General features: G+C 40.6%; 55 protein-coding genes and 2 pseudogenes (1 of these 57 cut by a window edge). 12 read left to right on the top strand and 45 right to left on the bottom strand.

Going from position 1 to position 57,671, the window contains the following annotated elements; genetic code table 11:
- Both ACNQO6_RS07270 and cueR read left to right on the top strand, forming a co-directional pair.
- Window positions 1-832, top strand: the final stretch of a protein-coding gene (locus ACNQO6_RS07270) for a heavy metal translocating P-type ATPase (RefSeq protein ID WP_440208507.1). Its footprint begins 1,655 nt before the window's first position; 832 of the gene's 2,487 nt are visible here — the last part of the coding sequence; the start codon falls outside the window, past its left edge; its stop codon occupies window positions 830-832.
- Window positions 833-843: 11 nt separating this feature from the next.
- Window positions 844-1,302, top strand: a complete 459-nt coding sequence (gene cueR, locus ACNQO6_RS07265) for a Cu(I)-responsive transcriptional regulator (protein ID WP_032872627.1) — start codon at window positions 844-846, stop codon at window positions 1,300-1,302.
- A gap of 101 nt (window positions 1,303-1,403) precedes the next feature.
- Here the strand turns inward: cueR and ACNQO6_RS07260 are convergent, their stop codons facing one another.
- The 5 genes from ACNQO6_RS07260 to ACNQO6_RS07240 all read right to left on the bottom strand — a co-directional run bounded on the left by ACNQO6_RS07260 (window position 1,404) and on the right by ACNQO6_RS07240 (window position 6,061).
- Entirely contained in the window at window positions 1,404-1,592 is a 189-nt protein-coding gene (locus ACNQO6_RS07260; protein ID WP_343578394.1) for a heavy-metal-associated domain-containing protein, read from the bottom strand.
- Between the two features lie 105 nt (window positions 1,593-1,697).
- A complete protein-coding gene (gene fdx / locus ACNQO6_RS07255; RefSeq protein WP_440208506.1) occupies window positions 1,698-2,039 on the bottom strand; it encodes an ISC system 2Fe-2S type ferredoxin in 342 nt (113 codons plus the stop codon).
- 107 nt (window positions 2,040-2,146) lie between these two features.
- Window positions 2,147-2,458 (bottom strand): CopM family metallochaperone, encoded by a 312-nt coding sequence (gene copM, locus ACNQO6_RS07250; RefSeq protein WP_440208505.1) that lies wholly within the window; start codon window positions 2,456-2,458, stop codon window positions 2,147-2,149.
- A 279-nt stretch (window positions 2,459-2,737) separates the two neighbouring features.
- The gene (locus ACNQO6_RS07245; RefSeq protein WP_440208504.1) at window positions 2,738-4,942 is read right to left on the bottom strand and encodes an OsmC domain/YcaO domain-containing protein; all 2,205 of its coding nucleotides are present in this window, start codon (window positions 4,940-4,942) and stop codon (window positions 2,738-2,740) included.
- A 246-nt stretch (window positions 4,943-5,188) separates the two neighbouring features.
- Window positions 5,189-6,061, bottom strand: coding sequence for a LysR family transcriptional regulator (locus tag ACNQO6_RS07240; protein WP_440208724.1), 873 nt, complete (start codon window positions 6,059-6,061; stop codon window positions 5,189-5,191).
- Between the two features lie 89 nt (window positions 6,062-6,150).
- On the opposite strand from ACNQO6_RS07240, the gene ACNQO6_RS07235 reads away from it, so the two are divergent.
- From ACNQO6_RS07235 to ACNQO6_RS07225, 3 genes are read left to right on the top strand one after another with little or no spacing between them, the layout of a single operon-like run.
- The gene (locus ACNQO6_RS07235) at window positions 6,151-7,077 is read left to right on the top strand and encodes a DMT family transporter (protein WP_440208723.1); all 927 of its coding nucleotides are present in this window, start codon (window positions 6,151-6,153) and stop codon (window positions 7,075-7,077) included.
- Window positions 7,078-7,133: 56 nt separating this feature from the next.
- On the top strand, window positions 7,134-7,493 hold the full coding sequence (locus tag ACNQO6_RS07230) for an ArsR/SmtB family transcription factor (RefSeq protein ID WP_440208503.1): 360 nt from the start codon (window positions 7,134-7,136) through the stop codon (window positions 7,491-7,493).
- Window positions 7,471-7,941: an SRPBCC family protein gene (locus ACNQO6_RS07225; protein WP_440208502.1), complete on the top strand. Its 471-nt coding sequence runs from the start codon at window positions 7,471-7,473 to the stop codon at window positions 7,939-7,941. The genes ACNQO6_RS07230 and ACNQO6_RS07225 overlap by 23 nt, the downstream gene beginning before the upstream one ends.
- Before the next feature lie 63 nt (window positions 7,942-8,004).
- On the opposite strand, the gene ACNQO6_RS07220 is transcribed toward ACNQO6_RS07225, so the two are convergent.
- The 6 genes from ACNQO6_RS07220 to ACNQO6_RS07195 all read right to left on the bottom strand — a co-directional run bounded on the left by ACNQO6_RS07220 (window position 8,005) and on the right by ACNQO6_RS07195 (window position 15,688).
- Window positions 8,005-9,171, bottom strand: coding sequence for a hypothetical protein (locus ACNQO6_RS07220; RefSeq protein WP_440208501.1), 1,167 nt, complete (start codon window positions 9,169-9,171; stop codon window positions 8,005-8,007).
- Window positions 9,168-10,505: a TolC family protein gene (locus tag ACNQO6_RS07215; RefSeq protein WP_440208500.1), complete on the bottom strand. Its 1,338-nt coding sequence runs from the start codon at window positions 10,503-10,505 to the stop codon at window positions 9,168-9,170. The genes ACNQO6_RS07220 and ACNQO6_RS07215 overlap by 4 nt, the downstream gene beginning before the upstream one ends.
- A complete protein-coding gene (locus ACNQO6_RS07210; RefSeq protein WP_343578317.1) occupies window positions 10,502-12,088 on the bottom strand; it encodes a GH3 family domain-containing protein in 1,587 nt (528 codons plus the stop codon). The genes ACNQO6_RS07215 and ACNQO6_RS07210 overlap by 4 nt, the downstream gene beginning before the upstream one ends.
- Window positions 12,085-12,906, bottom strand: coding sequence for a hypothetical protein (locus ACNQO6_RS07205; protein ID WP_440208499.1), 822 nt, complete (start codon window positions 12,904-12,906; stop codon window positions 12,085-12,087). The genes ACNQO6_RS07210 and ACNQO6_RS07205 overlap by 4 nt, the downstream gene beginning before the upstream one ends.
- Window positions 12,907-13,058: 152 nt before the next feature.
- Window positions 13,059-14,606 (bottom strand): DHA2 family efflux MFS transporter permease subunit, encoded by a 1,548-nt coding sequence (locus ACNQO6_RS07200; RefSeq protein ID WP_440208498.1) that lies wholly within the window; start codon window positions 14,604-14,606, stop codon window positions 13,059-13,061.
- A gap of 20 nt (window positions 14,607-14,626) precedes the next feature.
- On the bottom strand, window positions 14,627-15,688 hold the full coding sequence (locus ACNQO6_RS07195; protein WP_440208497.1) for an HlyD family secretion protein: 1,062 nt from the start codon (window positions 15,686-15,688) through the stop codon (window positions 14,627-14,629).
- A 740-nt stretch (window positions 15,689-16,428) separates the two neighbouring features.
- Between ACNQO6_RS07195 and ACNQO6_RS07190 the strand changes: the two genes are divergently transcribed.
- Window positions 16,429-17,301: a bile acid:sodium symporter family protein gene (locus tag ACNQO6_RS07190; protein ID WP_440208496.1), complete on the top strand. Its 873-nt coding sequence runs from the start codon at window positions 16,429-16,431 to the stop codon at window positions 17,299-17,301.
- A 56-nt stretch (window positions 17,302-17,357) separates the two neighbouring features.
- Here the strand turns inward: ACNQO6_RS07190 and ACNQO6_RS07185 are convergent.
- The 12 genes and pseudogenes from ACNQO6_RS07185 to ACNQO6_RS07130 form a co-directional block, all read right to left on the bottom strand.
- Window positions 17,358-18,359 (bottom strand): annotated as a pseudogene (locus ACNQO6_RS07185) (2-dehydropantoate 2-reductase).
- Between the two features lie 154 nt (window positions 18,360-18,513).
- Window positions 18,514-19,389: a glyoxalase III HchA gene (gene hchA, locus ACNQO6_RS07180; protein ID WP_440208495.1), complete on the bottom strand. Its 876-nt coding sequence runs from the start codon at window positions 19,387-19,389 to the stop codon at window positions 18,514-18,516.
- Window positions 19,390-19,497: 108 nt separating this feature from the next.
- Window positions 19,498-20,502, bottom strand: a complete 1,005-nt coding sequence (locus ACNQO6_RS07175) for an NAD(P)H-quinone oxidoreductase (RefSeq protein WP_440208494.1) — start codon at window positions 20,500-20,502, stop codon at window positions 19,498-19,500.
- A gap of 4 nt (window positions 20,503-20,506) precedes the next feature.
- Window positions 20,507-21,385, bottom strand: a complete 879-nt coding sequence (locus ACNQO6_RS07170; protein WP_343578309.1) for an AraC family transcriptional regulator — start codon at window positions 21,383-21,385, stop codon at window positions 20,507-20,509.
- Window positions 21,386-21,545: 160 nt separating this feature from the next.
- Entirely contained in the window at window positions 21,546-21,857 is a 312-nt protein-coding gene (locus ACNQO6_RS07165) for a hypothetical protein (RefSeq protein ID WP_440208493.1), read from the bottom strand.
- Between the two features lie 77 nt (window positions 21,858-21,934).
- Entirely contained in the window at window positions 21,935-22,204 is a 270-nt protein-coding gene (locus ACNQO6_RS07160) for a hypothetical protein (RefSeq protein WP_440208492.1), read from the bottom strand.
- Window positions 22,205-22,341: 137 nt separating this feature from the next.
- Complete coding sequence (locus ACNQO6_RS07155) at window positions 22,342-23,034, bottom strand: GntR family transcriptional regulator (RefSeq protein WP_343578304.1); 693 nt, start codon at window positions 23,032-23,034, stop codon at window positions 22,342-22,344.
- Window positions 23,035-23,040: 6 nt separating this feature from the next.
- Window positions 23,041-26,646: an urea carboxylase gene (gene uca, locus ACNQO6_RS07150; protein ID WP_440208491.1), complete on the bottom strand. Its 3,606-nt coding sequence runs from the start codon at window positions 26,644-26,646 to the stop codon at window positions 23,041-23,043.
- Between the two features lie 18 nt (window positions 26,647-26,664).
- The gene (atzF, locus tag ACNQO6_RS07145) at window positions 26,665-28,503 is read right to left on the bottom strand and encodes an allophanate hydrolase (RefSeq protein ID WP_440208490.1); all 1,839 of its coding nucleotides are present in this window, start codon (window positions 28,501-28,503) and stop codon (window positions 26,665-26,667) included.
- Window positions 28,504-28,750: 247 nt separating this feature from the next.
- Entirely contained in the window at window positions 28,751-29,107 is a 357-nt protein-coding gene (locus ACNQO6_RS07140) for a winged helix-turn-helix domain-containing protein (protein WP_440208722.1), read from the bottom strand.
- Window positions 29,108-29,165: 58 nt separating this feature from the next.
- A complete protein-coding gene (locus ACNQO6_RS07135) occupies window positions 29,166-30,275 on the bottom strand; it encodes an S-(hydroxymethyl)glutathione dehydrogenase/class III alcohol dehydrogenase (protein ID WP_440208721.1) in 1,110 nt (369 codons plus the stop codon).
- 20 nt (window positions 30,276-30,295) lie between these two features.
- Window positions 30,296-30,571, bottom strand: coding sequence for a metal/formaldehyde-sensitive transcriptional repressor (locus tag ACNQO6_RS07130; protein ID WP_004653592.1), 276 nt, complete (start codon window positions 30,569-30,571; stop codon window positions 30,296-30,298).
- A 286-nt stretch (window positions 30,572-30,857) separates the two neighbouring features.
- Between ACNQO6_RS07130 and ACNQO6_RS07125 the strand changes: the two genes are divergently transcribed.
- Window positions 30,858-32,366 carry a phospholipase D family protein gene (locus ACNQO6_RS07125; protein ID WP_440208720.1) on the top strand — a complete coding sequence of 503 codons (1,509 nt, stop codon included), beginning with the start codon at window positions 30,858-30,860 and terminating at the stop codon, window positions 32,364-32,366.
- Window positions 32,367-32,380: 14 nt separating this feature from the next.
- On the opposite strand, the gene ACNQO6_RS07120 is transcribed toward ACNQO6_RS07125, so the two are convergent.
- From ACNQO6_RS07120 to ACNQO6_RS07110, 3 genes are all read right to left on the bottom strand, one after another.
- Window positions 32,381-33,004 (bottom strand): class I SAM-dependent methyltransferase, encoded by a 624-nt coding sequence (locus ACNQO6_RS07120; protein ID WP_440208489.1) that lies wholly within the window; start codon window positions 33,002-33,004, stop codon window positions 32,381-32,383.
- Between the two features lie 20 nt (window positions 33,005-33,024).
- Window positions 33,025-33,615, bottom strand: a complete 591-nt coding sequence (locus ACNQO6_RS07115; protein WP_440208488.1) for a uracil-DNA glycosylase family protein — start codon at window positions 33,613-33,615, stop codon at window positions 33,025-33,027.
- Between the two features lie 346 nt (window positions 33,616-33,961).
- The gene (locus ACNQO6_RS07110) at window positions 33,962-34,279 is read right to left on the bottom strand and encodes a hypothetical protein (protein WP_440208487.1); all 318 of its coding nucleotides are present in this window, start codon (window positions 34,277-34,279) and stop codon (window positions 33,962-33,964) included.
- Window positions 34,280-34,837: 558 nt separating this feature from the next.
- On the opposite strand from ACNQO6_RS07110, the pseudogene ACNQO6_RS07105 reads away from it, so the two are divergent.
- Together ACNQO6_RS07105 and ACNQO6_RS07100 are read left to right on the top strand one after the other, a co-directional pair.
- A pseudogene (locus ACNQO6_RS07105) lies at window positions 34,838-35,803 on the top strand (alpha/beta hydrolase).
- 215 nt (window positions 35,804-36,018) lie between these two features.
- Entirely contained in the window at window positions 36,019-36,612 is a 594-nt protein-coding gene (locus ACNQO6_RS07100; RefSeq protein ID WP_343578284.1) for a phosphatase PAP2 family protein, read from the top strand.
- A 76-nt stretch (window positions 36,613-36,688) separates the two neighbouring features.
- Here ACNQO6_RS07100 and ACNQO6_RS07095 read toward each other — a convergent pair whose 3' ends face one another.
- The 14 genes from ACNQO6_RS07095 to ACNQO6_RS07030 all read right to left on the bottom strand — a co-directional run bounded on the left by ACNQO6_RS07095 (window position 36,689) and on the right by ACNQO6_RS07030 (window position 49,340).
- Entirely contained in the window at window positions 36,689-37,801 is a 1,113-nt protein-coding gene (locus tag ACNQO6_RS07095; RefSeq protein WP_343578282.1) for an OmpW/AlkL family protein, read from the bottom strand.
- Between the two features lie 673 nt (window positions 37,802-38,474).
- Window positions 38,475-38,924: a hypothetical protein gene (locus ACNQO6_RS07090; RefSeq protein ID WP_343578279.1), complete on the bottom strand. Its 450-nt coding sequence runs from the start codon at window positions 38,922-38,924 to the stop codon at window positions 38,475-38,477.
- A 311-nt stretch (window positions 38,925-39,235) separates the two neighbouring features.
- Window positions 39,236-39,496, bottom strand: coding sequence for a hypothetical protein (locus tag ACNQO6_RS07085; RefSeq protein ID WP_343581480.1), 261 nt, complete (start codon window positions 39,494-39,496; stop codon window positions 39,236-39,238).
- 173 nt (window positions 39,497-39,669) lie between these two features.
- On the bottom strand, window positions 39,670-40,767 hold the full coding sequence (locus tag ACNQO6_RS07080; protein WP_440208486.1) for an LLM class flavin-dependent oxidoreductase: 1,098 nt from the start codon (window positions 40,765-40,767) through the stop codon (window positions 39,670-39,672).
- 179 nt (window positions 40,768-40,946) lie between these two features.
- On the bottom strand, window positions 40,947-41,645 hold the full coding sequence (locus tag ACNQO6_RS07075; RefSeq protein ID WP_440208485.1) for a histidine phosphatase family protein: 699 nt from the start codon (window positions 41,643-41,645) through the stop codon (window positions 40,947-40,949).
- Between the two features lie 188 nt (window positions 41,646-41,833).
- Window positions 41,834-42,706, bottom strand: a complete 873-nt coding sequence (locus tag ACNQO6_RS07070; RefSeq protein WP_440208484.1) for an MBL fold metallo-hydrolase — start codon at window positions 42,704-42,706, stop codon at window positions 41,834-41,836.
- A gap of 2 nt (window positions 42,707-42,708) precedes the next feature.
- On the bottom strand, window positions 42,709-43,128 hold the full coding sequence (locus ACNQO6_RS07065; protein WP_343581475.1) for a DUF6691 family protein: 420 nt from the start codon (window positions 43,126-43,128) through the stop codon (window positions 42,709-42,711).
- The gene (locus ACNQO6_RS07060; RefSeq protein ID WP_343581473.1) at window positions 43,128-43,544 is read right to left on the bottom strand and encodes a YeeE/YedE family protein; all 417 of its coding nucleotides are present in this window, start codon (window positions 43,542-43,544) and stop codon (window positions 43,128-43,130) included. Before ACNQO6_RS07060 ends, ACNQO6_RS07065 begins: the two co-directional genes overlap by 1 nt.
- Window positions 43,545-43,660: 116 nt before the next feature.
- Window positions 43,661-44,137 carry a DUF6438 domain-containing protein gene (locus ACNQO6_RS07055; protein WP_343581471.1) on the bottom strand — a complete coding sequence of 159 codons (477 nt, stop codon included), beginning with the start codon at window positions 44,135-44,137 and terminating at the stop codon, window positions 43,661-43,663.
- A gap of 153 nt (window positions 44,138-44,290) precedes the next feature.
- Window positions 44,291-45,001: a 2-C-methyl-D-erythritol 4-phosphate cytidylyltransferase gene (gene ispD, locus ACNQO6_RS07050; RefSeq protein WP_440208483.1), complete on the bottom strand. Its 711-nt coding sequence runs from the start codon at window positions 44,999-45,001 to the stop codon at window positions 44,291-44,293.
- Window positions 44,985-45,356, bottom strand: coding sequence for a cell division protein FtsB (gene ftsB / locus ACNQO6_RS07045; protein ID WP_005230686.1), 372 nt, complete (start codon window positions 45,354-45,356; stop codon window positions 44,985-44,987). Before ftsB ends, ispD begins: the two co-directional genes overlap by 17 nt.
- 125 nt (window positions 45,357-45,481) lie before the next feature.
- Window positions 45,482-46,771, bottom strand: a complete 1,290-nt coding sequence (gene eno / locus ACNQO6_RS07040; RefSeq protein ID WP_004911285.1) for a phosphopyruvate hydratase — start codon at window positions 46,769-46,771, stop codon at window positions 45,482-45,484.
- Between the two features lie 45 nt (window positions 46,772-46,816).
- Window positions 46,817-47,674 carry a 3-deoxy-8-phosphooctulonate synthase gene (gene kdsA, locus ACNQO6_RS07035; protein ID WP_343581466.1) on the bottom strand — a complete coding sequence of 286 codons (858 nt, stop codon included), beginning with the start codon at window positions 47,672-47,674 and terminating at the stop codon, window positions 46,817-46,819.
- 34 nt (window positions 47,675-47,708) lie between these two features.
- The gene (locus ACNQO6_RS07030) at window positions 47,709-49,340 is read right to left on the bottom strand and encodes a CTP synthase (protein ID WP_005230692.1); all 1,632 of its coding nucleotides are present in this window, start codon (window positions 49,338-49,340) and stop codon (window positions 47,709-47,711) included.
- Between the two features lie 370 nt (window positions 49,341-49,710).
- Between ACNQO6_RS07030 and ACNQO6_RS07025 the strand changes: the two genes are divergently transcribed.
- Entirely contained in the window at window positions 49,711-50,217 is a 507-nt protein-coding gene (locus ACNQO6_RS07025; RefSeq protein WP_440208482.1) for an internalin, read from the top strand.
- Window positions 50,218-50,290: 73 nt separating this feature from the next.
- On the opposite strand, the gene ACNQO6_RS07020 is transcribed toward ACNQO6_RS07025, so the two are convergent.
- The 4 genes from ACNQO6_RS07020 to ACNQO6_RS07005 all read right to left on the bottom strand — a co-directional run bounded on the left by ACNQO6_RS07020 (window position 50,291) and on the right by ACNQO6_RS07005 (window position 54,650).
- The gene (locus tag ACNQO6_RS07020; RefSeq protein ID WP_440208481.1) at window positions 50,291-51,376 is read right to left on the bottom strand and encodes a YheT family hydrolase; all 1,086 of its coding nucleotides are present in this window, start codon (window positions 51,374-51,376) and stop codon (window positions 50,291-50,293) included.
- A 14-nt stretch (window positions 51,377-51,390) separates the two neighbouring features.
- Window positions 51,391-52,110, bottom strand: coding sequence for an SGNH/GDSL hydrolase family protein (locus ACNQO6_RS07015; protein ID WP_440208480.1), 720 nt, complete (start codon window positions 52,108-52,110; stop codon window positions 51,391-51,393).
- Between the two features lie 39 nt (window positions 52,111-52,149).
- Window positions 52,150-52,557: a nuclear transport factor 2 family protein gene (locus tag ACNQO6_RS07010; RefSeq protein WP_343578596.1), complete on the bottom strand. Its 408-nt coding sequence runs from the start codon at window positions 52,555-52,557 to the stop codon at window positions 52,150-52,152.
- Between the two features lie 68 nt (window positions 52,558-52,625).
- The gene (locus ACNQO6_RS07005; protein ID WP_440208479.1) at window positions 52,626-54,650 is read right to left on the bottom strand and encodes an oxidoreductase; all 2,025 of its coding nucleotides are present in this window, start codon (window positions 54,648-54,650) and stop codon (window positions 52,626-52,628) included.
- A 125-nt stretch (window positions 54,651-54,775) separates the two neighbouring features.
- Here ACNQO6_RS07005 and ACNQO6_RS07000 point away from each other — a divergent pair, with 125 nt between their 5' ends.
- On the top strand, window positions 54,776-55,336 hold the full coding sequence (locus tag ACNQO6_RS07000; RefSeq protein WP_199948312.1) for a PadR family transcriptional regulator: 561 nt from the start codon (window positions 54,776-54,778) through the stop codon (window positions 55,334-55,336).
- A complete protein-coding gene (locus tag ACNQO6_RS06995; RefSeq protein WP_440208478.1) occupies window positions 55,336-56,256 on the top strand; it encodes an alpha/beta fold hydrolase in 921 nt (306 codons plus the stop codon). The genes ACNQO6_RS07000 and ACNQO6_RS06995 overlap by 1 nt, the downstream gene beginning before the upstream one ends.
- A gap of 45 nt (window positions 56,257-56,301) precedes the next feature.
- Here ACNQO6_RS06995 and ACNQO6_RS06990 read toward each other — a convergent pair whose 3' ends face one another.
- Complete coding sequence (locus ACNQO6_RS06990) at window positions 56,302-57,345, bottom strand: 3-deoxy-7-phosphoheptulonate synthase (RefSeq protein WP_440208477.1); 1,044 nt, start codon at window positions 57,343-57,345, stop codon at window positions 56,302-56,304.
- Window positions 57,346-57,671 lie beyond the last annotated feature (326 nt).

Raw genomic sequence — 57,671 nt, 5'->3', positions numbered from 1 at the left:
CAAAGCAATTGTCGATGCGGCAAAAAATGAAGGGCTGACCCTGCCTAAAGTTGATCGATTTGATTCAGTTACTGGAATGGGTGTCAATGCCACTGTAAATGAACGCCAAAACATCTATATCGGTGCAGACCGCTACATGATTCAACTTGGTCTGGATATCACCCCATTTTCCCATACGGCACAGCGTTTAGGGGATGAAGGGAAATCTCCACTTTATGTGGCAATTGATGGTGCTTTGGCAGGGATTATTGCAGTTGCCGATCCAATTAAAGACACCACACCTGCCGCCATTCAAGCACTACATCAACTGGGTCTAAAAGTGGCAATGATTACGGGTGATAATGCCCGCACTGCACATGCCATTGCCAAACAACTTGGGATTGATGAAGTGATTGCCGAAGTGCTACCTGAAGGTAAAGTCAATGCCGTGCAGGAACTGAAAGCAAAATATGGCAATATTGCCTTTGTGGGGGATGGAATCAATGATGCACCTGCATTGGCTCAAGCAGATGTCGGCCTTGCAATTGGCACTGGTACAGACGTAGCGATCGAGTCTGCGGATGTGGTATTGATGTCTGGGAACTTGCAAGGCGTGGCCAATGCAATTGCCTTGTCTAAGGCAACCATTGGTAATATTCACCAAAACCTGTTCTGGGCCTTTGCCTACAATACCCTATTGATACCAGTGGCTGCGGGTGTGTTATACCCTGCTTATGGCATCTTGATGTCACCGATTTTTGCTGCAGGTGCGATGGCACTTTCAAGTGTGTTTGTGCTGGGTAATGCGCTACGTTTACGTCGTTTTCAAGCGCCATCCGTGCATAAAGGCTAATGGAGAATCTTATGAATATTGGTAAAGTTTCTCAAGCTTCAGGTGTAACCGCCAAAATGATTCGTTATTACGAGCAAATTGGTTTAATTCCTGCGGCAGGACGCAGTAATGCAGGCTACCGTTCTTATTCAGACAATGACGTGGAACGTTTGAAATTTATCAAACGCAGTCGTGAACTGGGTTTCTCAGTCACGGAAATCACCGATTTACTGGATTTATGGAATAATCGCAATCGGCACTCTGCCGATGTAAAACAATTGGCTCAAGCACATATCCATAAATTGGAAGAGCGTATCCAAGACCTACAGCAAATGGCGCAAACCTTACAGAACTTGGTTGATTGCTGTGCGGGTGATAATCGTCCCGACTGTCCGATTCTGGAAGGATTAAAAGAACCTAGTCATGAAATGAAGGACATCCATCATCATAATGATCTGCTCTCACTTTCCCCACTCACTAGGCGCAAGTAGAACAGTATAAAAGGTGATCTTATGATCGCCTTTTATTTTTTAGAGGAATTTATCTCACAAAAAAAGCGGCTGTTTTAGCCGCTTTTGATTTACCCATAGAATTAACGAGGTGGAAAACCTGCTTCAGATAAAGCCTCGACCACTTGTTGTTGTGAGGCTGTCGTTTCAACCTTAACACTGCGCTTAGGCGGATCTGTAATCACTTTCGCATTTGCATCAACGGCCTGTATTGCACGAGTCACGCCACGTGCACAACCACCACAAGTCATATTTTCAACATGAAATTCCATCATAAAACTCCATTCGATTATTTAAGAACATAAACACACTATAAAGCTTCCCATAATGGTAAGGTCAAGCGTTTTACACATTAAAATAAACAATATTTCATCTAATCATTCCTTCTTTTCGGAAACATAATTGATCGTGTATTTGGGGATTTCTATTTCTAAAGACTGATCCTGAATATTAACCTGACAGGACAGTCTAGACTCTGGACTTAACCCCCAAGCACGATCAAGCAGGTCTGCTTCAACATCATCCATTTCCTGCAAACTTTCAAAGCCGTTTCGAATAATGACATGACAGGTGGTACAGGCTCCTGAAAGGTCACAGGCATGTTCAATTTCAATCCCATGATCGAGTAAAGTTCTACACAGGTTTGCGACCTTTTTAATGTCTAGAATACTGCCTTCTGGGCAGATTTTTTCATGCGGGAGCACGGTTATCTTCGGCATAATCGCTACCTTTCTATCTAATTACGAAAAGCTGTAATCCATAAAGGGCTGTTTAGATTCAGCCTTTTATGGATGGAACTATCAAATCAAGAATAAGATCGAAAGCTTTATAATAGATGCCGTTGTAACCAGGCATTGATCACTTTAATTTCAATATCTTGAGCCAAAATAATATTTTTTGCCAACATACGAACTTCTGAATCATAACAATATGTCAAGGCAACCTTGGCCATATCTATGACCACTTGATGATGTGGAATCATTCCACGCATAAAGTCGATGTCGGCATTGCCTGTGTAATTGATTTGCATATCAACATGCATACGGCTGGTTAGTTCCATATAAGCACGCGTAGAGAGGCTATAAATATCACTTGCATCATTTAGGTTAGGCGTTATTGCCGATTGTTGTTCACTCATTATTGTTTCCTTTCTATTCAGCAGCATCACATTCATTTCAGATGTGATTAACATGCTATATTGATGAAAATAAAGGAATTGACACCATCAATAGATCAGAGTTTCTATCTCCTGTGGCACAGTTACCTTTATGAAAGACACTGTAGTCCTTCCAATAATTGCAAGGTCAAGCCATCAATTGATTAAAATTTTGAGTGATTAAAAAACAAAGTTTTATCGGCCCTAAATAAAAAAGTGCATGATCAACATGCACTTTTTTAAAACGATACTTATGGTGTTTTAGCCATTTAAGCCAACTGCCTTAGCACGTGCTTTATGTAATTTTTTATAGCTGTCGATCAGACGTAAATGACGATCAAGCCCTTCGAGTTTCATACTGGTTGGGGTGAGACCATAGAAACGAACCGTGCCTTCAACAGAACCAATCACAGCATCCATACGCTCATTGCCAAACATACGGCGGAAATTGGTTTCGTAGTCTTCAAGCTCCATTTCATCATCGAGTAAGACTTCTAACACCACATTCATGCATTGATAGAACAAACCGCGTTCTACCGTGTTGGTATTGTATTGCAAGAAAGTCTCAACCAACTCTTTCGCTTCTTCAAACTGCTCTAAAGCAAGATAGATCAACAGTTTCAATTCAAGCAGGGTTAATTGTCCCCAGACCGTATTGTCATCGAACTCAATCCCGATCAAGGCGGTGATTTCGGTGTAATCATCTAGTTCGCATTCTTCTAAACGCTCAACCAAAGCTTCCAGTTGCGCGTTATCTAAACGATGTAGATTAAGAATATCTTCGCGGAATAAAATCGCTCTGTTGGTATTATCCCAAATCAGGTCTTCAACAAGATAAATTTCAGAATAATCAGGCACCAAGATACGGCATGCGGTTGCACCTAAGTGCTCATATACCGCCATGTAGACTTCTTTGCCCATTTCTTCAAGGATGCCAAACAATTCTGCTGCTTCTTCAGCATTTGAATTTTCACCTTCATTGGTGAAGTCCCACTCGACAAAGTCATAATCCGATTTGGCACTAAAGAAACGCCAAGAGACCAAGCCGCTTGAATCAATGAAGTGTTCAACAAAGTTGTTTGGTTCAGTGACTGCATTGCTTTGGAACGTCGGTTGCGGTAAATCGTTTAAACCTTCAAAACTACGGCCTTGCAACAATTCAGTCAAACTACGCTCTAATGCCACTTCAAAGCTTGGATGCGCACCAAATGAGGCAAATACACCGCCTGTACGTGGGTTCATTAAAGTCACACACATCACAGGGAATTGACCGCCTAACGATGCATCTTTCACAAGGACTGGGAAGCCTTGCTCTTCCAAACCTTGGATACCTGCCACAATACTTGGGTATTTCGCCAATACCTCTTGCGGCACATCGGGTAATGCAATTTCACCTTCCAGAATTTCACGTTTAACCGCACGTTCAAAAATTTCAGATAAGCATTGAACCTGAGCTTCTGCCAAGGTATTGCCCGCACTCATACCGTTACTGAGATATAAGTTCTCAATCAGGTTTGATGGGAAATAGACAATTTCATCATCAGATTGGCGTACAAATGGCAATGAACAAATACCTCGTTCCGTATTCCCTGAGTTGGTATCGTATAAATGCGTACCGAGTAACTCATCATCCGGGTTATAAATTTCGAGACAATATTCATCCAAAATTTCTTTTGGTAATTCGCCATTTGGACCCGGTTTAAACCACTTCTCATCTGGATAATGCACAAATTCTGCATTGGCAATGTCCTCACCCCAGAATTGATCGTTATAGAAGAAGTTACAGTTTAAACGTTCAATGAATTCACCTAAAGCCGATGCCAAAGCACTTTCTTTGGTTGAGCCTTTACCATTGGTAAAGCACATTGGCGATTGTGCATCTCGGATATGCAACGACCACACATTCGGTACGATATTGCGCCAAGATGCGATTTCAATCTTCATGCCTAGGCCTGCCAGAATCCCTGACATATTGGCAATCGTCTCTTCTAATGGCAGGTCTTTACCTGCAATATAGGTGCTGCTTTCTGAAGTCAAGCTTGGCATCAATAAGGCTTGTGCATCGGCATCAATGCTTTCAACCTCTTCGATTACAAACTCTGGACCGGTCTGGATCACTTTCTTGACAGTACAGCGATCAATTGAACGCAAGATGCCCTGACGGTCTTTTTCAGAAATGTCAGCTGGTAATTCGACCTGAATCTTAAAAATCTGTTTGTAGCGGTTTTCAGGATCAACAATATTGTTCTGAGATAAACGAATGTTGTCCGTTGGAATATCACGTGCGGCACAATACACTTTGACAAAATAAGCTGCACACAAAGCAGATGAAGCAAGGAAATAATCAAATGGGCCTGGTGCAGAACCATCGCCTTTATAACGAATCGGCTGATCGGCGATTACCGTAAAGTCATCAAACTTCGCCTCTTGTCGAAGATTGTCGAGATAATTAACCTTGATTTCCATGCGAGCACCTAAATATTCTTATGTGTTGCAAGCACATAAGATTGAAAATATTAATCTATAAGCCGGATCGTAACTAAGAAATAGACTTAAAAAGTGTGGCTAAGGTCATCTCGTCTCTTTATCTAAACACTGACCTTAGTAATGATGGGCGCTATTATAGAAGTATTTTGTGTAATTGATAACTTTTGTCTGTTTTTCTAGCCTATTTATGAACAATTAAGCGGGTTTTAGCATATTGATCAAAAGCTAGAGTTGCACGGCAAGCTCAACAAAGGCTTTTGCAGTCGGTGACATCTGCTGTTTATTCTTTACAGCCAAGCCAATAGAACGCTTGATATTGGGAGATAATGGGCGTTTGACCACATTGGGGTAAAGCGAAAGAATATTTGTGTCGAGTGCTAAATCTGCCACGATCGAAACGCCAGCCCCCTGATTGACCATATTTAAAATCGACAGGATTTGCGACAAGTTATATTTAATCTGTGGGGTGAGTTGTGCAGCTTTAAACAGTTCCATGACATGGTTTTGACTACCCGCACTGGTCATAATAAAAGGGTGATCAAGCAGCTCTTGTAATTGTACTGCTGGCTTTTGTGCGATCTCTAAATCGTTGGGCAATAAAGCAACAAAGATATCCTCTAGCAAAGCAAAACTATCAAAGCGGGTTTCAGGCAATACCACAAACCCAAGATCCACTTTGCGTTCATCTATCCACTGCAATATGTCTTTATCAGTTCCTTCCATCACCAGTACTTCAACCTCAGGATAGTGCTGCGCAAACTGTTTTAAAATCAGCGGGATCAGTACATTGGAAGAAGATGCTCCAAAGGACCCGATCCTCAAGGTTCCTGTTTTCAGACCTTTGAGATCCATCACTTCCTGCTGAATCATGTGAGCAACAGTCAGGATTTCATTCGCATAAGGCAGTAAGCGTTGCCCTGCAGCAGTCAGCTCGACTTCATTGTTATTTCGATAAAACAGCTGGGTGTGCCACTTCTTTTCCAACGCTTTAAGTGCATGCGAAATTGCTGACTGTGAAATATTCAGTTGTTGTGCCGTATGCGTAAAATTTTTTAGGTCCGCGAGCTTGGAAAATATTTCGAGTTGGGTCAGGGTCATCACAATGCATTCATGAGTAAAAGCTCATTTTACTATAAAAATAAATTAGTTTTACGATTTGATTCAATTCCATGTTGATTGAAAATTGCATGCGTCACTTCGCCATTGTGCTTTCTCGTTCCACTGTTTATTTGAAGCTGATCTGTGTTGCCTTAATGTGGGGGGGTACCTTCATTGCAGGACGGATTGTTACAGCAGAACTCTCTCCAGCCCTCTCTGCATTATTACGCTTTGGCTTCGCTGCCATCTTACTGGTGTTGATCTTGTTGAAAAGGACGGGAGGATTTCCTCATCTTTCTGCACAACAACATATCTTGGCCATCTTGATGGGATTGACGGGGGTATTTGCTTATAACTTATTTTTCTTTGCTGCCTTATCCAGAATTGAAGCAGGGCGAACTGCACTATTTGTCAGCTTATCCCCTATTTTAACGATTTTAGTCATGCGGATTTTCTTTCAGGAAAAGCTGGGTCGAATCAATTATTTAGGTGTCTGTCTCGCTTTACTCGGCACACTCATCGTGGTGAGCAAAGGTGAATTTTTTACTGCATTCACTCAATCTTTTGGCGCGGGTGAAATGATGATGTGCGGTGCGGTCTTGAGCTGGGTCATTTATACGATTTGTTTTAAACAGACCTCAGCCCCTGCTTTAACCATGACGACCTATTCGGTACTGTGGGGTACGTTTTTTCTCTTTATCATTCTTGTGCCTGAATTCATGCAACTTTCGATTGTACATATTTCTCTGCACAGTTGGTTGTCCATTATCTTCCTCGGCGTCTTTGGTACAGTTTTGGCTTTTATCTGGTATGCCGAAGCAATTCATCAAATTGGAGCATCTCGAACCATTATATTTAATAATCTGGTGCCTGTATTTGCAGTCTTACTGGCATTTCTGATTTTGAATGAACCGGTCACCTGGTCTATGCTGATGGGTGGCAGTCTAAGTTTTATTGGGGTTATTTTAACCAATAAACAAAAAAAGAGAGCGATAAAAGTTGCAATAAAAACTTAGCCTCTTAGCTAAGTTTTTATTGACAATTGTCTATTTTGTGCGCAATACTTAGCTCTATGGCTAAGTATGATTCTAAACTCGATATGTTATTCAGTGCTCTCAGTGATCCAACGCGTAGAGATATCTTAACGCAACTGTCTTTTGGGGCAGCATCGATCACCGAACTGGCTGAACAACATGACATGGCCCTGCCATCTTTTCTAAAACATTTAAATAAATTAGAACAAGCAGGACTTATTCATTCAGAAAAAAATGGACGAATCAGAACTTGTGCTCTGACACCCGAAGCTTTCACCCCCATGCAAAATTGGTTAAGTGAGCAACAGGCAATATGGGAACAAAGACTCAATCAATTTGATCGTTATGCACTCGAATTAAAAAGGAAAAGAGAAAATGAAACTAGATCCAAAGACTGATTTAAAACTGGAAAGAGTGATTGATGTTCCGCGTGAGCTAGTCTGGGAATGCTGGACTACACCTGAACATATCAAACACTTCTTTATTCCTCGCCCCCACTCGATTAAAGCCTGTGAAATTGATTTACGAGTCGGCGGAAAATTCAATACCATCTTTGATGTTGATGGTAATGAAATCAAAAATGAAGGGGTTTATCTGGAAGTGATTGATGGCAAGAAATTGGTCTTTACCGATACTTATACTGAGGACTGGAAACCTGCTGAAAATCCATTCATGACCGCAATTCTGTTGCTTGAAGATGCAGGCGATGGTGCAACCAAATATACCGCAATTGCCAGACACCGTACTGCTGAAACTCGTCAACAACACGAAGACATGGGCTTCTTTGAAGGTTGGGGAACGGTGATTGATCAACTGGTTGAGTACGCTAAAGGACTAAAAGCCTAGTCTATTTGCACATAAAAAATTCCTCAGAGCTTAATTCGCTTGAGGAATTTTTTATTGCTCCAATCAAATTCGCCCAACTTCTAAATACGGGATCAAGTTCTTATCAAAGTTTGGACGTGGATCCCCCTGAAAACTAATAAAACCATGCATGCCTGTTAAGCGTTCACCTTTATAAAACTGATTCAGCTGAAAACGTGGATCTTGATGCGATAAGGTAAAGCTCACGATTCCCACACCGCGTTGCTTAGAGCGCTTCTGCGCATCTTCAAGCATCAAATGATGCAGTGCTAACTGTTGTGGGTGACACAACAGGCTGTGTAACACATGATATCTCACCGAGTCGCCAAGTTTCGGCAATGGCATGCCTTTAGTCACTTTGGTCAGTAGATTATAGACTGGACGAAATAGGCCAATCGCTGGACTGTAATGCAGGATTTTGGTTTGTTTAACAGCATGTTGATCCCATAACCCAAACATTCCAACGAGTTTTCCATCTTGAAAGTAGAGTTGGAAGTCCGAAAGCTTCAAGCCGGTAAAATAGTGATGCCCTGCGTGTAATTCTTCAAAATTATAAGCCGGGATAAAATTATAGTGCTGCGACATTTCGGCAATAAACCTGTTCATTGATGCAATATGTTCAGGACGTGCCTCACACGATTTTATCCCGTTATTCGCTGTTGGGTTCTGGGTTATATTGTCTATGAATGTCTTGATTTTTCTGTTGCTTCCAAGATGCGTCAGCGTTAGTGTTTCAATCAATCCTTCATCATAATAATCAGGAATCCCTGTCTTGCCTGTTTGTATGGCTGCTCTTGCTGCATAGTTATCATTAAAAATAATCATCTGGCTAAAATCAGGTTCATGCAGCGTCTGCTTGACATGCGCCCCCAATACTTTGACTAAGGATTTGCCACGATAGTTTGGATCGACACGCAAATCACTGGCATAGCGAACATTCTGTATTGTCTTCTCGACATAGCATGGGCGATGACCATTGCTATAACAGGCGACATTCTTTTGATTTTCAGTATCTTCAATCACAACATGTAGCTTATGTCGATACAAAAGATCTGAAGCCCTAAAATAACTCGGTTCACGCTGAAAACTGATTTGCACGCCTTTGGTGGTCATTGGCACGGCAATCAATGCACGTAAGGCCTGATCGTCAGCCAAGGTTGCTTCACGGGTAATCAAGCTGTTGTCAGTTGATATCGGTGGATTTTTTTTCATTCATTATTCACCTGTGTTGTCATCTGGTTCGGCACCAGCTGATTTAATTGTCCCATCTGATCAAGGAGCTGATAGACAAATACCACTTCGTCCTGTTCATTGACCGTTTTTTGGGTCTGTACATCTAAGAGTTTTTGTTCGGTATTGAGCAGATCAAAGGTGGTTTTGGTGCCTAAGTCGAACTCTTTTCGGGTGTAGACAAATGCAATCGATGCTGCATCTATGGCATTTTGAAGCGCCTCTTTATTTTGTCGAATGCTTTGCAGTTGTGCATATGTAGTCCGTACACGTTGATTTAAATCAAGCTCAAGCGTACGGATCTTTTGCTTAGCCAGATCGACATCTGCCTGCGCTTTCCTTGTATTGGCCCGATTCAGGCCATCATCAAACAAAGGCACATTTAGTTGTACGCCCACCATGTAATTGTTACTTTCAGAACCGATATAACTTGCCTCATGCTGTTTGCCTGCTCGACTGGTCAACATGACTGTCGGCCAGAGTTCCCGTTTGGTTAGGGCATATTGTTTCTCGGCAGCCTGTTTTTCATATTTGCTACGCATCAGTGCAGGATGATTGCTGGTTCGTGCTAAAATCTCATCCACACGATTAGGAATTGCAGGCAATTGCTTGATTGCAACAAGATTCTCTGCAGTGAGGCCGGTAATTTGATAAAACTGTGCCTCGCTCACCGTAAGATTGGATTGAGCCTGTGTAATATCAGCTTGGCCCTGGGCCACTTGTGCCAAAACCTGAGCCAGATCGGCACGGGTAATCATGCCCACATCAAAACGCCGTTGTGATTCATAGAGCGAGCGCTGCAGATTCGACATGGTCTTTTTCCGTAGCTCTAAAATCGCTTTCTTTTTTAACACATCCGTATAAACCATCACCGTATTCAGGATGGTTTCCGATCTTTGGTCAGATAAACCCTGTGCCTGTGCAGATAACTGGTTCTTCGCTACTTCAACGCCCAAACTATGCCGTCCAGAAGTATAGACGGGATAGTCCAGCTGTAATTGCAGACTTCGGCCTTTGCGGTTGCCTTCGGTTGGAAACATGACCTGAGCAGGTGTTTCCACCCGCTCATAATCAAGTTGACCGACCAGATTGACTTTTAAGCCATCCCGTTGTTTAGCCTGTTCAAGCATTGCAGTGGATTGACTGACACTTAAACGGCTGACTTCGAGTTGACTTTCATGCCTTAAACTTGCGGACAAAGCCTCATCTAAAGTCATGGCAGCCACCGGATTTGAAGCGGATAGCATTCCTATACACAGTACAAGATGCATAGGCTTTAAAAACGGCTTACTAAATTGCGTCTTCCCTTTCTTCATAGTTGTTCCAAACTATTCAGGGTAATTTTCTTTAATGGTTCCGGCTTGATATTGCCTTCAATAATGCCGTCAAACATGACCAGTTTTTTATAGGCGTTCCAGCCATTATTGGCCTGACGAATCTGAGGCTGATCCAACTGACCCAGATTGCGAGCAAGTTCATAATGAAAATTCTGACGCAAGATATTATCGATATATTCATCGTTAATGCTGTGATGAATTTCCCCTTCAAATAGGACGCAATAAAAGGGTTTGACCTGCTGCTCGGTATCAATCGCCAGCAACGAGATTGCTTTAGAGTCGGTTTCGTTTAGTTGTGAAAGCAGTTGCTGTGCTGTTTCCGGAGCAAGCTTTTCACCGACCAGATCGACACCAAAACGGCGTCCCTGAAACTCAAAACAAGGAATCTGTTGCAGAAAACCTGTCACACGCAAACAATCATCAAGACAATAACGGAGTAAACCATTCCCCGATGTGATGATTGGACTTACCACATCACCCGCTTTAAGTTGCCATGACGGGATAATCTGGCCCTGCTTTTCCCCCTCAAGGTATTCAAACTCATAAAAATGACTCTGATAAGCAAGCGGATATTGATCGTTATACGGAATGGTCACCACACCTTCAGTCGCCCACAAGCCTTTGCCCTCGAACTGCACCGCTGGAAGACGTTGTTGCAATTTTTCAGCCCAGGCTCTAGAGCCAGCGGTATCCCAACTTGAAACCAGACTTAATTTTGGCCAAAGTTGCTTAAAATCGATGTGCTCGCCATTCGAGCTGTTGATCAAGGCCTGTGCACTTTCAGGGCTATAAGGTGGAGTGACCTCTTTAAGTGAAATTTGGCGACTTCCCCATAATCCACTTTCGAGCACTTCAATTACTTGCTGTTGCAATGCTTCCAGACGTTCCAGCAATTGTAGTGCAAAGGTTGGGCTCCAAACCGAGATCATTGCCAGATTTCGGTTAGCCACCAGATAACAAAGCGTCGCAAACAATGCATCATCGGCATTTGCAGCAAAAGCCACATTACTTGGAACAGCTTGAGTAAACTTTGATAAGATCCGTTTACCCATGCCTAATAATGCACTGTCATCATTCAGATTTTTGTCTTTTAAAACTTCACGCTGGCTTTCTGGCAACCAAGACACAGACCAATAGTGAGTTCCTTCGCGCAATTGAGGACACTTGCGGTACATACTTGCTAACCAGGGAGCAATGGCATGATCGAGTTCATCTAAAAACAGTTTAGTATAAGGAATAAACTTAATCTGTTCACTTGAACCACTGGTTGGCTGAAAACGCACCAGCTTACTACTGGAAAGCGCAAGCTTTTGTTCACGATAGCGTTGGATATCTTCTCGCCAGGCACCGTAACGCGTAGCTGGAAATGATTTTACAAACTGTTCATAGTTTTGCACTTTTTTATCTTTAGCAAAGGTTGAGGTCTGTAAAATCGAATGCAAAATTTGACGTTGTGTTGCTTCTAATGCATTAAACTGTTTTGTAAAGCTTCTATCAGACGCATCACACCATTGTTTTAAAATAAGATGCGAGCCTATAGTCAACCATTCAGCGGGTTTCATTGGATGGCCTCTCTACGGTTGGTTTTAGAGATTGAAAGCGCCTCACATTTACCTTTGCTGACCGGCTTTCTCATCAACTTCACTGGAAAACGGGCAATATCTTTCCAGCCCATACGTCCGATGCATGGGAGTTCTGTACCAATAGTCCAGGTCGGATTTTTCTGCTCAAAGAAATCAATATTCGGGTTCTTTTCTCTCATTTCAGCGGTGATCGGGGCGATTTCACCTTTTAACGGTTGATAATCCTCACCAAAATTTAATAATCCTGCTTCTTTATCATAATATTCGCCAAAGAAGTTTTCACAGTAATGTTCAATCACCGAGGCGAGATGCTGATTTTCATCTTTGATATTTGGATAATATACATAATAGTTATTGGCAAGTAACAAATAGGTTTTATAGCCCTTGGAAATCAGTAACCAATATAGCTCATTAAATGGATATCTGATTCTTAACTTGATCATCAGTTTGAGCATGGTGCTTTGAAGGGAGCGCGTTCCCCAAAACTCTCTTAAAATAACGGTATCGCCACTAAATAAAACGGTATAGTCCTTACCATTTAGATAAAAATGTTGCACAACAACAGTAGAGAAACCAACAATTTCATTTGTCTCTGTATTAAAAACCAAGATTGCTCCGCTTTTCTTTTTAAAGTCATCTACAAAAATAGAGAATCTGGTGTTGTCATAATATTGTTCATAAATCGAGTACATCACTTTTAAGCGATCAAGATCGATTTGCTCTTTTTCAAAATATTGACCATAGGTACGTTCTTTCTGGTTAAATTTTGAAATTAGTTTATATGTTGTATTAATCATAATACTTAACCTTCCACATTTAGATACGCGAGTTCCCCTACCTCATACGGAGGTATTAAAAACTCATATAAATGTTGTTTTTATAAAGGGATCTTTTTTATATAAGCCCTATTGTTTTTCATTGTTTAAACTTACCCTCTGTTTTTGGATTTCTACATATTCATTTTTTTCCCCCGATCCATAAATATGGTTAAAAAAGCAGTCACAAACATAATGATTGCGAGCATACGTAATAAATCATTAAAACTTGATGTCAGCGCCTGATAATGAATGTCTCGATAAATCACGCTCAACGCGATTTGCTGTGCGTTTGAACCAACCTCCTGATATTGCGCCGTAAGCTGATCCAGTCTTTCGATGAAGATCCAGTTCTGGGGATTCATATACTGATTAATTTGAGTGACATGTAATGCGGTCAGCCAATCCAGTGAAGAATTAATCAGCGCCAATCCCACTGCTCCGCCAATATTACGCATCAGGTTATAAATCCCGCTGGCATCAGCAACTTTACTCAACGGTAAAGTACTCATGGCTAGGTGTGAAACCACAATCAGGCAGATCATCAGACCAATGCCACGATAAATTTGCGGCCAGAACATAAAGTCATAGTCGCTGTGAATGCTGAGATGGGAATTCAGCCATACACCAAAGCCCGCCAGCATCATGCCAACGAATACCGTTTTGCGGGTATCAAAATTAGGAATCAGCCAGGCAAGGAATGGAGCAAAAAAGAACATCACCACGCCGGTGACCATCATGACGTGACCAATCTGGCTACTGTTCATTTCTCTTACCTGCCCAAGAAAAACAGGAATCATATAACCCAAGCCATACAGTGCCATGCCGATCACAAAGGTCGTAATCGCACTGAGGGTAAAGTTCTTGTTCTTGAATACGCTTAAATCGAGTAAAGGCTTAGGCTGAGTAAAGCTTCTGGAGAAGAAAATCATGCCACCGATCAGGCAGACCATAAAGGCGATACGAACACCCGAATCGGCAAGCCATTCATGCCGGGCACCTTCATCCAGAAAATACTCAAGTCCGCCCAGAAACATCGCCATACCGAGCAGGCTTAACCAGTCCATGCTCTTGATCAGTGAGTAATTGGCTCGGTCAATATTAGGGCCTGAGTAAATCACTGTGGCAATAATAATCCCGGGAATGATATTGATCAGAAACATCCAGTGCCAGGAGAAATTATTGGTAAGCCAGCCCCCAATGGTTGGGCCAATCGCTGGCCCAAGAGTACTGACCATTCCAAAGGTCACCAACGGTAATGAACGTTTTGCTTCAGGGAACAATAGGTATAACGCTGTCATTGAAGTTGGAATCATGCCACCGCCCATAAAACCCTGAATAGCCCGGAAGAGCAGCAAACTTTCCAGATTCCACGCCAGTGCACAGAGTAAGGAACTGATGGTAAATCCAACCGCACAAAGAGTGTAATAGACACGGGTCGAAAGTACGCGCGAGACAATACTGGACATCGGAATTGCAATAATCTCTGCAATCAAATAAACCGTTTGAACCCAAGTCACTTCATAACGGCTTGCACTCATACCCGCCTGAACTTCGTTTAAAGAACTGGCGACGATCTGAATATCAAGGATTGCCATAAAGTTACCAAAAATCATGGCAGCGAAAATGGCCCATGCCGTTTTCCGGGGAAATTTCCACTCATTTTCAACAGCCTGATTCATCACTTACACCTAATTTATGCTTAAGTTCGGAGATCAACGGTCGCGCTGACCGACATGCCAGGCTTAATGAGATCGATGTGCGGGCTTGAATTGATGCTGATGCGTACCGGAATACGTTGTACGACTTTGTTAAAATTCCCTGTTGCATTGTCAGGTGGCATCAACGAAAAAGTTGCCCCTGATGCTGGTGAAAAACTTTCGATTTTCCCGGTATAGGTCAGGCTGGGATAGGCATCTATTTTGAGTTTAACCTGCTGGCCAATATGCATTTTTTCTATTTGTGTTTCTTTAAAGTTGGCCTGCACATATAAGCTTTTTTCAGGAATAATTGCCATCAAACGCGTTTGCGGCGAGACACGCGATCCCTTCTGGATTGCAAGGCTACCGACTTTACCAGACACAGGACTGACCACTTTGGATGAAGCAAGATCAATCTGATAAAGATCAAGGCTGGCATTGGCATTTTCAATGTCGGCTAAAATCTGAGCCCGACTCGCCTGCAAGCTGCCCAGTTGAGCTTCAGCTGCATTGACAGCGGCTTGCGCCTTGCTTAGTTGTGCCTGTGCCGTCAAATATTGGGACTGGATGCCTTCAAAGTTTTGTCGGGTAATCACGCCATCTTTTAACAAGTCTTGATAGCGATCAAAATCTTTTTTCAAGCGCGACAGGTCAGCTTGTGCTGCAATAACACCACTATTTGCTTCACTAATGGATGACTGGGCTGATTTTTCATTTTGTTGCTGCACTCCCAGTGCTGCTTGTTTTAAAGTCACCATAGAGCGGGCTTGATCATAACGGGCCTGATAGTCACGATGATCCAGTATCGCCAAGGTTTCACCTTTCTTAACCGCCTGATTATCCTTAATGATCAATTCAATCACTTCACCCGATATTTTTGGCATCACCCAGGTTACGTCAGCCTGAACATAGGCATTATCGGTAGCCTGATAATATCGATATACAAAAAAATAATATATAATGCCGATGAGGAGTAATAACAGAAGCACACTAAAAACAGCCCATGTTATTTTTTTTCGACTTTGGAAATTAGTGTCAGTTTCTAGCTGAGCGACGTTATCCATATTCATTCCGCTTATTTGTAATACTCAGTTTTTTATTTACGCCACCAAAATACTGGTGTCTTTTTTGCGCAACTTTTCACGTGGTTTTATTCAATAAATCGTCACAGTGTAAAAATTGCTGCAAATTATCATTCTTAAGTCAAATAAATATCATTGACCGTTTCGACATACATTTTTTCTATTTCTGCCAGTAGACAGGATCTTATAAAAACTATATTTAAAATTTATGTAATTGTAAGTTTGACCCACTTTATCTTCATAAATTTGCTTTTTAAAATAGATCTATAATATTGTTAATCCTATATATATTATTTTTAATTTTTTTGCTAGAAATTTTCATGATTAACAAAAAAGGACATCTCTTTTGTTTGTTTTATATACACAACCTGCTTTTGGTAACAAAATAAATATAACGTTATAAAAATGTAAACAAGGATATTAAAGTGCTTTATCTCTTACTCTTTTTTTCTTTAGTTTTAATAAACTGTCATCTATTTGACAAATTTATGATTACAAAGTAAATAAACTATTTAAGCTATATAAATGATTAGAATTCATAACATAAAGATATTAATTTATTATTTGGTCTTAATCGTAAATTGCTTTATTTGTGAACCGGTTCATTAAAACAATTGAATTATGCAAAGTATATCAATAAATCTGTTTAAAATTTGATAGCTTCATAAGAGATAATATATAAGTTTTTTTAATATAATTTTAACTAAAAGGAAAAAATAGTTATGGATTCTGGATTGATCACTCTTTTCTTGCCAATCGCACTCGCCATCGTCATGGCTGGTTTGGGGCTGGAACTCACCTTAAAAGATTTTGCTCGCGTCACCAAACACCCCAAAGCCGTTATCATTGCCCTGTTTTGCCAGTTGGTTTTACTGGTCGGGATTGCTTTCCTGATTTGTAAACTACTGACGCTTCCTCCGCTACTTGCTGTTGGTTTAATGCTGCTGGCTGCCTCACCTGGTGGATCGACTGCGAACCTGTTCAGTTACTTATATAAAGGCGATATTGCTTTAAACATCAGTTTAACCGCCATTAATGCACTGGTAGCGGCCCTGTTCTTACCTTTTATTGTCAACTTCGCCATTTTGCACTTTATGAATGAAGGACAGCATGTGGGTCTACAGTTTTCTAAGATTCTCCAGGTTTTTCTGATTATCTTGGTACCTGTGGCAATCGGTATGCTGGTTCGTCATTTTGCGCCGCATATCGCAGAAAAGTTAAATCGTCCTGTACGTATTTTTGCAATTGTTTTCCTGCTTATGATCATTCTGGTAGCGATTTTTAATGAACGGGCTAATTTGTTAGCTTATTTGGGGCAAATCGGTTTCGCCACCGCTTTATTCTGTGCAATCAGCTTGGCGGTTGGTTATTTTGTACCACGTTTCTTTGGGATCAGTTCATATCAAGCCCGTGCCTGTGCATTTGAAATCGGGATTCATAACAGTACCCTTGCAATGACGATTGCACTTACAATTATGGCCAGTACAACGATCGCAATGCCAGCCGCAGTTTATTCTATTTTTATGTACATCTTCGCTACATTCTTTGGCATTTTGATTACCCGCTTTGGTCCAGCAGTGACTGAGAAATCTTAAATATTTGTTTTATCGTCAATAGCGTATGACTGATTTTCAGTGATACGCTATTTTTATTATGCCATTTCTAGCTGTCGTCGAAGCGCTTGTCCTGACCACGCCTTGGGCGATGTTTCAGCCTGTTTAATCAATTGAATCAATTTGGTATTGACTGGCGCTTTCAAATTGAGTTGTTGTGCTAAACGAACAACCTCCCCATTAATCCAGTCAATTTCAGTGCTTCGCCCTGCCATGAGATCATCGGCCATCGATGAACGTGCCAGTGGATCAATGGCTAACATTTTCTTACTCACCACATTAAATATAAAATCTGGCAGGCTTAATACCCTAGGAATAATCTGGGCTGGCAAGGCCGTCAGTTGGGCAGGTTTGATCCCTGCAATTTTAAGCAGTTTTAACGTTTCCAGCTGTGCCATTGCCAGACATTGACGATATCCTCGAATAGAAAGCTGTTGCTTTAAAGGAAGTTGTGACAAGGCATTCACTTAATTATTCAGATTAAGAATTAACTTGGCCCATTGTACTGCCTGCATATCAGATGCAAGTTTGAGTTCCAATCCAGTGGTTTTAAATGCACTTATCAATTCATGCATTGGCTCGTGCTGCTGGGTATATAGAGTCCCTTCTGTACCTTGATGAAACCTACCATTTCCCAAAGCCGCGACATTAAAAGGAATCATGCCAGCCAGAACGGTCTGATCTGGCAGGATTTTTTTTAAGATATCCGCATTCGCCAAGCCGTTTTGAAAACTGATCATCAAGGTCTTATTTGCTAAAACGGTACGTAATTCATGCGCAACTTGCTCAGTGGCAGCCGATTTAACACAGACAAAAATAATATCTGCTTGCGCTGCAAGCTGTGGATCATCACTCATTTGCAACTGTTCTGCTGCAATGGTGTGTTGATACCCAAGATAATCCGAAACGGTCAGGCCATATTGTTGTAATTGCTGGCGAATTTTGGGGCGGACAATCAACTGGACATTGCCTCCTGCAGCGACCAGTCGACCAGCCAGATAACAACCAATATTACCCGCACCATAAATACATATTTTCATTTAACATCCTGTTCAGTTCACATCCATGTGAGTGACTTTAACCTTAAGTCATAATAGAGATTGTCAGTAAATTGACAATTGATACAGCTATGTAGATTTAAAAGTTAAAAAAGCCCAACATTAGATGTCAGGCTTTTATGTTTATCTCACGCAATCAACGTAGCTCTAGATCAGCCAATAAAGTCGTTGCTGCCAATTTGCCTAAGTTGTTTGAAGCCAGCGGACTATCGCCCGTCAGTAATTTTCGGTCCTGGTGCACCTGACCTGTAATTCCTGTGTTTAAGATTTTAACGCCAAGTTTTTCCAGATTTTCACCGACCAGCCACGGCAGTTGCCCTGGCATATAACCGATATCAATATTCGCGCCTTTATCTAGGGAATCAGGGAAAACACAAAGCTGATAGTCTTTGAAAATATAGTCTTGTGGATTTTCATCAACCGCTGCGGCAAGTAAGGCTGCTGGTCCATGACATAGCGTAATTACATATTTATCGTTGGCAACGGCCCACTTTAATAATGCTTTGACTTCGGTGCTTTGTGGAATCTTCGCCAATACACCATGTCCACCTGGGATGAAAATACCTGCATAAGGTGAATCAGCGCTTAAGGCTTGCTCGAGTACATCAGCAAGTTTTAAGGGTGCCTTGAGCTGTTTCTCATATTTTTTATAGGTGTCTAGTACCACTTGTTCTTCGTTGGGCATCGCCCACATTTCCAGCTTAACCGGATTGCCTGACAGTGTCGCCACGTCAAAGGCAAAACCTGCATTATCCAGATGGAACATAGGCAATAGCATTTCCACTGGGTGATTGCCGGTAGAAAAGAATTTTTCATTTTGCATCAAGATATAACGTTCGTCTGTCGCGATCATCAAAATCTTTTTATCGCCCTGATACGGCTGTGAATAGGTTGTACCATCATAATCCGTTTTAGTAGAAGTATACTGACTCAATGAATACGGCGATGGAAAGAATGCGTTATCTTCTGCACGATCTGGTGTTGGGTTACGATCATCGGTATTTGTTGTCATTTCAAGTTTCCTCATTGCATCGTTTTATTGATATTCATACTGCTGCAGTAACCTGCCATACTCAAGTGTTGAGTACGAACAGGCATGGAATGAATATAATCAGGCAAATTAAGACTTAATTTCGAGTACCACCTTGCCAGTATGCTGACTGCTTTCTAAACACTGATGTGCCTGCGCGACATCTTCAAAAGCGAAAATTTTATAGATGATTGGCTTACATTGCCCTGCTTCAATCAAAGGCCAGACAAACTGTTCAAGATCCTGAGTAATTTTAGCCTTTTCTTGATTGGTTCTGGCACGCATGGTTGAGCCAGTGACCACTGCACGTTTCAGCATTAATTCCTGTATATCAAAGCCGTCAACTTTACGGCCGCCCATAAAGCCAATAATCACCAGTCGACCATCACGCTTTAACAATCTCAGGTTTTGGTTGAAGTAAGACGCACCGATAATATCCAGAATCACATCTACGCCCTGCCCATCAGTCAGCGCCAAAACTTCTTTTTCAAAATCCTGCGTTTTGTAGTTAATGACCTGAGACACAGAGGATAACTTTTCAACTTTGTCATCACTCCCCACCGTGGAAAAGTTTTTAATACCCATGGCATGACACAAGCTGATTGCGGTTGAACCAATCCCACTGGCACCGCCATGAATCAGCACGGTTTCATCTGTCTTTAATTGACCAATCTGGAACAGATTCGCCCAGACGGTGAAATAAGTTTCGGGAATTGCAGCGGCCTCAACAAAATTGAGATTTTTTGGAATCTTCAAGCTTTGATTTGCGGGTACGGCACAATATTCAGCATAGCCACCGCCGTTGGTGAGTGCACAGACTTTATCACCTACTTTAAACTGAGTGACTTGAGCACCTACCTGTGCGACCACTCCTGATACTTCCAGTCCGGGAATAGGCGTAACACCTTTGGGCATCGGATATAAACCTTGGCGCTGTAAAATATCCGGTCGGTTAATTCCAGTTGCGTAGACTTCAATCAGGATTTCATCTGCTGTAATTTCTGGGCGTGCTCCCTCGGCAAGCTGTAACACTTCAGGGCCGCCTGCTTGAGTAATTTCGATATATTTCATTTGTTCTACGCTATTTTGATTCATCTGATCATGACTCCGTTTCAGTATTCGATTCAGCATGTTTGGGCGGAAAACCAAACTGCTTTTTAAATTCTCGGCTAAATTGAGAAGAGCTCTGATAACCAACAGCATAAGCTGCCTGAGCCACACTTTGGTCTGCGTTTTGCAACAATTGTTTTGCCTTATGCAAACGGACGACTTTTAAATATTGCAACGGCGAATGTTGTGTCACCTGTTTGAAGGCTTTATGAAATGCAGAAGTGCTCATATTGGCTTGCTCTGCCAGCATGTCTACAGTGAGCTTTTCTGTAAAATGGTGCTGGATATATTCGCAAATTTTATAAATGGGTCTGAGATTGCCTTGTGCCACCAAACCTTTTAAGGCATCTGCACCTGCATGTTGTATCACTCGATAAAGCAATTCTCGTTTAATCTGCTCGCCTAAAACCAGCACATCCTGTTCCGAGGTCAATGTCTGTAATAAACGATTCAGCACACTCGAAATGGCCTGATCATATTCGATCACACTCATTCCTGTGGTGAGTGGCTTAAACTGGTAATTCTCGAAATAGGTTTTTGCAAGTAGCTCATTCACAGTGTCTGCTTCCAGTTTCATGCTAATCGCAATCATCGGGGCTGCTGCACTGGCAATAGTGTCACAATCGAAAGGCATTGACACCGAGACAATCAGACATTGACCTTGTTGAAAGGAATAGGTTTCAGTACCGATATAACCGCGCTTTTGGCCTTGTAAAACAAATACTAGGGTTGGTTCCTGCAATACCGCGATCGGTGGCGTATTGTGGTCTACGCGCATCAGCACAATGCCGTCAATGGCTGTGGCAAAAAAGCCTTCTTTCTGCACCAGTTTTAGAAATGAGTTGATCAGTGTTTGGTCATTCATCATGTGTCATCTGATGATTGGAAATGTGATTTTTATTATTAAATAGCAAACAGATAAAAACTGTTAGTTTTATGCAGAATTAGGCATGGAAAAGAGAGTTTTGTGAACTCCTGCAATCAGGGTCAAATTATTGTGAACTAATGTCTATGACTTATCCAAATCATTATCTTTTATTGTCAGAAAAGATTATAGAAAAAAAGAATAGTAATGTTACAAACAATCCTACTCCAAAACTTATTATAATTGTTTCTAGGTTAAAAAACTCCATCAATACACCATGTGTTCCCCAGGGGCCATCAAACCCACGATTATTTGATCGTCTTCCTAATACTCCAATAATACAAAACCCTATACTTGAAAGAAAAAAAATACTTAGAGAAACTTTCCATAATTTAAATTTTGAAAGTAATGCTACTAGAGCCATACCTAGTATTGTAACTATGGATGCTATCAAAGCATATTTCCAGTTATCCACAAAAACCCCTTTTAAACAATTGATTAATTACTTAATTTTATGCGTTATTGGCTTTTAAAAAATTACCAATTTCACCATCACAAATTATTATTTCTATCCATTTCTAAAAGTGTTCTAAGTCTAAAAATTTCTGAAATTAACTTTGGGATATCTTGTTTTGCATTTGCAATAAAATCCTGATCGGCAATAGTTGCTCCTTTTAATTCAATATCATCACTACCCGTCATAATAAAATTAGATCCAGACTCATGATCTCTGCCCTCTACATAGGAGACCCATGGTCCTTGAGAAGTTTTTGAGCAAAGCTCTAATATGTGTTCTAAATTTTCTTTTGATAATTCTTCCATGTCAGCTCCCTAAGTGCTTGTGCCTTCCTATCTTTATTGCCATCATAATGAAAAAATTTGATATGTTATTCGATAATTTAGTTTAGCTTCATCATATAAATACGGATACCCCAGTACATATAAAAAACAATATAAACCTAATAAAACTGACTCGAATCCAACATCTGTAGAGTAATTTTTTTCACTTCATCACGACTTTGCATGATATGCGCTTCAATCGCGCTGATCGCTTGCTCTGTTTGTCTCTCAAAAATAAAACCTAATATTTTTTGATGCTCCTGATAAGTCGCTTCAACCCGATAATCCTTAGAAAAATCCAGACGGCGGATAATCCGAATCCGTTCACTCAAATCACGATGAATCCTTGCCATTTCATTGTTTCCCGAAGCACGGACCAAGGCACAATGAAAATCTTCATCCTGCTGAGACAACTGTTTAATGTCCTTTAAATACTCGGAAGGTTGTATCAACCACAGTGCTTTTAATACCGACAACTCAACTGAATGATGGTGATCCATCTGACAGAGTTTTCGAATTGAATCCTTTTCCAAAACAATCCGCACATCATACAATTCTTCATAATAACGAAAATTGAGCGGTCGAATCTGCCAACCGCTCCGAAAGCTCACATCGACATAGCCTTCTTGCTGCAGGCGATATAAGGCTTGTCGGATGGGGGTACGACTCACCTCATAGGCCTTAGCAACTTCAGACTCAGTGAAGCGTTCACCTGGCATCAACTTGAAATCAAAGATGTCATTCTTGATGCGTTGGTAAACCAGCTCAGACAAATTGTCTGAGCTTTTTGTTGTTATTTTTGTTTCTTTCATTCAACCTTATTCCATATATACCAATGGTTCACCACTGTGTACGGTTTGTCCGGCCCTACAGATAATGGCTTTGACGATGCCATCTTCTTCCGCATAAACCGGCAGTTCCATTTTCATGGCTTCAATAATAGCAATAGTCTCTCCTTTTTTGATCTCTTGGCCATGTTCAACAAAAATTTTCCAGATATTGCCGGTCATTGATGCATTTAAAGCAGAAAGATGGCTGTAGTCGGCCTGACTGGCTTGTTCTACCTGCTGTTCAGGTTGTGCAGCAAACTCTTCTTTCCAGCGGCTGACTTCAGTACTAAAAGCCTGTTGCTGTTTTTCTTTAAACGCGGCAATGCTTTCTGCTTCATTCTCCAGGAACCGTACATAGTCAGCATAGTCGAACTCGGTTTCCTCAATCTGGATTTGGGCACGGCCATTTTCAAAATCTGCACGCCATTGATTGAGTTCCGCTTCAGTGACAGGGAAATATTTAATCTGGTCAAAGAACTGCAAGAACCATTGTTTATCACCAAATTGCTTATTCTTTTTAAACTTGTTCCAGATCGGCAGCGTTCGCCCAATCAACTGATAACCGCCCGGTGAGTCCATGCCATAAATACACATGTACATCCCACCAATCCCTACGGTATCTTCTGCGGTAAAGGTCCGTGCAGGGTTGTACTTGGAGCTGAGCAAACGATGACGGGGATCGATTGGCACAGCACAAGGTGCTGTCAGATAAACATCCCCTAAACCCAAGACCAGATAGTTAGCATCAAAAATGATATCTTTGACTTCATCACGATGTGCTAGACCATTAATACGTTGGATAAAATCAACATTATTCGGCAACCACGGCGCTTTGGCGCAGACACTTTCCTGATAGCGTTCCACTGCACCTAAAGTTGCACTGTCTTCAAATGCCATTGGTAAATGCACAATACGCGATGGAATCTTAAGCTGGCTTAAATCCCCCATTTGCTCTTCAAGTTTAAGCAATTGTTGAATCAGCTCGGCTTGAGTAATCACCAGACCATCATATTTAATCTGTAGTGAACGTACACCGGGTGACAGTTCTAAAACTCCAGCAAGATTGGCAGCGCGAATCATTTGAATCAATTGGTGTACACGTAAACGTAACGCCAAATCTAAAACGTTTTCACCGTATTCGAGCAAGATATAGCTATCTCCTGCTTGGCGATAAACCGTTTTTGGCGATAATTCTGTTTGTTCACGTTGTGCCAGAATGGTGGTAAAGACATCTTGAGCTGGCTCAATGGTTTCAACGACTTTGGCAGCGGCGGCAAAGTTCTGGATATTGTCAATTTGCTTACGTTCTAGCTCGTTGGCCTGCTCGACTGTAATTGGATAAAAACGGATTTTATCATCAGCTTTCAACTGGCCTACTTTCCACAGTTCTGCTTTGGCAATGGTCACTGGACACACGAAACCGCCAAGGCTAGGACCATCTTTTGCCAAAATCACAGGGAAATCGCCGGTAAAGTTGATCGCACCAATTGCATATTCACAATCATGCACGTTGGATGGATGTAGACCTGCTTCACCGCCATTTTCTCTTGCCCAGCTCGGTGTCGGACCTGAAAGTCTGACGCCTAAACGATTTGAATTAAAGTGAACAGTCCATTCAGAGGCAAAAAATTCTTCTACATATTCAGGTTTAAAGAAATCAGGCGCGCCGTGTGGTCCATACAGCACTGCAATTTCCCATTCATTGCTATATTCAGGAATGAGGTCTTTGGATAAGGCTTGAGGCTCATCAATCGCAAGCGGTAATTCCACACTGGCCAGTTGTGCATCAACCATTTTGATCATGTCGCCAACACGTAAAGTACGTCCTGCATGACCACCGAAATTGCCCAATGCGAAGGTTGAACGGCTACCCAAATATAGGGGGACATCCAGGCCATCACGTACCGCCAAGTATGTACGGCAACCTGATGCCACCTGTCCTATTTTTAAGGTCTGGCCTGCTTTGACTTTAATCGGTTGCCAAAAGGTAATATGTTGATCATCCAGTACAGCTGTACAACTTGCACCTGTTAATGCAATGGTGGTATCGGCATGGAACTTCAAGCTTGGCCCCACCAAGGTAAATTCAAAACCTGCTGCTTTAGCATCATTGCCGACAATACGGTTGGCAAGTTGGAATGCATAATCATCCATAGGACCTGATGGCGGCACACCAATATCCCAATAGCCTGTTCGTCCCGGATAATCTTGAATTGAACTCAATGTACCTGCTTGAATCACTTCAATGACTTTTGGTGAATAATCAAAATCATCCAGCATGCGTGTCCAGATTTGCATGGATTCAAAACGTTGGTCTGAGACAATCGCGCGTGCATAATCCAGATTGGTGCTGATACCATTTAAACGGGTTTCAGCCAGAACTGTTTTTAATTTTTCGATTGCAGTAGCACGATTTTCAGCATGCACAATAATCTTGGCAATCATTGGATCGAAATACTGGGAAATTTCAGTCCCTGTTTTCACCCAAGTATCCACACGAATGCCTTCTGGGAATGATACTTCGGTAAGCACACCCGGGCTTGGCTGGAAATTTTTAACAGGATCTTCAGCATAGACACGAACTTCAATCGCAGCACCTTGCGGTTGGATATTGCTGAGATAGTCCCAATCCAAGGCATCACCTGCTGCCACTTTAAGCATACACTCGATTAAGTCGAGACCTGTCACCATTTCCGTTACCGGATGCTCGACCTGTAAACGGGTATTTACCTCAAGGAAATAAAATTCATCCCGCTTGGCATCATAAATAAACTCAACCGTTCCTGCACTGCGATAATTGACGGAACGACCCAGTTCAACTGCAGCTTGATGTAGTTTTTTACGTGTTGCTTCAGGCAAGTTCGCTGCTGGGGTTTCCTCAACCACTTTCTGGTTACGACGTTGCAATGAGCAATCACGCTCACCAAATGCGACTACTTGACCTTTGCCATCGCCAAAAATCTGTACTTCGACATGACGTGCCTGATCAATAAAGCATTCAATAAACACACCTGCATCTTTAAAGAACTGCTCACCCAGGCGTTTTACACTTTCATACGCTTCAGTTAATGCCTGCGGGGAGTCACAACGGGTTAAACCGATCCCGCCACCACCTGCAGTGCTTTTGAGCATGATTGGATAGCCAATCCGTTCAGCAGCTGACAATGCTTCTTCAAGGCTATCAAGCAGTCCTGTGCCCGGTGTCATTGGAACATTCGCCGCCGCGGCCAATTCACGTGCGCGATGTTTTAGGCCAAACTCCAGAATCTGTTCTGCGGTTGGGCCCATAAAGGCAATGTTGTTTTCTTCACACGCACGGGCAAACTCGGCACTTTCGGATAAAAAACCATAACCCGGAAAAATCGCTTCTGCCCCTGTTTGTTGAGCAGCTTGAATCAATTTTTCGATACTTAAATAGGTATCGGCAGGTTTTAAACCTTCCAGCGCAATGGCAATATCGGCATCCTGCACATGTTGCGCATAACGATCGCTGTCTGAATAAACCGCCACACTGGTGATGCCTAATTTTTTCAGTGTTCGAATTGCCCGAACAGCAATTTCACCACGGTTTGCAATAAGTACAGTCTTAAACATGATGATTTCCCCTAAAAATTAATTGGCGGTATTGGCGAGTTGCTGATCTGCTTGACTGTTCCGATGCTGGATATATGCTCTCCAGCCGCCAAAATGGCTGATATTCTCGGCATCGCCTAAGCCATAGGGTTCACAAATAAAGCCTTTAACCCAACGACCATCCTCTAGTTCGACATTACCCATGCCCAATGGGGTTGGAATTTCTGCCACAAACTCACCGAAGCGTGCTGTAGGTACATCCCAAAGCTCGACAATGATGCTTTGCCCATCTTGCTGACGAGCCAAACCCGGTTTTGGTGGAACTGTGCCATTCAATGCATACAGTGCATAATCTTGAGACGTCTTGGTGGTTTCGACATGCACTGCACCACGCGTGGTGAGTTGGAAATTCAATGGCATCCCGGTTAGATGAGCCCCTACAACTGCGACCCGAATATGGTGAGGAGAAAGTAAAGTTGGGGTATTTGTAGATAAAGGCTTATCTAAAGCACCGAGTTTCAGTGCCAGATAGTTCTGCCAGGCTTTGCCGAAGTGCACCAGCGCTGCGTCATGCCAAGCCGGTGCAATCAAGGTGATACCAAAGGGTAAATTGTCTGCTCTAAAGCCCGCAGGTAATGCCAAGGCACTTAAATCAGCGAGGTTGGTGAAATTGGTATAAGTCCCGAAATGCGCGTTATATTCAATCGGGTGCTGCTGCATTTGTTCAATGCGATAAATCGTCGGTGACGTTGGCACGATCAAGGCATCAAACTCAGCCAAGCTCATTTGAATTTTTCGGCTTAAGTCCTGCTTTAAATATTCAGCATTGTAGGCATCCACTGCAGAATTTTTTTCACCTTGTTGAATGATTTCTAAAACGGTCGGGTCAAAATCAGCCGCATTGGTTTTGAGTAGACTGGCAGCCGCAGCGGTACGCTCTGCCACCCAGGGGCCTTGATAAAGTTGTGCTGCAAGTTGCTCAAAAGCAGAAAAATCAATCGGTGTGATTTCTGCATTTAAACTTTCCAGTAACTGGATGGTGTGTTGAAAGGCTTTCTCTGACAGCTCGTCACCAAAGAAGTTCAATTTATTCGGAATGGCAAATTTCAATTTGCTGGAAAAACGTGCAGGTACATTTTTCGGGTGCTCACGTGAATAGCTATCGAAAGCGTCATAGGCTTCGGCCTGATTCGCAACCAATTCTGCATCAGAAACCGTTAATGCAAAAATAGAAATACAATCAATGCTTTTTACCGCAGGTAATAAACCCCGATTGGAAAAACGACCTTTGGTTGGTTTTAAACCGACAATATTATTGAAGGCTGCTGGCACGCGCCCAGATCCCGCAGTGTCGGTTCCTAAAGAAAATGGTACCCAACCTCTTGCCACGACACTGGCAGACCCCGAGCTTGAACCACCACTGACATATTCAGGTTTAAAACTATTTGGCACCGCCCCAAATGGTGAACGTGTGCCAACCAGACCTGTGGCAAATTGGTCAAGGTTAGTTTTCCCAATGACAATGGCACCGGCCTGTTTCAGTAAACGAACCGTCTCGGCATCTTGTGTTGCAACAGTATTCAATGCCTTACATGCTGCTGTAGTAACAAATCCGGCCACATCAATATTGTCTTTGACGGCAAACGGAACCCCGTATAACGGAAATTGTTTATGCAAATGGTCAGCATCTTGAGCCCGTTGCGTTAATGACTGAATCTGTTGTTCCAATAGTTCTGGGCTGACAACAGAAATCCAGGCAACATCATGAGGATCAATTGCTGCAACCAGTTCTTTTAAAATATCCAGCTGAATTTCTTTGTTTAAATACGCGGCTTGCCATTCAGAAATTGTCCAGCCCAAAGTTTTTAGTTGATGCATTTTATGAATCCTATCTTGTATACAAGTTTGAATAGATAAATGCAGAAACTGTGCCAATTTTATTTTTATATATAAATTAAGTACTTAATATCTTATATAAACATGAGTGAACATCTAGGGTTTCGTTGTGGTGCTAAAAAATATGTTGTGCAAATCAATGTGCGCTATAAACCAGCAGATGATTAGAGAGAAAGCAAAAATTAAGGAAATTGTGGAATAAGGGGTGTTAATTTTTATGTTTATATAATTATTTATTTACTTTTAGATAGTGAGCTAAATCTTCAAACTCAGTTGCGACAGCCTGAATCGCTTGCTGCTCCATGGTTCTAAATTTTTTAAGTATCTCTTGCCCTAATTCAGTCACCACTGCACCACCACCATGCGTTCCGCCTGTTTGGGTATCGACCAGATGAGAATGAAAGCATTGATTCATGGTGTCCACCAATTGCCATGCACGGCGATAACTCATCTGCATAGATTTTGCCGCCTGGGAAATTGAGCCTGTACGCTGGATCGCTTCAAGTAGCTCCGCTTTACCGGGGCCAAAAGCAATCTGTTCTTCTGAAAAAATCCGGACATGCAATTTTAAACGTGGTTTTGACATCATGATCCACCTAAGATTTGATGATGCATTTCACATCATCAAATCCCGTCATTTAAAATTAGAAATGAATTACCGTGCGAATTGACTTACCTTCATGCATTAAGTCAAAGGCTTCATTAATATCGTCTAACGGCATGGTATGCGTTACGAATGGTGCCAGCTCAATCTCACCCTTCATTGCATCTTCCACCATTTTTGGTAATTGGCTACGGCCTTTTACACCACCAAAAGCGGTTCCCATCCATTTACGGCCTGTCACTAATTGGAATGGACGGGTTGAGATTTCCTGACCTGCACCTGCAACCCCGATAATCACGGATTGTCCCCAACCGCGATGTGCGCATTCCAGTGCAGAACGCATGACATTGGTGTTGCCGATACATTCAAAAGAATGATCCACACCCCAACCGGTCATTTCAACAATCACTTGTTGAATAGGCTGTTCATAATCTTTTGGATTAAGGAAATCGGTTGCACCAAACTGTTTTGCCAATTCAAACTTATCAGGATTGGTATCAATTACAATAATGCGGCCAGCTTTGGCTTGACGTGCACCTTGTACCACAGCAAGGCCGATACCACCTAAACCAAACACAGCAACACTGTCGCCCTCTTGGACTTTCGCCGTATTATGTACTGCGCCAATACCAGTGGTCACACCACAACCCAATAAGCACACTTGCTCATGGTTGGCTTCCGGATTGATTTTTGCCAGAGACACTTCTGCAACCACGGTATATTCACTAAATGTTGAACAACCCATATAGTGATAAATCGGTTGTCCATTATAAGAGAAACGCGTGGTACCATCTGGCATCACACCTTTACCTTGGGTGGCACGTACTGCTACGCATAAATTGGTTTTACCCGATTTACAGAATAAGCATTCTTTACACTCGGCGGTATACAGCGGAATCACATGGTCGCCGACTCCAACACTGGTCACCCCCTCACCGACCTGAACCACAACTCCAGCACCTTCATGCCCCAGCACTGCCGGAAAAACACCTTCCGGATCATCACCTGATAAGGTGAAGGCATCTGTATGGCAGACCCCCGTATGGGAAATTTTAATCAGGACTTCACCTGCTTTAGGTGGTTCAACATCAAGCTCTACGATTTGTAATGGTTCGCCTGCGGCAAAAGCAACAGCTGCACGAGATTTAATCACAATGACACTCCTGAATTTTACTTTAAATAAGATTTAAGAATTTTACTGACTTGAATGAGCTCTTGACTGCGTTGTAACTCCGAAGATTCGCCAACAACCAGAGTATCTTTAAGGTGAATTTCGAGAAGTTCAGTCATCAAACCATTTAATGCACCACGAACAGCACAGATTTGCTGCAAAATATCAGCACATTCTGTGTCATTTTCCAAAGCACGTTCTACACTTTGAACTTGACCTTGGATACGTCTTACACGTGTGAGAATCTTTTTTTTGTCCTCTAATTGTTTAGGCATAATGTCGACCACATTAAATCTAAAAATATACTATACACCAGTATAGTAAATTGATTCAATGTATATGAGACGAAATGCTCTAGAGCGGTTATACCGGGGAATAATTTAGATAGATTAAAGAAAGTAAGTGATTGATTATATTGATAATTACATTTAACCCTTGGAACTAAATATTAATTAGATATATAAAAAAATCAATCACCTGCACATTACTGTCGGATCCACACGCTTGATCAATAAAATGATAAACAATTCATACCATTTTAAGATAATGACACTTGTTATTATGGTTGGAATGGGGGGCTGTTCTTTGCCACCCAATCAGAATCATGATCGGAGTAACTCCTTGAACACGAAAACAAAGTGGATGAATGATCCACAAGCCGATCTTAATATTGAAAAAGGTTTAACCGCATTTTTAGCTTTGGATGATGCCTTTTTAAGTATTGCCTCTCGAATTCATTTAATTCGAAATGCCAAGCATCAACTTGATTTACAATATTATATCTGGAATGACGATGCGATCGGCAACATGATGTTGTATGAGTTGCTCAAAGCAGCTGATCGCGGGGTAAAAGTCCGTTTATTGATTGATGATCAGAATGGCATAAAATTAGATAAAACCTTAAAAGCCCTCGCCCAACATCCAAATTTTGAAATCCGTATTTTCAATCCTTACAAGTTTAGGCATTTACGCTTTATTGATTATGTTTTTAGACTAAAACAGATTAATCATCGGATGCACAATAAACTTACGATTGCCGATCACTCCATTGCGGTAACTGGTGGTCGAAATATCAGTAGTGAATATTTTGAAGCCAGTGACCAGTTTCAGTTTAGCGACATGGACATTTTGTTCTATGGTAAAGCAGTCGATCGTGCGGAACAGGTTTTCGATGAATTCTGGTCAAATAAACTCAGTTACTCAACAGAGCAATTAATAGGTACGGGTTCGCCCCAGCAACTTGAGGATTTAAGAAATAGCTATAAAGCATTAGATCAGGTTGATACCCCGACCGAAGATAAACTCGAAGCCGCCCAAGATTATCTAAAGCTACGTCTACAAAACTATCCAATTCAATGGGCAAAAGCGCATTTTGTGGCTGATCATCCGAGTAAGGCCTTAGGAAAAGCCAAAGATCAGCAGCTTTTATATGCTCAAGTTCTGAAAATTATGGGTAAACCTGAACAACATATGGAATTGGTCTCTGCTTATTTTGTACCGACTCAACAAGGAACTGCCTACCTCAATCAACTCTCTAAAGACGGGATAAAAGTACGTGTCCTGACCAATAGTCTGGTTGCCAATGATGTCGCCGTAGTGCATTCTTTTTATAGTCAATACCGAAAACCACTTTTACAAAGTGGTGTGCAACTGTATGAGTTTAAACCGAATATTGAACGTAAAAAACGAACTTGGTATGAAATTGCGACTGGGAGCGTCATCCCGGTGAAAGGCAAGAATCGCTCAAGTCTGCACGCCAAATTTTTTGATGTCGATGGAAAGGTGTTTATTGGTTCATTTAACTTTGATCCGCGCTCTGCGCATTTAAACACTGAAGTTGGTTTAGTGGTTGAATCTGACCATTTACAAGACCAGATTACGGCCATGCTGAATCAGCATTTGCTACAAGTGGCCTATCAGCTCAAATTAGATCAGAACGGCAATATCGTCTGGTATGAACATAAGCCAAATGGTGAAGTGGTTGAGCATCATCATGACCCTGAAAGCACCAGATTCCAGCGCTTTACCATGCACGTTGTGTCTTATTTTCCAGTTGAATGGATGATGTAACGAAGCTTGTTTAATTAAACCCAATTGATCTCAAATAAACATAGCCCTTCTATCTCTAACGGCATCTTGATTTGTGTAAAAGATGCCTGTTCAAGTGCATTCACATGTTCTTGTCTAGTCATATAAAGCTGATCATTTTGCATTGCATGTGCTGCACACAAATGATCACATACTAAATAATGGCCTTGGGGTTTTAACAAGGTTTTTGCGATTTTATGAAAATCGGTTGCATAGCGTTTATGTCGCAACTCGTGTAATGCTTGATGGATAATGATCAGATCATATTGCTGAGTAAAAGTATTTTGCCAACCAGTCTCTTTAAAATTTCCAACAATATAGGTTGCCCGAGCTCTTTCAGTATTATTAAGTTTTTCTTGTGCCAGTTGATGCATTGCTTCTGAAAAATCGAAAGCGGTATATCGAAGATCAGCAAGTTGTGAGAGCAAATGTTGAGCTAAGAATCCAGGTCCAGAACCAAGTTCCAATACATGACATTGTCCAGATACATGCTGTCTAATTAGGTTGACATAATATTCAAAGAAATCCTTTCGCCACGGCCACTTTATATTCGCCGTTTCTTGCCATTCCAAAGCATCAGCGAAAATTCTTAAATCAATTGGGCTTTCAACATCCCTCATTTATTTCCCTTTTTATATAATTAAATTAAACCAATTTGTTTAAAAAATTGCTGATAGACCTCTGCTTTCTTTTCTAATGCTAAAGGATAGGCTCGTGATGAAGACGGTAATCGATATAAATTCAACTCCCGATCGAGATGTTTAACCTGTACAGATTGACCAATCAGCGGTTTGACCGGCTGATCGGGGAAATGCTGCATCAATGTATCTGTGGCCTTATCTCCCGTAGTCATGATGGTATGACACAGCGGAATCTGTTCTAGTAACTTTGATAAATCTGTGGGTGTAACGATTTCTAAAAATTTATCCGATGCATTGCCTTGTAAGCGTTTTATCTGATACGCCGTATCAAATATTCCAATACCGATTTGAGTCAGAAAATCACGGATCTGTTGCTCTTTAAAATTTTTATTGGGTAAATCTAAAAAGTGATTTTTATCTTGAAAGAAAACAAGACCAAATATCCGCCACATGTCATTTTGAAGGTTTGGATAGTAGAAATCCATTTTCCAGCGGTTTTGTGGAGGTGGAAAACTGCCGAGCATCAATAGCTTGGCATTGAATGGTAGAAACGGTTGCAATGGATGTGTTTCTATTTCTATATCAGTCATTTATATAAAGAGCCAAATTTTAAAATTAGTGAGAAATTTTGCTTATTCTATCGAATTTTCTATTTTTTTGCTTGGAGCTTTTGTTAGTCAAGCTTTGAGTTTGCCGATATGGACAGCAATAAATTGAGCAAAATTCAGTTGCTAAGATCTACAAAAATCACAAAAAGCATTTTTTAGGCTTGGCAAACTTATATTAAATCAGGCTCATGTGAGTTTTAAACGATATGGAGCAATCGAAGAGCTATAAGTTAAAAACATAAGTCAATGGGATAAATTATTAATGAACAGCAATTACAAATCATAATCATCAAAAGAAAAGCCCACTGACCGTGGGCTTTTTCTGTTATTACTTCGCTGAATTAACACCAACTACAAATTGACTGCAGTTTGAACCTTCTGATGCATTGGCTAAGTTCTTTTCAGAGAATTCAAATTTTGAGGCAACCGATGCATAATCTTTCTTTAAGCTTTGGCCAGTTAACTCACCTAGTTGTTTAACTTGTTCAGGTTTTAAAATTTCATGTTCAACAGCCTGATTAACGATTACACATGCAGTAGTCATTGCATCATAGCGTGCAGCAGTTTTAGAGTAGCCAAAAGAGCCAAAAATACCGCCAATAATTAAACCAATAATTACTGAAAAAATTACATGCATTTTATTCATATTAAATTACCAAAATTTAGCTAAGCTTGAGTTCAACACGTGTATTGAAGTCATCACGTCGCATTCAAAAAATAAAAAATAAACTAAGTAAATGAAATAAAAAAGGCACATTTCTTAAGTAATGTACCTTTCTTTTAATCATGTAAAATTTATTGAGAACATCAATAATCTGTGCTTAGTTTTGGTTAGAATAACCTCATACCGTTGACAGAAAAAGTTAGGAACTATCAATTTTATTGATAGTTAAATGGCTTACTCCGAGCAAATACTGAGGAACGCATGAGCTCGATACAATTACCCTAATTACACCAATATGCATCGACAAAGCAGGTCTCTTGCTTAAATATCATGCATGATGCATCAAGAAAAAAGAAATATAATATCGCAATACGATAATTTAAAACAAAAATATGGTTTAAAATTGATATTATTTAAATTAATTATCATATTTTAGTAATATCCCTACATTTAATTACCTTTTCGCTGTAACTTTTTACATTCAGTTCATGTCCTTTTCACCTAGTATTCTTACTGTTTTTTTTACTGAAATGGTGTGAAATGACTGCTATGAATAACTATAGCTATCAAGCAGATATATTAGGTGAAGGCTATCAGCAATTGAGCTTAAATCTTCCAGATGACTATGATGGAAAAGTAATCGCAACCCCCATTCGTAAAAAAGCCACAATAGCGACACAGAAAGCTGTTTTATATATTCATGGTTTCGCTGATTATTATTTTCAAAAAGAAATGGCAGAACAGTTCAACCAGCAAGGTTATAACTTCTATGCACTCGATCTCAGAAAATATGGCCGTTCAAAACTCCCCCACCAAAAACTTTTCTATGTAAGAGATTTACTTGAATATGAAGAGGAAATTCATAAAGCTCTTGAGATTATACAATAAGAAAATCACAATCAACTTTTGCTTGCTGGACATTCTACCGGCGGTCTCATTGCAACACTTTATGCAGCTCACCATCCAAAGCATCCTTTAATTAAAGCATTGTGGGCCAATAGCCCGTTTTATGATTTCTATAAAAATAAAATTGAAAAGATCATAGGAATCCCGCTACTCAGTAAAGTTGGAAAATATTTGCCTTCCGTCAAAATTCCTGGCGGTTTAAATCAGTGGTATACCCCAAGCTTACACCAAAACTTTTATGGTGAATGGGACTTCAATTTAGAATGGAAACCTGAAGATCTTCCTGTTGTGCAGCTAGGTTTTATTCGTGCTATACACAAGGCACAAAAAGAGATTCATAAAGGTGTACGCTTAAATGTACCAACTCTGATCATGCACTCCCAACAGTCTGCACAGCCTCGAAAATGGGGAATTGAAGCTCAACAAAGCGATATTATTCTCAATGTGAATGATATGGTACGAAATGCAAAAAAAATGAAGGGTGACGTAAAAACTTTGGCTATAAAAAACGGTTTACATGATCTGGTACTGTCTAAACCTCCTGTTAGAGAAGAAGTTTATAAAAACCTTTTCTTATGGCTTCACCATAAAATTTCATAATTGAAACGTTTTGATTTTTATAAAAATGCCAATTTCTATAAATTGGCATTTGCTTTACTATCATTCTTATTAGCGCGTAAGCCATCCATGACTGCAATAATAAAGTCACCCGCTTAATATATCTGAGCTCGAATTTTAACAAAGACACAGCAATCCGACTCCGAAGTTACAACCTGAAATTGATATACTTTTCCAGTTTTGTTTAGGTGAATCGTATGTCTCTAGAGCGTTTAAATTTAAGTTTATTTCATTCATTAAATGCCTCAGAAGTTGCTTCTGACTGGACTATAAAAGCAGCTATTTTTATTGCTAATGATTTGTTTTATATCGTTGTTCTTATTTTTCTCATCACCTGGTTTAAGGGTGGACTAAATGTAAAAAAACAACTTATAAAAGCAACATTTTTTACTTTATTGGCTTTCATTATTGGCAAAATAATTTCTAGTTATTTTTACCACCCACGACCTTTTGTTATGGAAATTGGGAGAACATTGATTGACCATGCACCAAGCGGATCCTTCCCTAGTAGCCATATGCTCTTTTTCAGTACGATTGCCTTTTCATTTTTGTTCTCAAAACGAAGAATTGGTTTATTCTTCTTGGCCTTAGCCTGGTTGGTCGCATGGTCTAGAATTTATTTGGGTGTTCATTTTCCTCTGGATATGCTAGGCGCATTTACATTAGCATTCTTACTTAACCTTGTAGGTATGCCTTTGTGGAAAGAGTATGGAAGATTTGTCATTAACCCACTCATAAATCTATATAATTTTGCCTTCTCAAAACTATTAAAAAAGGGCTATATTCGTTAAGTTATTTGAAACATAACGAATCATATTTTTATAAAGTTGGAGTACCAAGCCCTTCTTAAGGGCTTGGTCATCTTATCTAGAAACGATACCCCACACCGACATAAGTAATCAGCGGATCAATATCAATTTTTGTTGTAGCATGGATGAGCTTATTCCCTGTATTTTTGTTAATCACATTAATTGTTGCTTCGTTATTAAGTTTTGCATAAGAGACTGAACCTACACCAAACCAGGAATCGTTAAAATCGTAAGTAAAACCAACTGAAACAATTGGTGCAATCGCATCATCAGCATCAACTCTAACGGTCATATCACCACTCGAAACTTTTCGGTCTAAGGCTGCTCCTCCTTTTCCATCTAATACGTTTTGAATCATATGACCTGCAGAAATCAAATCGGACCGGATACCTTCATTAAGCTTGATCTGATTAAAATGGGCATACATCAGACCGGCACCTATATATGGTCTGAATTTATCTACTCCACTTGTGCCAAACTGATATTGTGCTTCTATTGCTGGTGTCCACGCGCGAACGGTAGCTGCTTTAGATTTATTACCTAAATTTGTAATAGGAACGGATTGACCTAAAGTAATGCCATCAGGGAATAGAATCTTTACAATTTCATTTGGGGAAACTGCTAATCCACTTAAAGGTGCTGAAATTTCTCCCTTTCCTTTAATATCAACTTTTGGTGGAACTCCCCCAATGAGTTGTAATGACACTTTATCATTCAAATAATAGTTGAACATTAATCCTAGAGTATCGACATCATCAACTTCTAGACCAGCATCATTCTGTCGCCAGTTTTCTAATCCATAAATATTAGCACTACCAGCAACTTCAGGCAGGATATTACCATTTCCATCAGTTAAGATTGCTGTCATGGATGGGTCTTTTAATGCAAACTCCAAGAATTCTTTTTGATTAAAGGTTTCACCTCCTAAATCCGTTCCCATCGCATTAGGGTCTACTGAGTTTAAAAAGCTAGTCGTAGAGATACTTCCGACTTTTGTAACTGTTCCATTCTTAACATTGGTATTGATATTGAATGGATTCGCCTTTCCTTGGGGCATGACATGTAACCAGCCTGCCGAGACTGAGAACCGTTTAAACTCCTGAGCATAAGTTAGATGGGTTAAAGATATTAAAGTTGATGCGATTAAAATTTTTGTTGCTGTTTTTTTCATTTTATTTCATCCTGAAATTCCACATTACCTGATTTAGTAATATGTTTTTTGAATATAAACATAAATATTTTTTTATCAAACAATAAATTTTACTTACAGATGAAAGGTGACTAATCACTCATTTTTTGTGATGGACTTAACAATAAATGTGTGATTTGCACATTTTTTTTATTGAGTGGAGGTCTTATGTGTGAAGAGCTTAATGAAGAACGTGATATGTGTATTGTTGCTACGCCTATGTACATTACAACCAGACAATAAGTAAAAAGCAGCTAACTAAATAGATAATTCAATAATGAGCAACAGTAACCCCTAGGTTTTAGTTTCAGGAGAATAAATACGATTCTTAAGCCAATGGTATCCCGTGCCCTTGATAATAAGATGCTCTTCTCGTACTCCCTGTACTTTAGAAAAGTAAAAAAGCCAACCCTTAGAGGTTGGCTTTTTAATCTAAATAAAATCACTATTTAATACATAAAGTTATAATACTGATGATCTTAAAGCATCTATTTGTCTTTTGATATCGTTAGGTCATGAATTAATAAACAAACCGCAAACCTTTTCAAATTCTTTCTTAACTTTTTCTGTTTATTCAAAAAGTTAAATTCAAACCTTTGAATAAGCCTGATGTAAAAGCCTATTTTTAAATAGGAAATTTGAATTTAGCAAAATGCTATCTGCAGGTTTGATTATTCAAGATAACGCTACCTAAAGTCTCCCCAACTTTATTCTTATAGAAGACCTCAACTTTATGGTCATTAACTCCCATGTATTTAGCGTTATAAAGTTCTTTACACCAGACCTGAGAACTTTCCTTGGTACTTATAAAATTAGCTAAATCTTTTTCTTCAGCTTCCGATATATCTACAGCAGGGCTAAATGTTACTGAAGAATAGTATGGTGTTGTGGATGCCGATGTTATTTTTACTAATTCATTTGATTTATAAGTCAATGAATTTGAAACTTTTTCTGTTGATTTTTTAAAATACTCGGTCGCGCGGTCAAGATCGATAAACTTAAAATCTTGTCCGATAATCCCGAGTTCTTTTAACTCATCATCAGTATTCGCTGTTACATTAAAACTCAAGGCTAATAGCATTGAAGCAATTAAAATTCTTGTCATAAAACACCCCTTTATTATGCTGGTAATTTATCAAAAGGCTAATACGAAGTCATTAAAAAAATGCATATAGAGAAGTTATTTATAAAAAATTATCTGTCTAATAGAACATAAATTTTGGATTACCAATATTTGTTTAAATCACTTTATAGCACTTCTATTTGAATATTCTGTAAGTATTTGGATATTTTAGAAATATTGTTTTTTATAAAATACCCTCAATCTTATGAAGGTATTTTATAGCATAATTAAAATGAATGTTGAGCGGCTCTCTACACAGTAGCTTGCTAGCTTTCAAACATTCCTGCATTTTTTTACGCATTAAATTGGGTTTGAGTCATCTCCCCCAGATAACAAATTGACATGGCAAACAAGTTCACTGGCTGCGATGAAGGATCACTTTGCTTAATCCATTCAGCCCCAATTGCATTCAATTCATTCAGTTTTGTTTTGGAAACCGGAGGCAGAAATGATTCTAATGGCAGTTGAATGTTAAAACTTCTTGTATTTCCGTTATTACTGGCATCATTAAAAGTATAACCAATCAAATACCAGTGATATTTTTGTTCAGACATTTGTTATTCTCAAGTTTAATCATTGAGATATTTTTATACCACAAAAAACCAGAAATACTGTTCAAAAATCAATCGATTGAATGTTTTTTTGTCATACAAATAAAGCTCTCAAAAACCAGCATCTGATCAGTGGATGATCTGTTTTTATTCAACATCATCCACTGCCATAGGAGTTAGTAAGTAGATTGAAGCAAACCTTTCTCTCTCAATATTGGCATAACATGATCCCTAAAATATGGGAACTCCTGGGTATAGTTTAAAAATGATAAGGTGCTTCCAGAGAATCCTGTGTGTTTTAGAGAAATCAATCCGTCCGCAACCTGCTTTGGTGTGCCCACCAGTGGAAAACCGCCGTGGCCAACGACGATACGTTGACGCAATCCTTCAAATAAGTCAGGTGGAAACGATTTACAGAATGAAAATAAAGTATCTATTAAATGTTGAACCGCACCATGATCTGCATTATTCAGCTGTCGCTCCCATTCAGCGTGGGCTTCTTGCTCTGTAGGGCGACAAATCACATGTGAAAAGGTCAACACTTTAATGTTTCTATCAAGTGCTTCAGCTTCTTTTTTTAGTTCTTTAATTTCAGTCTTGGAACGTTCAAGATCTGATGCAGGTGTAAATAAAAAATCTGAATTTTTAACTGCGAATTCACGGCCTTCTTTAGAGCCTGCCGCATTAAATATCGGTGGATTCGGTATCAAATTCGGTTTTCCATAAGTACCTTTAGTCTGAAAAAAAGTCCCATTCCAGTCAAATGGTTCAGAACTTTGCCAAGTTTTTTTAACCAATCTGTACCATTCATCGGCATAATCATATCGTGTTGCATGGTCATCCGGTAGCTGCAATCCCATTGCATCGTATTCTGGCTTATTCCAACCTGCCACAATATTCAGCCCGACCCGGTGCCCACTGATTTGAGCCATTGTTGCAATTTGCTTGGCAACAACTATTGGATGATTTAGCGCACTATGTAATGTAGCAAATACCTGGATTTTATTGGTTTTAGCTAATAAGGCCGATGTCCAGGTCACAGTTTCCAACACCGTACCATGAAAGTCTTTTTCGCCGCCGTGTCCAATAAATCGCGCAGCAGAGAGTAAAAAATCGATACCGGCTTCATCCGCCATTTGTGCCAGTTCCAGATTTTTGGCCCAACTGGCATCCCAACCATCTTCCAGCGTAGAAGCAGTGAGACCACCTGAACAATTAGAGGCAAAAATACCCAATTTAAAATTATCAGATAAATTAAAATCATGTTGAGACATATTCTTTCCTATTTTTAATGTAAATGAAGAAATTGAAATCTTTAAATTGTTTATTTATCAAGTAAGAGTCATATCTTAACGCGTATTTTATTTTTTAAAATTATGTGAAATATAATGTAATATAAATATTCTGCACAAAGCTCGCGTATATCCTTTCTAAATATTTTACTGGCTCAATGTTAGAGCCAGGTTAACAAGTCTGGATTCTTCGATTTGATAAATTGATGTTCATTCATACTGAGAAGCTGAAGCTCTCCATTATTCAGTTTTAATGTCGTCACACTCGTATTGGCAATGGACCAGCTTAGCGCAAAAGTGCGTTGTACACTCAGCTCAAGTAATTTTCCGATAATCACGGAAATGACGCCTCCGGAAGTGAATACGATAGCTTCTTTAGGCTGCTGTTCTGCCAATTCTGTGCATAAAGTATGTAATGCCTGATCTACTCTGGTTTTAAAAATAGGCCATGCTTCATCGTACTCATGATGAAATGCTTCATCGGCCCATCGCTCAATCGCCTTATCAAAAATTTGTGCCAGATAAGCTCTTGGATCAACTTCTTTAAAGATTTCCTGCTTTAATAGTTCTGGCTGAGAAAATCTGGGTTCATAAAGTGAAAAGACCTGTTGATGATTGAATTCATTCCATAATCCATCGGTCTTGTACAATGCCTGAGGAAAACACTCACGTAGGGAAATCTGTGTAGTTTGCTGGTGACGGTTCATACTTCCTGAAACGATAAAAGGCTGTTCAGTAAAAATATTCTTAAAATATTGACCCAAAAGTTTCGCTTGTGCTTCACCATTTTCTGACAGCTCATCATAATTAGTTTTGCCAAATGAAGCCTGGCCATGTCTGACTAAATAGATGGTGGTCATTTTTATATCCTAACTGCTACAAGTTCCAAAATAAGAGCTAGTTTTAACATAGCCCTTTCATAAAGTACAAAATTTTTGTTTTGAGATTTTGTTGCTGTTTGCTGGAGCAAGTATTTTAGAATTTATATTTACTTAGGCTATTTTGAGTATAAACATCAAGATGACGCTGCTGCTACCTTTTCAATACCTTAGGATTTAAAATAATTTAACGGGAGTTTTAAATAACGAATTCCATTGGCTTCTGGTTCCGGAAAACGCCCCGCATCCATGTTGATTTGAATTGCAGGCAAGATCAGCTTAGGCATAGATAAGGTTGCATCACGGGCCTGTCGCATATGCACGAAGTCCGGTTTCAGAGTTGTAGCATTTAAATGTATGTTGGATTGTTTTTGAGCTTGAATACTGGTTTCACAAACATACGCCTCTCTTCCTTCGGGTTTATAGTCATGACAAAGAAAAACCCGGGTCTGTTCAGGTAATTGATAAAGTTTTTGTATCGAATCAAATAACTGGTCTGCACTGCCTTTAGGGAAATCACAACGTGCTGTACCATAATCAGGCATAAACAGGGTATCACCGATAAAGATGGCATTCCCTATCACATAGCTCAAGCATGCCGGTGTATGACCTGGCGTTGGAATATTATATGCCTCTAACTGCCCAATCTTGAAAGATTCATTATCCTTAAATAGATGATCAAATATTTGTTGGGAATTAAAATACTTTATATCAAGATGATAGATCGCACTGAAAGTCTCCTGAACGACGGCAATTTTCTCACTCATGGCAATCTTTCCGCCAATTTGTGACTTTAAATATTGTGAAGCGGTTAAATGGTCCGCATGTACGTGCGTTTCCAGTATCCATTGTACTTGAAGGGCATGATGCCGAATATAAGCAATGATTTCATCCGCATGTGTAGTGGAAGTTGTCGCAGAAGCCGCATCATAATCCAGCACACTATCAATAATTGCGCAATCATGGGTTAGTGGATCACTGACAACATAGCTAAAGGTATGACTATTTTCATCAAAAAAAGCTTTAACTTGTGGATTTGACATTATTACTCTCCTCTCGATTTAGCCCAAAGACGATGAATAAACATACCCGTTAACATGGCAATGATGAAATACCAGATTTGTGTATAACCAAGTCCAATTAAAGTGACCGCTGGTGCTGGACAAATACCTGCAATACCCCATCCCATACCAAATAAAACAGCACCGGTAATGAGCTTTTTATCAATCTGATGATTCTGTGGTAATACAATGGTTTCACCTAGGAGGGTTTTAGGCTGACGGATTGCTTTTTGAAATGGAATAAATGCCACAGCAATTGCACCTATCATTACAAACATCAAACTGATGTCCCAATCACCAGAGATATCTAAGAAGCTTAATACTTTAGCCGGATTTGACATTCCCGAAATAATCAAACCTAAAGCAAATACACTGCCAAAGATAAAGGCAAATAAGTTTTTCATTATATTGCTCCTAAAATATGGCGTGCGACATAGACCGTCACCATTCCCGTACACATGAATATAAGGGTTGCAACAATTGAGCGTATTGATAAACGGCTAATTCCGCAAATCCCATGACCGCTAGTACAACCTGAACCTAGACGCGTACCAAAACCTACCAGTAAACCTGCTGCAATCAACGCGAATGGAGAAGAATCCAAGATGATCTTTGGTTGTACGAATAATTGATAAAGGAATGGCGTAATAGTTAAACCCATTAAGAACCAGAAAGCCGAACTTCCAATAAAGGATTTCGGTTGTAAGAGTTGGGCAATTAAGCCACTAATGCCAGCAATACGGCCGTTTATATACAAATAACCGACTACAGCTAATCCAATCAGTGCACCACCAATCAAAGCTAAAAGCATACTGGTCATTTCCCTCTCACAATACAATATATATAATTATAATATATTATTTTAAATATTAACTCAAACTAAAAAGGCTTAACTACTTTATGTAATTAAGCCTTCTCTACGCGCTCAAATAAAGCTTAACGCACTAGCTCTTCAATACCGATCAATTTAGGTAACTTTTCAATGACTTTATTTAGCTCAGCATTTGCTGGTGAAATACAGCCCGTGTAGTGGCTCAATTTGGTTACCGTGCCATCAGCCTGTTTCCATGAAAAATAAGCACTTTGCTGATCAGTTGCAGTTTCTTCGCAACCTGTTGTTTTAACATTTGCACCAGTTGCAGGACGATAAGTCTTAAGCTCTTGCTGAAGCTTTTTATAAACAGAAGGATCAACTGTTAAATCCTGAGTTCCAGTCACTTTAGTGTATTGTTTACCATCAAAATGAACAGCACCCTCAGGTGTAATCTCAACAGAATAGATTGGGCATGCACCAAAGCAAGGACTGGTTGAATAACGAATGGTTTCTTGTGCAGTTTCTTGCGGCTGTTGAGGAGTCGTTGCGCAGCCAACTAGAGAAAAAGTAAAAAGGCCCGCAAGTAATAATTTTTTCATTTATTGATCCATTGTTAAGTATGTTGTTCAAATTTAACAAATCGTCAGTTTTTTGTCATTCAGGTTAATGTAAAAAAACAGTAAACTTCACTAAAATTTGCTTAGGCTATTTATAAAAAAGCCTTAAAAATTCGTAATGTTATCTTAAAAAATTTAGATAGAAGCAGGGATTTGAGCTTGCAGAATCAGTCGTGCCAGTTCCAGATCATCGGCATAGGTAATTTTAATATTATCCGATCGTCCCTGTACCACTTGTACCGGTTCTTTCACATATTCCAAAGCGCTGGCTTCATCTGTAATCACAATATGATCGGCCAGAGCCTGTTCAATGGCATTCTTTAGCACACCTAGTCTTGCCATTTGTGGAGTTTGTGCTTGCCATAACATCTCACGGCTTACCGTTTTCTCGATCTGATTTTGCTGCCCGACCTGCTTTAATGTATCGCGGACAGGAATAGCCAGAATTGCACTTTGATTTGAATGCTGTGCTGAATCCACCAGACGAGTTAAGCAATCAGAAGTAACACATGGACGTGCTGCATCATGAACCAGAACCCAGTCATTTGCATCTGCAATTTCAGATAAGTAAATCAAGGCATTCAACACAGAATGGACACGCTCTGCACCACCCTCGCAGAAATGTAGCTTATCTTTGTGTTGAAATGAAAGCGTCCCGGCAAAATTATCTTGTTGGCCAATGGCCAGTACACAACCTGCCAAGTCTAATGTATTGAGACGATTAACGGTATGCTCAAGTACAGTATGGTTTTGAATATACTGATATTGTTTTAATTCAGTTTTGGAAAAACGACTGCCCGAACCTGCTGCTGGTACAATCGCCCACAGCTTAGTCAGGGTTTTCATTGGTTGCAGTATCTTCTTTTGCGTTTGGATCAATATAAATCGGTTTGTAATGGGTACTAATCGTACTCATTTGTACAAAGGTTTCATTCGGTTTAATTAAACCTAAGTCTAAACGGGCATGCTCTTCAATCGCTTCGCTGCCATTTTTCAAATCAAAAACTTCAGCCGCCAGAATACGATTACGTTCTTTTAACTCAGTATTAATTTCAGCTTGCTGACTGATTTGCTGAGTTAAGGCTTGGTGAGGGAAATAGCCACCCTCACCTAACCAAAACTGGTACTGTAAGCTTGCAACCAAAACGACTGCAAGCAACAGAATCAATTTACTCGAGGTCGATCGAAATATCTCTAACATGAAAAAGCCCCTACATCCTTCTGAAAGGAAGATCATCTGCGAATTCTATAGGATTATGAATTTGCAGAGTTTCTCTCTTTTGTAAAGAAAGATGATCAGAAGTTCTCAACATAGATAATTTGACCTTATTTTAGACCTTTGAATTCAGCTTTACCGCGATAAGCTGCTTTCGTTAACTCTTCAATACGAAGCAATTGGTTATATTTCGCCACACGGTCAGAACGGCATAGAGAACCGGTCTTGATTTGACCTGCTGCGGTACCCACTGCCAAGTCAGCAATAGTCGAATCTTCAGTTTCACCTGAACGGTGTGAAATTACAGTGCTATAGCCATTTGCTTTCGCAAGGTAAATCGCATCTAAAGTTTCAGTCAATGTACCGATCTGGTTATATTTGATCAGAATCGAGTTACCTACTTTCTCATCAATACCACGTTGTAAAATCTTAGGATTAGTTACGAATAGATCGTCGCCAACCAACTGGATCTTATCGCCAAGGATTGAAGTTAAGTAGCTCCAGCCTTCCCAGTCAGATTCATCCAGACCATCTTCAATTGAGATGATTGGATATTGATTTGCAAGGCCAGCCAAGTAATCAGCAAACTGATGGCTTGTGAATGCACGATTGCCTTCGCCTTCTAAAACATATTGACCGTTTTTGTAGAATTCTGAAGATGCGCAGTCTAAAGCAAGCATCATGTCTGAACCAGCTTTATAACCAGTCAATTCAATCGCTTGTAAAATAACTTGAATCGCTTCTTCGTTAGAACGCAAGTTAGGTGCAAAACCACCTTCATCACCCACCGCAGTGTTCAAACCTTGTTTCTTTAAAACTGATTTTAAAGAATGGAATACTTCAGCGCCCGCACGCAATGCTTCAGCAAATGAGGTAAAGCCTACTGGCTCAATCATAAACTCTTGAATATCAACCGTGTTGTCCGCATGCTCACCACCGTTCAAGATGTTCATCATTGGAACAGGCATGGTCAAGATGGTTTGGCCACGAAGATCAGCGATGTATTGGAAAAGAGGAAGTTTCTTTTCTTCAGCAGCAGCACGTGCAGCAGCCAATGACACAGCCAAAGTTGCGTTAGCACCTAATTTCTCTTTGTTTTCAGTGCCATCAAGCGCGATCATTGTGTTATCAATGTCTTTTTGCTCGAAAACTGATTTACCCAACAAAGCATCACGAATCAAGGTATTTACGTTATTAACTGCTGTACGAACGCCTTTACCTAAGTAACGTGATTTATCACCGTCACGAAGTTCTAAAGCTTCACGAGAACCAGTTGAAGCACCAGATGGTGCACATGCACGACCAACAACCCCAGATTCTAAAATTACGTCTGCTTCGATGGTTGGGTTACCACGAGAGTCCAAAATTTCACGTGCACGGATGTCAACGATTTGGCTCATGAACAATTCCTCTGTTGAATGAATAACAAGATGCAGATTATTGCATCAGTGGGTGTCTAACTTTTTGAATCCTTTAACTAAAGTATCCAATTCTTTTAATTGTGCCAAGAATGGCTCAAGCTGAGATAAACGCAATGCACATGGTCCATCACATTTTGCAATTTCCGGTTCCGGATGCGCTTCCAGGAATAAACCTGCTAAACCTGTTGCCATACCCGAACGTGCTAAAGTTGTGATTTGCGCACGACGACCACCCGCAGAATCAGCACGTCCGCCTGGTGTTTGTAAAGCATGGGTCACGTCAAAGAATACAGGCACATTCATTTCTTTCATGATGTCAAAGCCAAGCATGTCTACAATCAGGTTATTGTAGCCAAATGCAGAGCCACGCTCACAAAGAATGAGTTTGTCATTCCCGGCTTCCAGACATTTATGCAGGATGTGACGCATTTCATGTGGGGCTAAGAACTGTGCTTTTTTGATATTGATAATGGCTTGTGTTTTTGCCATTGCTTCAACAAGGTCAGTCTGACGACTAAGGAAGGCAGGAAGCTGGATAATGTCCGCGACTTCAGCTACAGGCGCTGCCTGGTAAGGTTCATGGACATCGGTAATGATTGGTACATTAAAATGCTTTTTAATCTCAGCCAACCATTCGATGCCCTTTTCCAGACCAGGACCACGAAATGAATTCAAGCTCGAACGATTTGCCTTGTCAAAGCTTGCCTTGAACACGTAAGGAATATCTAAGCGTTTGCAAATATCAACATACGTTTCAGCAATTTCAAATGCTAAATCTTTCGACTCAAGTACGTTCATTCCGCCAAATAATACAAATGGCAAATGATTTGCCATTTGTATATCGCCTAAACGTACAACTTCTTGTGGTTTTAATTGTGACATTTAAACTTTCCCAGTTTATTTAAAAACTCAGTATTTACTTCTGGTGCTGATTTTTAGCAGCCCCGATAAAACTAGCAAATAATGGGTGTCCATCACGTGGTGAACTTGTAAATTCCGGGTGGAATTGTACAGCAATAAACCAAGGATGTTCAGGAATTTCTACAGTTTCAACTAAATGTTGTACAGATGAATAACCTGAAATTTTCATACCAGCTTGTTCTAGTGCCGGAATAAAACGGTCGTTCATTTCATAACGATGACGGTGACGTTCAGTAATTTCAGCTTTGCCATAGACTTCACGGGTCTTGGTGCCTTCAACCAATTCAGATTTTTGTGCACCTAAACGCATGGTACCGCCCAAGTCAGACTCAAGGCTACGTTGCTGTAATTCACCACGTTCATCTAACCATTCAGTGATTAAACCAATGAGTGGATATTTAGTTGAACGGTTAAATTCAGTTGAACTTGCTTCTGGCATCGCTGCAACGTTACGTGCATATTCAATCACGGCCAATTGCATACCTAAACAGATGCCAAGGAATGGAATCTTGTTTTCACGTGCATACTGAATCGCTTTCATCTTGCCTTCAGTACCGCGCTCACCAAAACCACCTGGTACCAAGATCGCATCAGCCGTACTTAAAACGCTAATGTCTTGCTGTTCAAGCTCTTCAGCATTGACATAATCAATCTGAACTTTAACGCGGTTCTGGATACCTGCATGTAGAAGTGCTTCATTCACAGATTTATAAGCATCTGGAAGTTCTACATATTTACCGACCATCGCAACACGTACGGTATATTCTGGGTTCAGTAATGCTTCAACTACATTATCCCAGTCTTCAAGATTTGCTTCTGGAAGATCATTGAAACCAAAACGTTCACAAATCAAGTCATCAACATTCTGTTCATAGAAAGTACGTGGAATTTGATAAATTGTTTTAGCATCTTTACATACCACAACGGCACGCGCTTCAACATTGGTAAACAATGCAATTTTACGTTTAGTATCAACATCGACATCGTATTCGGTACGGCAGATCAGGATATCTGGCTGAATACCGATTGAAAGAAGTTCTTTCACAGAATGCTGGGTTGGCTTGGTTTTCAATTCAGCAGCAGATTTGATATACGGTAATAACGTCAAATGCATGAGCATTGTGCGTTTATGACCCAACTCAACCATAAGCTGACGGACTGATTCCATAAATGGAAGTGATTCGATATCACCAACAGTACCACCAATCTCAACGATCGCAACGTCGTAACCTTCACCTGCGCGAAGTACGCGTTCTTTAATGTTATCTGTAATATGTGGAATAACTTGAACAGTACCACCAAGGTAGTCACCACGACGTTCTTTGTTCAAAACGTCCTGATATACACGACCGCTAGTAAAGTTATTCAGTTTGGTCATTTTCGCACGACGTAAGAAACGTTCGTAATATCCCAAATCTAAGTCAGTTTCAGCACCATCCTCTGTGACGAAAACTTCACCATGCTGAAATGGACTCATGGTACCTGGATCGACATTAATGTATGGATCCATTTTTACCATAGTGACTTTTAAGCCACGAGCTTCCAAAAGTGCAGCAACAGAAGCAGCAGAAATACCTTTACCTAGTGATGAAACCACACCACCAGTGACAAAAATAAAATGGGTCATTGAGTTTCTCGTACAATCGAGCCGAAATCGGCCTACAATGTTGGGCAATTTTACTGTACTCTGCCCCTATAAAGCAAAGTCAAACCGCATCAATTCAAAGAACTATAAACAACTGGTTATTCTATCAGCATTTTCGATAAAAATTTACGGAATTTGTCGATTTTTCATACTTAAATTACGTTTAATCCTTCAATTCCATCCTCAAGCTTGTTAAAAACCGGTTTTCAAATCCCAGTAAATGCACTATCAGACGGATGATAATTTGCAAGCAATTATAAAATATAAACAAACTCAACAAAGCATAGGGATTTCTTCATCTACTTTTACTGTTATAATTGTGGCTGTCCTTATTTAATATGTTGTTTTAGCAATGGCAAATAAAAAACTTTTAATTTGTGCAGCACTGGCGACGGGTCTTTTATTAACTGCTTGTGTGAAAAAAGAAGAACCTAAAAACGAAGAGCAGCAAGAACAGACAACGACTGAAACTCAAACTCAGCCACAACCTGAACCTGAGAAAATCCAAGAGTTTGAATCGCTAGAAAGTGTTGACAAGCAAGAAGCTCCAGCGGCTGCAGTTGAAACAACGCGCGAAGAAACAGCAAATACCACGACTGAAATCCGTCGTGAAGTTCGTCCTGCTCAGACTGAAACACCTGCTGCAACCGAGACACCACGTACTGAACAACCTAAACCAGCCAAGACAGAGCAGCCAAAAGCTGAGCAACCTGTAAAAACCGAACCAAAACCAGCGAAAGTAGAACAGCCTAAAGCTGAACAAACTGCAAAAGCACCAAAATCATCAACACCAGCGCAAAGTGAAGATGATGCAGTTGCCGCTGCAATTGCTGCTGCTACGCCTGCATTAAACAACTAATGTTTTAATGGCTCGTTGTAAAAAGCCATGAGCTGACTCAATTGCAGCTCATGGCTTTTTTATTTCCATACGATTAATAATTCTTAAAAAAATCAGCCATCAAACGTGAAGCCCACGATTTCACACTCAACGTTTCATAGAAGCCGCAATGGCTGCCTTTCTTGGTGGTGACCACCGCTATATTTTCCATCTGCTGTATGGCTTCTTTATACGGCTCCAGATTCTTGATTGAGCATACTGGATCATCTTCGGCATTCAAAATCATCAATGGAATTTTGATATTTTCAAAAACATAGATCGGGTTGATGGCCTGACAATAACTTTGGTAATCCTGAAATCCCGCCATTTCAAAATATTCTTTCTCAAACTCTTCCAAACTGGTGGTTGTCAGCACTCTTTCTACAGAAGCAAGTTGATTCCATGTGTTCTGGTAGGGATAGATAAAATACTTAAAAAGCTTCTTGGTCATCATCTTGCTATAAAACGGATGAACATTCTTAAAGCCAATTTCTGTATTATAGCCTGGACACATTGCAAAGGCTGCTTTGAACGGTGTATCTGCACCTTGTTCACCTAAATAGCGCACTAACAAACCGGTACCCGCAGAAGAACCAACGGCATATAAGTCTGACTGCGGAAATAAGCCTTGAATATGAGCCAGTTGTTCTTTTAGATCACTGGTCGAACCAAATAGTGAAATGCGTGGCACAGGCATCGGTAACCCCGCATGGCCACGGCGCAAACACAGCGCAATTCTCCATCCAGTATATTCATGCAGGTCTTTGACCAGTTCGCGCATACTCTCAGGTGTACCGGTTATGGTATGCATGATGACAACCGTCGGCGTATCTGCCGGTAAATCATAGCCATACCATGCAATTGCTGTTACCCCACCATCCTGCATATGCAATTGCTCGATTCGATCATATTCGAGTTTGACCATCTTTTTACGGATCACATCAAAATACAGCAGATGGAGATGTGTATTGGTCAGCCACGGTGTTGGACGATATTTTTGCTTTAATTGCGGTAATTTTTCCAGAACATCTTTAATTTTCCCTTTCGGGTCATAATACATTTTCGGCTGTTCAGCACCGAGTACCGTATCAAAGAGTTCTGAACCTAAAACTTTGATTTTATCTAAAGCTGATATACCCATATCTAGTACCGCCTCTAATGATGAGTAAATGTTTGTCGCACTAAAGTAGCGACCTGTTGTCCCCAGATGGCATAAATTTCTTTGCCAGGATGAAAACCATCGCTGGCCATTGGCAGATTCATCGCCTGAAAAGTTTCTACATCATATTGAATGAAATGAAATTGTGGCTGCGGCGCCAGCCATTGTTGTAATACTTGATTCATCTGTTCTGCATATTGTCCAAATAACCAGGCCAAAGGATTCGGCAAGGCTGGAAAATGCTGCATCGGTGGTACACCAGACACAATAATAAGCTTGGGCTGAAACTGTTGTTGGATATAACTAAAAAGTTGTTTTTGCTGTTTCAACCAAGACTTTGCCGAAGTCAGTTTGGTGACGTCATTGACACCCATTGAGGTGACGATTACATCATAACATTGCTGATCTAACTGTTGTACTGTTTGGTAAACTTGTGCAGTGGTATCGCCTGTTTTTGCTTGCAGTTTCCATTGTAAGCGATATTCATTTTGCAACTCGGAAATGATGGCGCCCGATAAAGCGTGTTGTTGGGTTTCCACTCCCACGCCAGCAGCAGCTGAATCTCCGATAATCAGCAGAGACAATGGCTTGCCTTGGCCAATAATACCTTCGCGCGCGCCATCGGCCTCTAAAAGTCGTGGTGTATTTTTGCGAACTTTCCTACCCTGAATGAGTAATACAGGCAATAAAGCCAAAGTTGAAAATTTTAACCACATTTTAAATCTCTGACGACTACTTAGGCTATTTTTAGCGCTTTAGTTGGGTTGATACTTCGCAAATCTTGCGCCCATCTTTTCTGCCAATGCCGCCAAACCGCTCATTGGACGAATCATCACTTCAAAATCAATGATTTTTCCTTGCGCATTAAAGCGAATCATATCAATACCCTTAAGCGATTTCCCGCTGACATTGGCACTAAATTCCAATACCACATTCTCACCATTTTCGGTATAAAATTCACGATGATAGGTAAAGTCTTCAAAAACCTGAATCACATTGGTCAGAATAAAAAAGACCACATGTTTGCCTTCATAAGGTTTATAAGCAACGGGTGAACGAAATACCACATCTTCCGCAAGCAAGTCATTCAAGCCGGATAAATCGCCAGCTTGAATCATTTCATGCCAGATCGCTAAGGCTTGTTTCGTTGTTTCAAGTGTCATTGTTATTTTTCCTTCCTATCTAAAAGTGAAGGAGCATTTCCTCTAGTGAGAAAATGCTCCTTTCTACCTTATAAAACGGCTGCTAATTCAGCACCTTGACGAATTGCACGTTTTGCATCTAGCTCACCAGCTTCTTTTGCACCACCAATCAGATGAACATTTTTACCATCGGCTTTAAGTTGATCGAACATTGCGGTATAGGATTCCTGACCGGCACAAATCACCACATTGTCCACTTCAAGCACTCGGCTCTGACCATCGACGGTAATATGTAGACCTTGGTCATCTACCTTGTCGTAGCTCGCTCCCGCAATCATTTTCACATCACGATGTTTTAAGCCCGTACGATGAATCCAGCCCGTGGTTTTACCTAAACCTGCACCCACCGATGCTGTCTTACGTTGTAATAAGTAAATTTCACGTTCTGACTTTTCCAACTCAGCTACTTTTAATCCGCCGACATGCTGGTAAGTTGTATCAATTCCCCACTCTGCATAGAACTTTTCAGGGTTTAAGCTGCCACTATCTCCTTCGTGAGTTAGGTATTCTGCAGTATCAAAACCAATACCCCCCGCACCAATAATGGCAACACGCTTACCGACAGGTACACGCTCTTTTAAAACCTGGATATAGCTCAACACTTTTGGATGATCAATACCTTCGAATTGTAATTGACGCGGTGTTACACCTGTTGCAATCACGATATCATCATAGTTCGCCTGGCTTAGCTCTTCGTAAGTGGCTGTATGATTCAGCACTAACTCAATATTCGGCTGTAATTCAATCTGGCGTTTGAAGTAACGTAAGGTTTCGTAGAACTCTTCTTTACCCGGAATGGTTTTGGCGATATTAAATTGGCCACCAATCTGATTGCTGGCATCAAAGACTTTCACTTTATGGCCACGACTGGCTGCATATACCGCAAAGCTCAGGCCAGCTGGACCAGCACCAATTACGGCAATATTCTTGCCTGCATGGGTTTCTTTAAAAATCAGTTCTGTTTCATAACACGCACGCGGGTTGACTAAACATGTCGCAATCTTCATAGAGAAGATATGATCTAAACAGGCTTGGTTACAACCGATACAGGTATTGATCTCATCGCTACGACCTTCACTGGCCTTTAATACGAACTCAGGATCGGCCAGCATTGGACGTGCCATAGACACCATATCTGCATGACCAGAGGCCAATACATGTTCCGCCATTTCAGGCGTATTGATACGGTTTGAAGTAATCAAAGGAACTGAAACTTCACCTTTGAGCTTTTCAGTCACCCATGTAAATGCTGCACGCGGTACTTTGGTTGCAATGGTGGGAATACGCGCTTCGTGCCAGCCAATACCTGTATTGATAATGGTTGCACCGGCTTTTTCAATTTCTTTCGCCAGTTGAATCACTTCTTCCAGCGTTGAACCACCTTCAACCAGATCCAGCATCGACAAGCGATAAATAATGATGAAGTTCTCACCGACCAACGCACGGGTCCGCTTTACGATTTCAATTGGAAAACGAATACGGTTTTCATAACTACCGCCCCATTCGTCATCACGATGGTTAGTACGGGCCGCAATAAATTCATTGATCAGATAACCTTCCGAGCCCATAATTTCAACCCCATCATAGCCTGCATATTGGGCAAGCTTGGCACAGTTGGCAAAGTCATCAATGGTTTGCTGCACTTCGGCTGAAGTGAGGGCTTTGGGTTTAATCGGGTTAATTGGCGCCTGAATCGCAGAAGGTGCCACAATCTCAGGCTGATAAGAATAACGGCCGGTATGTAAAATCTGCATGGCAATCTTACCGCCCGCCTCATGCACAGCCTGGGTAATCACTTTATGTTTGTCTGCTTCGGCAATACTATCGAGCTTAGACGCATGGGCAAAGGTTAAACCAGCATCATTTGGCGAAATCCCGCCAGTGACAATCAATCCAACATCCCCTTTGGCACGTTCTGCATAGAATGCAGCCATACGCTCATAACCTTGTGGTGCTTCTTCCAGGCCAACATGCATAGACCCCATAAGCACACGGTTTTTTAAAGTGGTAAAGCCCAAATCAAGTGGCTTTAATAAATGTGGATAAGCTGACATGTTTTCTCCTTTGGCTCGCATTCTGCTTGCTAATGCAACTTGTTGCATAAAGTTATAAACAAGATTTGATTTTTATGCAACATATTGCATAATTCTGATGAGTCATTTTTTTATTATGGAACATCATGTCACTCGCCCATGTTTTATTGACCAGCCTATTAGAGAAACCGAGTACAGGTTTTGAACTGGCTCGTCGCTTTGACCGTTCAATGGGCTTCTTTTGGAATGCGACTCATCAGCAAATCTATCGTGAACTCAATGGTATGCTGAAAAAAGGATGGATTTCGACATTAGAAGAACAAGCTGCAAATAGCCGAAAAAAGACCTATCAAGTGGAACAACTGGGTAGAATACAACTGGCTGCATGGATTGAACAACAAAGTGAACCCGCTCAATTGCGCGATGATCTTATGGTCAGATTAAGGGCTGAAGCTCAACTGGGTGGCAATACCATTTTGCCGGAGCTGGAACGCCATTTATCGCTCCATAAGGAAAAATTAAGCCTTTATCAAGCCATTCATGATAAAGATTTTAGCAATAGCCAACCTACCAGCCGTGTATTGTTCATCCATAAAATGATTCTTGAACTTGGTATCATTACAGAAACTGAGTGGATAAAATGGCTGGAACAGATGATCCCTCAACTGAGAAAGTTTGAGGAAGCAAACGAGATTGGAGAACAATAATGCCATTTTATAGCATGCCGGATCAGGAAAAATTATTTGTACGACGTGTCGGTGAAGGTGAACCTGTACTGGTGTTGTCAGGTTTGGGCATGCAAAGCTGGCAATGGCTTCCTTTCTTATTTGCCAATCGCAAACAATATGAATTTATCATTCCAGACTGGCGCGGTTTTGGGGGCTCAAAACATTGTGCGATTCCGGATCTGGATGCAATTTCGAGCCACTGGAATGATATCAATAGCCTCATCCAGCAATTAAAACTGGATCAGTTTATCCTAATGGGCTATTCCATGGGGGCGACCACAGCCATGCACGGCATGAAGCATGGTAATTTGGCCGAGAAACTTAAAGCCTATTTACATATTGACCAAACGCCAAAGATCTCTGTCGATGACTCCTGGCAATATGGTTTATTCGGTGAAAAGCATCCTCAATTTAAAAGTCTCCTGCTTGATATTCAAACCTTGTTGCTTGAATATAAATACGTACAGAAGCTTGAAGATTTGCCGAATGATATTCGCTATAAGCTGGTGAGCTTATGGGGTGCGTTTATTGAACTACAAGGCAGTAATAACTATAGTCCGAAAATTTTCAAACTGGCGCTCAATCGTCCTTTCTTACAAAAATATTTACTTCCGATTCAACGCCTGGATTACTTGCTTTGGTATGTAGAAAACTATCTTAACCATGATGAAGATTATCGCGACGCAATTCGTCAGTTAAATTGCCCGACGACCTTCTTTATTGGTCGTGAATCTACCCTGTATCCAGAAACGGGACAAACCCTGATCGCAGAGAGCTTGTCAAATGCGACAGCGGTTTATTTCGAACGCTCTGGGCATACACCTCTGATTACCGAACCAAGAAAGTTTAGTCAGGAAATTGGTCATTTTCTTGCCGCTCATTCCATTCAGGCAGCTTAAATTGAGCTGAATAAAAAAGCCAGTCTGATGACTGGCTTTTTCACTTTAGTTTTTATGGCGCATTTGTTCAGCCACATCCAACAACACGTGTGCTGTTTTATCCCAACCTAGGCAACCATCCGTAACCGACTGACCATACGTCATATCACAGGAAATTTTTTGATTACCATCCACCAGATGACTCTCAATCATCACACCGCGTACTTTCGATTCAGCACGCTCTGCAATAATTTCCTGCAAGACTTGGGGTTGTTTTAGCGGATCTTTGGCACTATTGCCATGACTACAATCAATCACCAATGCTGGCAAATGCTTATGTTTGAAATGCATTGCCTGAATTGATGCCAGATCATAATTAGTGCCATGATTTGAACCACGTAAAATCAGATGTGGTAATGGATTACCCTTACTATGCAGAATCGCAGGTAGACCTTGTTGTGTCATACCGAGAAATTGATGCCCGTTCATCGCAGACTGAATGGCATCTAAGGCGATCTGGATCGAGCCATCGGTGCCATTTTTAAAGCCAATACTGTATGGCATGTGGCTGGCAATTTCACGGTGAATTTGTGATTCGCTGGTACGTGCACCAATTGCACCCCAAGCCAGCAAGTCATCAAAGTAACCTGTCGCCATTGGACTTAAGATTTCACTGGCAATCGGCAAGCCTTTTTCCACCAGTTGCAAATAAAGCGCACGGGACTTTTCTAGGCCCAGTTGCAAATCTGATGATCCATCTAAATTTGGATCGTATAAAAAACCCTTCCAGCCTACCGTGGTGCGTGGTTTTTCAATATAGGCACGCATCACCAGAAAAATCTGATCTTTGACTTGTTCTTGGAGTTGTTGCAGTCGATCAGCATATTCGAGTACTGCGACAGGGTCATGAATCGAGCAAGGCCCGGTAATCACCATTAGGCGATGATCTTGTCCTGATAAAATATTTTGAATCGTTTGACGATGTTTTGAAATTTGCTGCGCTAAATTAGCAGACAAGGGATACTGCGCTTTGAGTTGTGATGGCAAGCTAAGCATTGATTCTTTTGTGTGTGTTTGTGGTTGTGTCAAAGCAGTATTTAAAGCATTCATTTTTCAATTCCTTTGGACTGGCCTTCTTCGCAGTCCTTTTCATTTATTTGAGCAAGTGTGATCTAAGCGATGTTGATTTTTTTGCAAAGTAAAACCAGGTGATCTTGCTAAAATATGAATAATTAAATGTGTACATGCTATTTCTCCTAAAATGATGATTGTTAAAGCATAAAAAAACCTGATCGGTGTTGCCGATCAGGTATTAACTGGTTGGGCAACCCTTTTTGCTGCCCGAAACGCATCAGGCAACGATTAATATTGCCAAAAATAAAAGTATGCGTTTGTGTTTACAGTATGCTTTAACATGTTTATTTCAAATATCTAAA

It is taken from the genome of Acinetobacter calcoaceticus (genome assembly GCF_051947995.1).
In the GTDB taxonomy this organism is placed as follows: domain Bacteria; phylum Pseudomonadota; class Gammaproteobacteria; order Pseudomonadales; family Moraxellaceae; genus Acinetobacter.
The sequence above is the reverse complement of the archived record's forward strand: the minus strand, read 5'-3'. Positions and strand labels throughout refer to the sequence as shown.

Excerpts from the sequence above, each read along its gene's own strand:
- ACNQO6_RS06995 (WP_440208478.1), top strand. The coding sequence starts at position 55,336 with ATGCCATTTTATAGCATGCCGGATCAGGAAAAATTATTTGTACGACGT.
- ACNQO6_RS07020 (WP_440208481.1), bottom strand. The coding sequence starts at position 51,376 with ATGGGTATATCAGCTTTAGATAAAATCAAAGTTTTAGGTTCAGAACTC.
- ACNQO6_RS07160 (WP_440208492.1), bottom strand. The coding sequence starts at position 22,204 with ATGGAAGAATTATCAAAAGAAAATTTAGAACACATATTAGAGCTTTGC.
- copM (WP_440208505.1), bottom strand. The coding sequence starts at position 2,458 with ATGAGTGAACAACAATCGGCAATAACGCCTAACCTAAATGATGCAAGT.
- ACNQO6_RS07175 (WP_440208494.1), bottom strand. The coding sequence starts at position 20,502 with ATGAATCAAAATAGCGTAGAACAAATGAAATATATCGAAATTACTCAA.
- ACNQO6_RS07190 (WP_440208496.1), top strand. The coding sequence starts at position 16,429 with ATGGATTCTGGATTGATCACTCTTTTCTTGCCAATCGCACTCGCCATC.
- ACNQO6_RS07060 (WP_343581473.1), bottom strand. The coding sequence starts at position 43,544 with ATGACCAGTATGCTTTTAGCTTTGATTGGTGGTGCACTGATTGGATTA.
- kdsA (WP_343581466.1), bottom strand. The coding sequence starts at position 47,674 with ATGTCACAATTAAAACCACAAGAAGTTGTACGTTTAGGCGATATACAA.
- uca (WP_440208491.1), bottom strand. The coding sequence starts at position 26,646 with ATGTTTAAGACTGTACTTATTGCAAACCGTGGTGAAATTGCTGTTCGG.
- ACNQO6_RS07130 (WP_004653592.1), bottom strand. The coding sequence starts at position 30,571 with ATGCCTAAACAATTAGAGGACAAAAAAAAGATTCTCACACGTGTAAGA.
- fdx (WP_440208506.1), bottom strand. The coding sequence starts at position 2,039 with ATGCCGAAGATAACCGTGCTCCCGCATGAAAAAATCTGCCCAGAAGGC.
- ACNQO6_RS07085 (WP_343581480.1), bottom strand. The coding sequence starts at position 39,496 with ATGTCTGAACAAAAATATCACTGGTATTTGATTGGTTATACTTTTAAT.
- ACNQO6_RS07055 (WP_343581471.1), bottom strand. The coding sequence starts at position 44,137 with ATGAAAAAATTATTACTTGCGGGCCTTTTTACTTTTTCTCTAGTTGGC.
- ACNQO6_RS07005 (WP_440208479.1), bottom strand. The coding sequence starts at position 54,650 with ATGTCAGCTTATCCACATTTATTAAAGCCACTTGATTTGGGCTTTACC.
- ACNQO6_RS07065 (WP_343581475.1), bottom strand. The coding sequence starts at position 43,128 with ATGAAAAACTTATTTGCCTTTATCTTTGGCAGTGTATTTGCTTTAGGT.
- cueR (WP_032872627.1), top strand. The coding sequence starts at position 844 with ATGAATATTGGTAAAGTTTCTCAAGCTTCAGGTGTAACCGCCAAAATG.
- ACNQO6_RS07155 (WP_343578304.1), bottom strand. The coding sequence starts at position 23,034 with ATGAAAGAAACAAAAATAACAACAAAAAGCTCAGACAATTTGTCTGAG.
- ACNQO6_RS07075 (WP_440208485.1), bottom strand. The coding sequence starts at position 41,645 with ATGACCACCATCTATTTAGTCAGACATGGCCAGGCTTCATTTGGCAAA.
- ACNQO6_RS07115 (WP_440208488.1), bottom strand. The coding sequence starts at position 33,615 with ATGACTGATATAGAAATAGAAACACATCCATTGCAACCGTTTCTACCA.
- ACNQO6_RS07070 (WP_440208484.1), bottom strand. The coding sequence starts at position 42,706 with ATGTCAAATCCACAAGTTAAAGCTTTTTTTGATGAAAATAGTCATACC.
- ACNQO6_RS06990 (WP_440208477.1), bottom strand. The coding sequence starts at position 57,345 with ATGAATGCTTTAAATACTGCTTTGACACAACCACAAACACACACAAAA.
- ACNQO6_RS07225 (WP_440208502.1), top strand. The coding sequence starts at position 7,471 with ATGAAACTAGATCCAAAGACTGATTTAAAACTGGAAAGAGTGATTGAT.
- ACNQO6_RS07215 (WP_440208500.1), bottom strand. The coding sequence starts at position 10,505 with ATGAAGAAAGGGAAGACGCAATTTAGTAAGCCGTTTTTAAAGCCTATG.
- ACNQO6_RS07100 (WP_343578284.1), top strand. The coding sequence starts at position 36,019 with ATGTCTCTAGAGCGTTTAAATTTAAGTTTATTTCATTCATTAAATGCC.
- ACNQO6_RS07260 (WP_343578394.1), bottom strand. The coding sequence starts at position 1,592 with ATGGAATTTCATGTTGAAAATATGACTTGTGGTGGTTGTGCACGTGGC.
- eno (WP_004911285.1), bottom strand. The coding sequence starts at position 46,771 with ATGAGCCAAATCGTTGACATCCGTGCACGTGAAATTTTGGACTCTCGT.
- ispD (WP_440208483.1), bottom strand. The coding sequence starts at position 45,001 with ATGAAAACCCTGACTAAGCTGTGGGCGATTGTACCAGCAGCAGGTTCG.
- atzF (WP_440208490.1), bottom strand. The coding sequence starts at position 28,503 with ATGCATCAACTAAAAACTTTGGGCTGGACAATTTCTGAATGGCAAGCC.
- ACNQO6_RS07220 (WP_440208501.1), bottom strand. The coding sequence starts at position 9,171 with ATGAAAAAAAATCCACCGATATCAACTGACAACAGCTTGATTACCCGT.
- ACNQO6_RS07125 (WP_440208720.1), top strand. The coding sequence starts at position 30,858 with ATGGTTGGAATGGGGGGCTGTTCTTTGCCACCCAATCAGAATCATGAT.
- ACNQO6_RS07210 (WP_343578317.1), bottom strand. The coding sequence starts at position 12,088 with ATGAAACCCGCTGAATGGTTGACTATAGGCTCGCATCTTATTTTAAAA.
- ACNQO6_RS07170 (WP_343578309.1), bottom strand. The coding sequence starts at position 21,385 with ATGATGAATGACCAAACACTGATCAACTCATTTCTAAAACTGGTGCAG.
- ACNQO6_RS07230 (WP_440208503.1), top strand. The coding sequence starts at position 7,134 with ATGGCTAAGTATGATTCTAAACTCGATATGTTATTCAGTGCTCTCAGT.
- ACNQO6_RS07200 (WP_440208498.1), bottom strand. The coding sequence starts at position 14,606 with ATGAATCAGGCTGTTGAAAATGAGTGGAAATTTCCCCGGAAAACGGCA.
- ACNQO6_RS07080 (WP_440208486.1), bottom strand. The coding sequence starts at position 40,767 with ATGTCTCAACATGATTTTAATTTATCTGATAATTTTAAATTGGGTATT.
- ACNQO6_RS07235 (WP_440208723.1), top strand. The coding sequence starts at position 6,151 with ATGCGTCACTTCGCCATTGTGCTTTCTCGTTCCACTGTTTATTTGAAG.
- ACNQO6_RS07090 (WP_343578279.1), bottom strand. The coding sequence starts at position 38,924 with ATGACAAGAATTTTAATTGCTTCAATGCTATTAGCCTTGAGTTTTAAT.
- ACNQO6_RS07195 (WP_440208497.1), bottom strand. The coding sequence starts at position 15,688 with ATGGATAACGTCGCTCAGCTAGAAACTGACACTAATTTCCAAAGTCGA.
- ACNQO6_RS07030 (WP_005230692.1), bottom strand. The coding sequence starts at position 49,340 with ATGACCCATTTTATTTTTGTCACTGGTGGTGTGGTTTCATCACTAGGT.
- ACNQO6_RS07025 (WP_440208482.1), top strand. The coding sequence starts at position 49,711 with ATGGCAAATAAAAAACTTTTAATTTGTGCAGCACTGGCGACGGGTCTT.
- ACNQO6_RS07120 (WP_440208489.1), bottom strand. The coding sequence starts at position 33,004 with ATGAGGGATGTTGAAAGCCCAATTGATTTAAGAATTTTCGCTGATGCT.
- hchA (WP_440208495.1), bottom strand. The coding sequence starts at position 19,389 with ATGACAACAAATACCGATGATCGTAACCCAACACCAGATCGTGCAGAA.
- ACNQO6_RS07245 (WP_440208504.1), bottom strand. The coding sequence starts at position 4,942 with ATGGAAATCAAGGTTAATTATCTCGACAATCTTCGACAAGAGGCGAAG.
- ACNQO6_RS07010 (WP_343578596.1), bottom strand. The coding sequence starts at position 52,557 with ATGACACTTGAAACAACGAAACAAGCCTTAGCGATCTGGCATGAAATG.
- ftsB (WP_005230686.1), bottom strand. The coding sequence starts at position 45,356 with ATGTTAGAGATATTTCGATCGACCTCGAGTAAATTGATTCTGTTGCTT.
- ACNQO6_RS07205 (WP_440208499.1), bottom strand. The coding sequence starts at position 12,906 with ATGATTAATACAACATATAAACTAATTTCAAAATTTAACCAGAAAGAA.
- ACNQO6_RS07110 (WP_440208487.1), bottom strand. The coding sequence starts at position 34,279 with ATGAATAAAATGCATGTAATTTTTTCAGTAATTATTGGTTTAATTATT.
- ACNQO6_RS07015 (WP_440208480.1), bottom strand. The coding sequence starts at position 52,110 with ATGTGGTTAAAATTTTCAACTTTGGCTTTATTGCCTGTATTACTCATT.
- ACNQO6_RS07140 (WP_440208722.1), bottom strand. The coding sequence starts at position 29,107 with ATGTCAAAACCACGTTTAAAATTGCATGTCCGGATTTTTTCAGAAGAA.
- ACNQO6_RS07240 (WP_440208724.1), bottom strand. The coding sequence starts at position 6,061 with ATGACCCTGACCCAACTCGAAATATTTTCCAAGCTCGCGGACCTAAAA.
- ACNQO6_RS07000 (WP_199948312.1), top strand. The coding sequence starts at position 54,776 with ATGTCACTCGCCCATGTTTTATTGACCAGCCTATTAGAGAAACCGAGT.
- ACNQO6_RS07095 (WP_343578282.1), bottom strand. The coding sequence starts at position 37,801 with ATGAAAAAAACAGCAACAAAAATTTTAATCGCATCAACTTTAATATCT.